57 protein-coding genes, 3 tRNA genes and 1 pseudogene (1 of these 61 cut by a window edge) are annotated in these 55741 nt (G+C 75.4%); 31 read left to right on the top strand and 30 right to left on the bottom strand.

Annotated features, from left to right (window positions below; genetic code table 11):
• The 11 genes from ACK586_RS05185 to ACK586_RS05135 form a co-directional block, all read left to right on the top strand.
• On the top strand, nt 1-647 hold the 3' portion of the coding sequence (locus ACK586_RS05185) for a hypothetical protein (RefSeq protein WP_409329385.1). The gene continues 367 nt to the left of window position 1, outside the view; only the last 647 of its 1014 coding nucleotides appear in the window; the start codon falls outside the window, past its left edge; it ends in the stop codon at nt 645-647.
• A 52-nt stretch (nt 648-699) separates the two neighbouring features.
• On the top strand, nt 700-2433 hold the full coding sequence (locus tag ACK586_RS05180; protein ID WP_409329384.1) for an ABC transporter ATP-binding protein: 1734 nt from the start codon (nt 700-702) through the stop codon (nt 2431-2433).
• A gap of 186 nt (nt 2434-2619) precedes the next feature.
• Nucleotides 2620-3981, top strand: a complete 1362-nt coding sequence (locus ACK586_RS05175; protein ID WP_409329468.1) for an APC family permease — start codon at nt 2620-2622, stop codon at nt 3979-3981.
• A 250-nt stretch (nt 3982-4231) separates the two neighbouring features.
• A complete protein-coding gene (gyrB, locus tag ACK586_RS05170; RefSeq protein WP_409329383.1) occupies nt 4232-6280 on the top strand; it encodes a DNA topoisomerase (ATP-hydrolyzing) subunit B in 2049 nt (682 codons plus the stop codon).
• Between the two features lie 89 nt (nt 6281-6369).
• A complete protein-coding gene (gyrA, locus tag ACK586_RS05165) occupies nt 6370-10098 on the top strand; it encodes an intein-containing DNA gyrase subunit A (protein WP_409329382.1) in 3729 nt (1242 codons plus the stop codon).
• A 166-nt stretch (nt 10099-10264) separates the two neighbouring features.
• Nucleotides 10265-10885, top strand: a complete 621-nt coding sequence (locus ACK586_RS05160; RefSeq protein ID WP_409329381.1) for a DUF3566 domain-containing protein — start codon at nt 10265-10267, stop codon at nt 10883-10885.
• A gap of 55 nt (nt 10886-10940) precedes the next feature.
• Nucleotides 10941-11014 (top strand) — tRNA-Ile (locus ACK586_RS05155).
• Between the two features lie 83 nt (nt 11015-11097).
• On the top strand, nt 11098-11241 hold the full coding sequence (locus ACK586_RS05150) for a DLW-39 family protein (RefSeq protein ID WP_409329380.1): 144 nt from the start codon (nt 11098-11100) through the stop codon (nt 11239-11241).
• Between the two features lie 33 nt (nt 11242-11274).
• A tRNA-Ala gene (locus tag ACK586_RS05145) sits at nt 11275-11347 on the top strand.
• Between the two features lie 152 nt (nt 11348-11499).
• Nucleotides 11500-12303, top strand: coding sequence for a GAF and ANTAR domain-containing protein (locus tag ACK586_RS05140; RefSeq protein WP_409329379.1), 804 nt, complete (start codon nt 11500-11502; stop codon nt 12301-12303).
• A gap of 117 nt (nt 12304-12420) precedes the next feature.
• Nucleotides 12421-12915, top strand: coding sequence for a DUF1059 domain-containing protein (locus tag ACK586_RS05135; RefSeq protein ID WP_409329378.1), 495 nt, complete (start codon nt 12421-12423; stop codon nt 12913-12915).
• A gap of 36 nt (nt 12916-12951) precedes the next feature.
• On the opposite strand, the gene ACK586_RS05130 is transcribed toward ACK586_RS05135, so the two are convergent.
• Nucleotides 12952-14280: an alpha/beta hydrolase domain-containing protein gene (locus tag ACK586_RS05130; RefSeq protein ID WP_409329377.1), complete on the bottom strand. Its 1329-nt coding sequence runs from the start codon at nt 14278-14280 to the stop codon at nt 12952-12954.
• A 92-nt stretch (nt 14281-14372) separates the two neighbouring features.
• Here ACK586_RS05130 and ACK586_RS05125 point away from each other — a divergent pair, with 92 nt between their 5' ends.
• A complete protein-coding gene (locus tag ACK586_RS05125) occupies nt 14373-14909 on the top strand; it encodes a peptidylprolyl isomerase (protein ID WP_409329376.1) in 537 nt (178 codons plus the stop codon).
• Between the two features lie 50 nt (nt 14910-14959).
• Nucleotides 14960-15814: a rhomboid family intramembrane serine protease gene (locus tag ACK586_RS05120; RefSeq protein WP_409329375.1), complete on the top strand. Its 855-nt coding sequence runs from the start codon at nt 14960-14962 to the stop codon at nt 15812-15814.
• Nucleotides 15815-15822: 8 nt separating this feature from the next.
• Here ACK586_RS05120 and ACK586_RS05115 read toward each other — a convergent pair whose 3' ends face one another.
• Entirely contained in the window at nt 15823-16230 is a 408-nt protein-coding gene (locus ACK586_RS05115; protein ID WP_409329374.1) for a PH domain-containing protein, read from the bottom strand.
• A gap of 442 nt (nt 16231-16672) precedes the next feature.
• Nucleotides 16673-16942, bottom strand: a complete 270-nt coding sequence (gene crgA / locus ACK586_RS05110; RefSeq protein ID WP_409329373.1) for a cell division protein CrgA — start codon at nt 16940-16942, stop codon at nt 16673-16675.
• 147 nt (nt 16943-17089) lie between these two features.
• Between crgA and ACK586_RS05105 the strand changes: the two genes are divergently transcribed.
• Both ACK586_RS05105 and ACK586_RS05100 read left to right on the top strand, forming a co-directional pair.
• Entirely contained in the window at nt 17090-17890 is an 801-nt protein-coding gene (locus ACK586_RS05105; RefSeq protein WP_409329372.1) for a DUF881 domain-containing protein, read from the top strand.
• Nucleotides 17891-17927: 37 nt separating this feature from the next.
• Nucleotides 17928-18578, top strand: coding sequence for an aminodeoxychorismate/anthranilate synthase component II (locus ACK586_RS05100; protein ID WP_409329371.1), 651 nt, complete (start codon nt 17928-17930; stop codon nt 18576-18578).
• A gap of 64 nt (nt 18579-18642) precedes the next feature.
• Here ACK586_RS05100 and pknB read toward each other — a convergent pair whose 3' ends face one another.
• The 7 genes from pknB to ACK586_RS05065 form a co-directional block, all read right to left on the bottom strand.
• On the bottom strand, nt 18643-20580 hold the full coding sequence (pknB, locus tag ACK586_RS05095) for a Stk1 family PASTA domain-containing Ser/Thr kinase (protein WP_409329370.1): 1938 nt from the start codon (nt 20578-20580) through the stop codon (nt 18643-18645).
• Nucleotides 20581-20689: 109 nt separating this feature from the next.
• Complete coding sequence (locus tag ACK586_RS05090; RefSeq protein ID WP_409329369.1) at nt 20690-22486, bottom strand: serine/threonine-protein kinase; 1797 nt, start codon at nt 22484-22486, stop codon at nt 20690-20692.
• Complete coding sequence (locus ACK586_RS05085) at nt 22486-23925, bottom strand: peptidoglycan D,D-transpeptidase FtsI family protein (protein ID WP_409329368.1); 1440 nt, start codon at nt 23923-23925, stop codon at nt 22486-22488. Before ACK586_RS05085 ends, ACK586_RS05090 begins: the two co-directional genes overlap by 1 nt.
• Nucleotides 23922-25358 carry an FtsW/RodA/SpoVE family cell cycle protein gene (locus tag ACK586_RS05080; RefSeq protein WP_409329367.1) on the bottom strand — a complete coding sequence of 479 codons (1437 nt, stop codon included), beginning with the start codon at nt 25356-25358 and terminating at the stop codon, nt 23922-23924. The genes ACK586_RS05085 and ACK586_RS05080 overlap by 4 nt, the downstream gene beginning before the upstream one ends.
• Nucleotides 25358-26767, bottom strand: coding sequence for a PP2C family protein-serine/threonine phosphatase (locus ACK586_RS05075; protein ID WP_409329366.1), 1410 nt, complete (start codon nt 26765-26767; stop codon nt 25358-25360). The genes ACK586_RS05080 and ACK586_RS05075 overlap by 1 nt, the downstream gene beginning before the upstream one ends.
• Before the next feature lie 28 nt (nt 26768-26795).
• Entirely contained in the window at nt 26796-27257 is a 462-nt protein-coding gene (locus ACK586_RS05070; protein ID WP_409329365.1) for an FHA domain-containing protein FhaB/FipA, read from the bottom strand.
• Between the two features lie 34 nt (nt 27258-27291).
• Nucleotides 27292-28119: an FHA domain-containing protein gene (locus ACK586_RS05065; RefSeq protein ID WP_409329364.1), complete on the bottom strand. Its 828-nt coding sequence runs from the start codon at nt 28117-28119 to the stop codon at nt 27292-27294.
• A 155-nt stretch (nt 28120-28274) separates the two neighbouring features.
• On the opposite strand from ACK586_RS05065, the gene ACK586_RS05060 reads away from it, so the two are divergent.
• A tRNA-Leu gene (locus ACK586_RS05060) sits at nt 28275-28357 on the top strand.
• Nucleotides 28358-28437: 80 nt separating this feature from the next.
• On the opposite strand, the gene ACK586_RS05055 is transcribed toward ACK586_RS05060, so the two are convergent.
• Nucleotides 28438-29721, bottom strand: a complete 1284-nt coding sequence (locus tag ACK586_RS05055) for a saccharopine dehydrogenase family protein (protein ID WP_409329467.1) — start codon at nt 29719-29721, stop codon at nt 28438-28440.
• 94 nt (nt 29722-29815) lie between these two features.
• Between ACK586_RS05055 and ACK586_RS05050 the strand changes: the two genes are divergently transcribed.
• The gene (locus ACK586_RS05050) at nt 29816-30412 is read left to right on the top strand and encodes a TetR/AcrR family transcriptional regulator (protein ID WP_409329363.1); all 597 of its coding nucleotides are present in this window, start codon (nt 29816-29818) and stop codon (nt 30410-30412) included.
• A gap of 155 nt (nt 30413-30567) precedes the next feature.
• On the opposite strand, the pseudogene ACK586_RS05045 reads toward ACK586_RS05050, so the two are convergent.
• The 15 genes and pseudogenes from ACK586_RS05045 to ACK586_RS04975 all read right to left on the bottom strand — a co-directional run.
• A pseudogene (locus ACK586_RS05045) lies at nt 30568-30759 on the bottom strand (Na+/H+ antiporter subunit E); the annotation flags it as partial.
• Nucleotides 30760-30999 (bottom strand): hypothetical protein, encoded by a 240-nt coding sequence (locus tag ACK586_RS05040; RefSeq protein WP_409329362.1) that lies wholly within the window; start codon nt 30997-30999, stop codon nt 30760-30762.
• The gene (locus ACK586_RS05035; protein ID WP_409329361.1) at nt 30996-32726 is read right to left on the bottom strand and encodes a proton-conducting transporter transmembrane domain-containing protein; all 1731 of its coding nucleotides are present in this window, start codon (nt 32724-32726) and stop codon (nt 30996-30998) included. Before ACK586_RS05035 ends, ACK586_RS05040 begins: the two co-directional genes overlap by 4 nt.
• Nucleotides 32723-34252: a complex I subunit 5 family protein gene (locus ACK586_RS05030; protein WP_409329360.1), complete on the bottom strand. Its 1530-nt coding sequence runs from the start codon at nt 34250-34252 to the stop codon at nt 32723-32725. The genes ACK586_RS05035 and ACK586_RS05030 overlap by 4 nt, the downstream gene beginning before the upstream one ends.
• Nucleotides 34249-34905, bottom strand: a complete 657-nt coding sequence (locus ACK586_RS05025; protein WP_409329359.1) for a proton-conducting transporter transmembrane domain-containing protein — start codon at nt 34903-34905, stop codon at nt 34249-34251. Before ACK586_RS05025 ends, ACK586_RS05030 begins: the two co-directional genes overlap by 4 nt.
• Nucleotides 34830-35744 (bottom strand): complex I subunit 5 family protein, encoded by a 915-nt coding sequence (locus tag ACK586_RS05020; protein ID WP_409329358.1) that lies wholly within the window; start codon nt 35742-35744, stop codon nt 34830-34832. Before ACK586_RS05020 ends, ACK586_RS05025 begins: the two co-directional genes overlap by 76 nt.
• A complete protein-coding gene (locus tag ACK586_RS05015) occupies nt 35741-36067 on the bottom strand; it encodes an NADH-quinone oxidoreductase subunit K (protein ID WP_409329357.1) in 327 nt (108 codons plus the stop codon). Before ACK586_RS05015 ends, ACK586_RS05020 begins: the two co-directional genes overlap by 4 nt.
• Nucleotides 36064-37023: a hydrogenase subunit MbhD domain-containing protein gene (locus ACK586_RS05010; protein WP_409329356.1), complete on the bottom strand. Its 960-nt coding sequence runs from the start codon at nt 37021-37023 to the stop codon at nt 36064-36066. The genes ACK586_RS05015 and ACK586_RS05010 overlap by 4 nt, the downstream gene beginning before the upstream one ends.
• Entirely contained in the window at nt 37020-37301 is a 282-nt protein-coding gene (locus tag ACK586_RS05005; RefSeq protein ID WP_409329355.1) for a cation:proton antiporter, read from the bottom strand. The genes ACK586_RS05010 and ACK586_RS05005 overlap by 4 nt, the downstream gene beginning before the upstream one ends.
• Nucleotides 37298-37570, bottom strand: a complete 273-nt coding sequence (locus ACK586_RS05000; protein ID WP_409329354.1) for an MrpF/PhaF family protein — start codon at nt 37568-37570, stop codon at nt 37298-37300. The genes ACK586_RS05005 and ACK586_RS05000 overlap by 4 nt, the downstream gene beginning before the upstream one ends.
• A 76-nt stretch (nt 37571-37646) precedes the next feature.
• The gene (locus tag ACK586_RS04995) at nt 37647-38528 is read right to left on the bottom strand and encodes a DNA-3-methyladenine glycosylase family protein (RefSeq protein WP_409329353.1); all 882 of its coding nucleotides are present in this window, start codon (nt 38526-38528) and stop codon (nt 37647-37649) included.
• Nucleotides 38529-38573: 45 nt separating this feature from the next.
• Nucleotides 38574-38969 (bottom strand): universal stress protein, encoded by a 396-nt coding sequence (locus ACK586_RS04990; protein WP_409329352.1) that lies wholly within the window; start codon nt 38967-38969, stop codon nt 38574-38576.
• 49 nt (nt 38970-39018) lie between these two features.
• A complete protein-coding gene (locus tag ACK586_RS04985) occupies nt 39019-39426 on the bottom strand; it encodes a universal stress protein (protein ID WP_409329351.1) in 408 nt (135 codons plus the stop codon).
• Nucleotides 39427-39485: 59 nt separating this feature from the next.
• A complete protein-coding gene (locus tag ACK586_RS04980) occupies nt 39486-39971 on the bottom strand; it encodes a DUF1707 SHOCT-like domain-containing protein (protein WP_409329350.1) in 486 nt (161 codons plus the stop codon).
• 148 nt (nt 39972-40119) lie between these two features.
• Complete coding sequence (locus ACK586_RS04975; RefSeq protein WP_409329349.1) at nt 40120-41283, bottom strand: acyl-CoA dehydrogenase family protein; 1164 nt, start codon at nt 41281-41283, stop codon at nt 40120-40122.
• A 101-nt stretch (nt 41284-41384) separates the two neighbouring features.
• On the opposite strand from ACK586_RS04975, the gene ACK586_RS04970 reads away from it, so the two are divergent.
• From ACK586_RS04970 to ACK586_RS04935, 8 genes are read left to right on the top strand one after another with little or no spacing between them, the layout of a single operon-like run.
• Nucleotides 41385-41978, top strand: a complete 594-nt coding sequence (locus tag ACK586_RS04970; RefSeq protein WP_409329348.1) for a TetR/AcrR family transcriptional regulator — start codon at nt 41385-41387, stop codon at nt 41976-41978.
• 10 nt (nt 41979-41988) lie between these two features.
• Nucleotides 41989-42468 (top strand): GNAT family N-acetyltransferase, encoded by a 480-nt coding sequence (locus ACK586_RS04965; RefSeq protein WP_409329347.1) that lies wholly within the window; start codon nt 41989-41991, stop codon nt 42466-42468.
• Nucleotides 42469-42528: 60 nt separating this feature from the next.
• Nucleotides 42529-42927 (top strand): DUF3224 domain-containing protein, encoded by a 399-nt coding sequence (locus ACK586_RS04960; RefSeq protein WP_409329346.1) that lies wholly within the window; start codon nt 42529-42531, stop codon nt 42925-42927.
• Nucleotides 42928-42955: 28 nt separating this feature from the next.
• Complete coding sequence (locus ACK586_RS04955; RefSeq protein ID WP_409329345.1) at nt 42956-43885, top strand: aldose epimerase family protein; 930 nt, start codon at nt 42956-42958, stop codon at nt 43883-43885.
• Entirely contained in the window at nt 43885-44610 is a 726-nt protein-coding gene (locus tag ACK586_RS04950) for an MOSC domain-containing protein (protein WP_409329466.1), read from the top strand. The genes ACK586_RS04955 and ACK586_RS04950 overlap by 1 nt, the downstream gene beginning before the upstream one ends.
• 4 nt (nt 44611-44614) lie before the next feature.
• Nucleotides 44615-44830 (top strand): RNA-binding S4 domain-containing protein, encoded by a 216-nt coding sequence (locus ACK586_RS04945; protein WP_409329344.1) that lies wholly within the window; start codon nt 44615-44617, stop codon nt 44828-44830.
• Nucleotides 44827-46296 carry an RNB domain-containing ribonuclease gene (locus ACK586_RS04940; RefSeq protein ID WP_409329343.1) on the top strand — a complete coding sequence of 490 codons (1470 nt, stop codon included), beginning with the start codon at nt 44827-44829 and terminating at the stop codon, nt 46294-46296. Before ACK586_RS04945 ends, ACK586_RS04940 begins: the two co-directional genes overlap by 4 nt.
• 43 nt (nt 46297-46339) lie before the next feature.
• Complete coding sequence (locus ACK586_RS04935; protein ID WP_409329342.1) at nt 46340-47104, top strand: nitrilase-related carbon-nitrogen hydrolase; 765 nt, start codon at nt 46340-46342, stop codon at nt 47102-47104.
• Between the two features lie 42 nt (nt 47105-47146).
• Here the strand turns inward: ACK586_RS04935 and ACK586_RS04930 are convergent, their stop codons facing one another.
• A complete protein-coding gene (locus ACK586_RS04930) occupies nt 47147-48043 on the bottom strand; it encodes a PRC-barrel domain-containing protein (RefSeq protein WP_409329341.1) in 897 nt (298 codons plus the stop codon).
• Between the two features lie 165 nt (nt 48044-48208).
• Here ACK586_RS04930 and ACK586_RS04925 point away from each other — a divergent pair, with 165 nt between their 5' ends.
• Nucleotides 48209-49882: a CYTH and CHAD domain-containing protein gene (locus ACK586_RS04925; protein WP_409329340.1), complete on the top strand. Its 1674-nt coding sequence runs from the start codon at nt 48209-48211 to the stop codon at nt 49880-49882.
• Nucleotides 49883-49966: 84 nt separating this feature from the next.
• Complete coding sequence (locus tag ACK586_RS04920; RefSeq protein WP_409329339.1) at nt 49967-51238, top strand: metallophosphoesterase; 1272 nt, start codon at nt 49967-49969, stop codon at nt 51236-51238.
• A gap of 18 nt (nt 51239-51256) precedes the next feature.
• Here the strand turns inward: ACK586_RS04920 and ACK586_RS04915 are convergent, their stop codons facing one another.
• Nucleotides 51257-51847 carry a TetR/AcrR family transcriptional regulator gene (locus ACK586_RS04915; protein ID WP_409329338.1) on the bottom strand — a complete coding sequence of 197 codons (591 nt, stop codon included), beginning with the start codon at nt 51845-51847 and terminating at the stop codon, nt 51257-51259.
• Nucleotides 51848-51990: 143 nt separating this feature from the next.
• Between ACK586_RS04915 and ACK586_RS04910 the strand changes: the two genes are divergently transcribed.
• The 3 genes from ACK586_RS04910 to ACK586_RS04900 all read left to right on the top strand — a co-directional run bounded on the left by ACK586_RS04910 (nt 51991) and on the right by ACK586_RS04900 (nt 53723).
• Nucleotides 51991-52731, top strand: a complete 741-nt coding sequence (locus ACK586_RS04910) for a GntR family transcriptional regulator (protein WP_409329337.1) — start codon at nt 51991-51993, stop codon at nt 52729-52731.
• A 70-nt stretch (nt 52732-52801) separates the two neighbouring features.
• The gene (locus tag ACK586_RS04905; protein WP_409329336.1) at nt 52802-53299 is read left to right on the top strand and encodes an SRPBCC family protein; all 498 of its coding nucleotides are present in this window, start codon (nt 52802-52804) and stop codon (nt 53297-53299) included.
• A gap of 142 nt (nt 53300-53441) precedes the next feature.
• Nucleotides 53442-53723, top strand: coding sequence for a GlsB/YeaQ/YmgE family stress response membrane protein (locus ACK586_RS04900; RefSeq protein ID WP_409329335.1), 282 nt, complete (start codon nt 53442-53444; stop codon nt 53721-53723).
• A gap of 21 nt (nt 53724-53744) precedes the next feature.
• Here ACK586_RS04900 and ACK586_RS04895 read toward each other — a convergent pair whose 3' ends face one another.
• On the bottom strand, nt 53745-54383 hold the full coding sequence (locus ACK586_RS04895) for an MBL fold metallo-hydrolase (RefSeq protein WP_409329334.1): 639 nt from the start codon (nt 54381-54383) through the stop codon (nt 53745-53747).
• 147 nt (nt 54384-54530) lie between these two features.
• Here ACK586_RS04895 and ACK586_RS04890 point away from each other — a divergent pair, with 147 nt between their 5' ends.
• Nucleotides 54531-54758 carry a hypothetical protein gene (locus tag ACK586_RS04890; RefSeq protein ID WP_409329333.1) on the top strand — a complete coding sequence of 76 codons (228 nt, stop codon included), beginning with the start codon at nt 54531-54533 and terminating at the stop codon, nt 54756-54758.
• Between the two features lie 20 nt (nt 54759-54778).
• Here the strand turns inward: ACK586_RS04890 and ACK586_RS04885 are convergent, their stop codons facing one another.
• Entirely contained in the window at nt 54779-55555 is a 777-nt protein-coding gene (locus ACK586_RS04885; RefSeq protein WP_409329332.1) for an enoyl-CoA hydratase-related protein, read from the bottom strand.
• Nucleotides 55556-55741: the final 186 nt, after the last annotated feature.

Here is a 55741-nt window from a genome sequence, read left to right as displayed (position 1 = left end):
GACCCCGCCGGCCGCGGCAGCCCACGGAGTTCGAGCGCGTCTTCGCCTACCAGGGCGACACGGTGGGCGCCCAGGGCTGGGCGGTGCAGCAGGGCTGGGAGGTGTCCGACGGCACCGGTCCGGCCGACGCCGGGCTGGCGGTGCTGCTGGCCACCGCGCCGACGCGGCTCACCCGCGACCACCGCCCGGCCGGCGTGATGCGCGGGCGCTACGGCGCGCTGGAGCTGGTCGCCTTCGACGTCGTCTTCCCCGACAAGCGGCGGGTCGTGCCCGAGTACGCCATCACCGCCGCACCGGTGCTGGCGACGGTCCCGGGCTTCCGCCTGTCGCCGGCCCGGTTCTGGAAGCACCGGACCGGCGGGCTGGTGCCCGTCGCCAGCGGGGACCCGGAGTTCGAGGACCGCTGGGTCCTGCTGGCCGCCGAGGACGGCCCGGCGGTGCGCCGCCTGGTCGAGGACCCGACCGTGCGCGGGCTGCTGCTCGGCAGCGACGACGGCGACGAGTTCTGGTCCGCTCCGGCCGGCGGCGGCGGGATGTCCGGCGGCTACGTCGCGGCGATCCGGCCCGACGGGCAGCGGCCCGAGCTCATCGAGCACCACGCCCGGCTGCTCGCGGCCGTCGTCGGCGCGCTCGCCGCCGCCGGCTGAGGCACCGGCCCTGACCGCGGAGGCGGTCCCGGCCCCGCCGTCCGGGGCGGGGGTGCGCCAGCTGCTGCCCCTGCTCCGGCCGCACCGCCGGGCGCTGGCCCTGGCCGCGGCGCTGTCCCTGCTGGGTGCCGCGGCCTCGCTGGCCCAGCCGGCCCTGGTGAACCAGGTCATCTCCGCGGTCGGCAGCGGCGGGGCGCTGCTGCCCGTCGTCGGCGCGCTGGTCGTCGTGTTCGTGCTCGTGGCGGCGTCGGTGCTCGGCGCGCTGCAGTCCTACGTGCTGCAGCGCGCGGCCGAGGGCGTCGTCCTCACCACCCGGCGGACCCTGGCCGACCGGCTGCTGCGGCTGCCGGTGGCCGAGTACGACCGCCGCCGCACCGGTGACCTCATGTCCCGGGTCGGCGCGGACACGACGCTGCTGCGTGCGACGGTGACCTCCGGCGTGGTCGAGGTGGCCGGCTCGGCGGTGGTCGCGGTCGGGGCGCTCGTGGCCATGGCGCTGGTCGACGCCTGGCTGCTGCTGGTCACGGCCGCCTCGGTGACCGTCGGCCTCGCCGTCGTCCTCACCGCCAGCCGCCGGGTGCGCCGCCTGTCACGGCAGGCCCAGGAGGAGGTCGGCGCGATGAGCGCCGCCGTCGAGCGGGCCCTGTCGGCGGTGCGCACCATCCGGGCCGGCGGTGCCACCGCCCGCGAGGTCGCGGTGGTCGATGCGAGCGCCACCCGCGCCTACCGCGCCGGCGTGGCGGTCGCCCGGCTGGAGGCGCTGGTGCAGCCGGCGGGGTCGGTCGCCGTCCAGGGCGCGTTCCTGGCGGTGCTGGGCCTGGGCGGCTACCGCGTCGCCTCGGGCTCGATCGAGGTCGGCGACCTGGTGGCCTTCGTCCTCTACCTGTTCCTGCTGGTGATGCCGCTGGGGCAGGCCATCTCGGCCTGGACCCAGCTGCAGACCGGGCTCGGTGCGCTGGCCCGGATCCAGGAGGTGCTGGCCCTCGACCCGGAGGACGACGCCCGGCCGGAGCGCGGCGGCCCGGTGCTGGCCGTCCCGCGGGTCCCGCCGGCGGGGACGCCGCTGCTGGAGCTCGACGAGGTGTCGTTCGCCTACCCGGACGGGACGCCGGTGCTCGACCGGGTGTCGCTGAGCGTGCCGGCCGGGTCCCGGGTGGCGCTGGTCGGGCCGTCCGGAGCGGGCAAGTCGACCGTGCTCGCCCTCATCGAGGGCTTCTACCCGCTCACCGGCGGGGTGATCCGGTGGGCCGGCACCGACGTCCGCGACCTGCCGCGGGCGGCGCTGCGCGCGCGGCTGGGCTACGTCGAGCAGGAGGCGCCGGTGCTGGCCGGCACGGTCCGCGACAACCTGCTGCTCGCCGCCCCGGACGCGCAGGAGCCGCAGCTGTGGGCGGTCCTCGCCGACGTGGGGCTGACCGACGTGGTGCAGCGCTCACCCCGGGGCCTGGACGTGGCCGTCGGCGACGACGGCGTCCTGCTGTCCGGCGGCGAGCGGCAGCGGCTGGCGATCGCCCGCTCGCTGCTGGCCCGCCCGGCGCTGCTGCTGCTCGACGAGCCGACCGCCAGCCTCGACGCGCGGAACGAGGAGCTGCTGCGGCGCACCCTCGCCGCGGCCGCCGCCGACCGGGCCCTGCTGGTGGTGGCGCACCGGCTGTCCACGGTGCTCGACAGCGACCGGATCGTCGTCCTGGACGCCGGCCGGGTGGTCGCGTCCGGGACGCACCGGGAGCTGCTCGAGGCCAGCCCGCTGTACCGCGAGCTCGCCGCCGCCCAGCTGCTGGTGTAGCGCCGCGTTCCACGTGGAACCGCGCAGGATCGCTCGAGTCGCGCAGCGGCCGGGGAACCGTGACCATCGGAGCCCCCCCGGCCGACGGCGGTCGCCGGTAGCGGGACGAGCAGGAGGCGGCCATGGCGAGCACGCGCACCGGCGAGGAGACGACGACCGGGGGGGCAGCCGCCGCTCAGACGGGTGATGGGCCCGGGCCTGCTGCTGCTGTTCATCATCGGCGACGTCCTCGGCACCGGGATCTACGCGCTCACCGGCACCGTGGCCGCGGAGGTCGGCGGCGTCGTCTGGCTGCCGTTCCTCATCGCCTTCGTCGTCGCGCTGATCACCGCGTTCAGCTACCTGGAGCTGGTCACCAAGTACCCGCAGGCCGCCGGCGCCGCGCTGTACACGCACAAGGCCTTCGGCGTCCACTTCCTCACGTTCCTCGTCGCCTTCGCGGTGATGAGCTCGGGCATCACCTCGGCGTCCACCGCGGCACGGGCGTTCAGCGAGAACGCCGCCGAGGTGTTCGAGGTCGACGTCACCGGCTGGGGGATCACGTTCATCGGCCTGGGCTTCATGGCGCTGGTGGCGGCGGTGAACCTGCGCGGCGTCGGCGAGAGCGTGAAGAGCAACGTCGTCCTCACCTGCGTGGAGCTGTCGGGCCTGCTGATCATCATCGGGATCGGCGCCTGGGCGCTGTTCGGCGGCGAGGGCGACTTCGGCCGGGTCACCGAGTTCGACACCGGCGACAAGGGCGTCCTGGCGGGGGTCATCGCCGCCACCGGCCTGGCCTTCTTCGCCATGGTCGGCTTCGAGGACTCGGTGAACATGGCCGAGGAGTGCAAGGAGCCCCGGCGGATCTTCCCCAAGGTCCTGCTGACCGGTCTGGTCGTCACCGGCCTGATCTACGTCCTGGTGTCGATCTCGGCCATCGCGCTGGTGCCCGCCGACCAGCTCAGCGACCCCGACACCCCGCCGCTGCTGCGGGTGGTGGCGGCCGGGGCCCCCGGCTTCCCGCTGAGCCTGTTCGGCGTCATCACGATGTTCGCCGTCGCCAACACCGCGCTCATCAACATGCTCATGGCCAGCCGGCTCGTCTACGGGCTGGCCCGGGAGCGGGTGCTGCCCCCGCTGCTCGGCCGGGTGCTGCCGGGCCGCCGGACCCCCTGGACGGCGATCGTCTTCACCAGCCTGCTGGCCTTCGGCCTGGTCACCTTCGTCGGCGAGGTCCCGGCGCTGGGCGGGACGACGGCGCTGCTGCTGCTGGTCGTGTTCACCGTGGTCAACGTCGCCGTCCTCGTGCTGCGCCGCGACCCGGTCGACGCCGACCACTTCCGCACCCCCACGGTGCTCCCGGTGGTCGGGGCGCTGGCCTGCGGGTTCCTCGCCACGCCCTGGTCGGGCCGCGCGGCCGAGCAGTACCGCATCGCCGGGGTCCTGCTGGCCATCGGCGTCGTGCTGTGGCTGGTGACGGTCGCGGTCAACCGGCGCACCGGCGCCGCCCCCGCCCACCTCGACCCGGAGCACCTGGGCGAGGAGCCGCCGGCCGCGACGCGGGGGTAGGGCCGACCCGGAGGGCGCCAGCGGCCCGAGGACGGCGTGTCGCCCCCCGGGGCTGTCCCCGTGGTGGCGGAGGTGCCGGGAGTGGCGCAGGAACGCGCTGAGGGCGTGGACGACGGCGTTCCTGTCGGACCACCCGGTACTCTGGAGGGCGAACACCGCCAGCAACCGGCTCAGCGCCTCCCTGCGCCCCTCGAGGCCTCCAGGGCAGTGGCCCGGCCGAGCCCCCGGTTGCGCGACAGAAGGGTCCCACGTGGTCGCTCGACCGAAGACGGACAGCACGACCGACAACGGCTACTCCGGCTCCTCCATCACGGTCCTCGAGGGCCTGGAGGCCGTGCGCAAGCGGCCCGGCATGTACATCGGGTCCACCGGCGAGCGCGGTCTGCACCACATGGTGTGGGAGGTGGTCGACAACGCCGTCGACGAGGCGCTGGCCGGCTACTGCGACACGGTGCGGGTGACCCTGCTGGCCGACGGCGGCGTCCGCGTCGAGGACAACGGCCGCGGCATCCCGGTGGACATGCACCCGGTGGAGAAGCGGCCCACCGTCGAGGTGATCATGACCGTCCTGCACGCGGGCGGGAAGTTCGACGGCAAGAGCTACGGGGTCTCCGGCGGTCTGCACGGCGTCGGCGTCACCGTGGTCAACGCGCTGTCCACCCGCCTGGCCGTCACGGTCTGGGCGCACAACGGCATCGAGTGGCGGCAGAACTACGCCTACGCCAAGCCGGGTCCGCTCGAGCAGGTCGGTCCCACCACGAAGCGCGGCACCGCGATCACCTTCTGGGCCGACGGCGACATCTTCGAGACCACGGACTACTCGTTCGACACGATCAACCGCCGGCTGCAGGAGATGGCGTTCCTCAACAAGGGGCTGACCATCGTCCTGCGCGACGAGCGCCCGGGGCACAGCAAGGCCGAGACGGGCCTGTCCGACGAGGTGACCCTCGCCGAGGCCGCTCCGGAGGCCGGTCACGAGGCGGAGGCGTTCGAGCCGACGGAGATCACCTACCGGTACGACGCCGGCCTGGTCGACTACGTCGCGCACATCAACCGCCGCAGGACGCCGATCCACAAGTCGGTCATCAGCTTCTCCGCCGAGGGCACCGGCAAGAACGACACCGCGATGTCGCTCGAGGTGGCGATGCAGTGGTCCGACGCCTACTCGGAGTCGGTGCACACCTTCGCGAACATCATCAACACCCACGAGGGCGGCACCCACGAGGAGGGCTTCCGCGCGGCGCTGACCTCGATCGTCAACCGGTACGCCGTCGAGAAGAAGCTGCTCAAGGAGAAGGACGAGAAGCTCACCGGCGACGACATCCGCGAGGGCCTGGCGGCCATCGTCTCGGTGAAGCTGGGTGACCCGCAGTTCGAGGGCCAGACGAAGACCAAGCTGGGCAACACCGAGGTCAAGGGCTTCGTGCAGCGGGTCTGCAACGACCAGATCGGCCACTGGTTCGAGGCCAACCCGACCGAGGCCAAGACGATCATCCAGAAGGCCTCGTCGGCGGCCCGTGCGCGCCGCGCGGCCCAGGACGCCCGCAAGCTGGCCCGCAAGAGCCTGCTGTCGGTCAGCGGCCTGCCCGGCAAGCTCGCCGACTGCCGCTCGACCGACCCCCGCAACTCCGAGGTCTACATCGTCGAGGGCGACTCGGCCGGCGGCTCGGCGAAGTCCGGCCGCGACTCGATGTACCAGGCGATCCTGCCGATCCGCGGCAAGATCATCAACGTCGAGAAGGCGCGCATCGACCGGGTGCTCAAGAACACCGAGGTCCAGTCGATGATCACGGCCTTCGGCACCGGCATCCACGACGAGTTCGACATCTCGAAGCTCCGGTACCACAAGATCGTGCTGATGGCCGACGCCGACGTCGACGGCCAGCACATCAGCACGCTGCTGCTGACGCTGCTGTTCCGCTTCATGCGGCCGCTGGTCGAGGGCCAGTACGTGTACCTCGCCAAGCCGCCGCTGTACAAGATCAAGTGGGGCGGCAAGGTCGGTGACGAGTACGCCTACAGCGACAAGGAGCGCGACGCGCTCGTCAAGGCCGGGGCCGAGGCCGGCCGCAAGATCAAGGACGAGTCGATCCAGCGGTTCAAGGGACTGGGCGAGATGAACGCCAGCGAGCTGTGGGAGACCACCATGAACCCCGAGACCCGCATCCTGCGACAGGTCACGCTCGAGGACGCCGCGGCCGCCGACGAGCTGTTCAGCATCCTCATGGGCGAGGACGTCGAGGCCCGGCGCAGCTTCATCACCCGCAACGCCAAGGACGTCCGCTTCCTCGACATCTAGTCGACGGACCCCTGGCTGACCGGAGTGCGAGCGGCGAGGAAACCTCCTCCGCGGCACTCCGCCCACCGACCACGTGGAGAACTTGAATCGTGACGGAGACACCCTTCCGCGACCGCGTCGAGGCGGTCGACCTCCAGCAGGAGATGCAGCGCAGCTACATCGACTACGCGATGAGCGTGATCGTCGGGCGCGCGCTGCCCGAGGTCCGCGACGGCCTCAAGCCGGTGCACCGGCGGGTGCTGTTCGCGATGTACGACCAGGGCTTCCGGCCCGACCGCGGGTACGTGAAGTGCGCCCGCCCGGTCGCCGAGGTGATGGGGAACTACCACCCGCACGGTGACTCGGCGATCTACGACGCCCTCGTGCGGCTGGCCCAGCCCTGGTCGATGCGCTACCCGCTCATCGACGGGCAGGGCAACTTCGGCTCCCCGGGCAACGACCCGCCGGCCGCGATGCGTTACTGCCTGACGGGCGACGCGCTGGTCCGGACGGTCGACTCGACGGTCACGCTCGCCGAGCTGGCCGAGGGGATGGAGCCCGACAGCGAGCGCGAGCTGGGCGTGAAGGTGCTGGACCGCAACGGCGACCCGGTCCTGGCCAGCACGGTGTTCCACTCGGGCACCCACCCGGTCAAGAAGCTCACCACCACCGGTGGCTTCGAGGTCACCGGGACCGGCAACCACCCGCTGCTCTGCCTGGTCAGCGTGCTCGGCGTGCCGACGCTGCTGTGGAAGCTGCTGGACGAGATCGTGCCCGGCGACCGCGTGGTCCTGCAGCGCCTCCCGCGCGAGGAGGTCGGGGTCCCGACCGCCTCCGAGGCCGACTTCGCGCTGCTCGCCGGAGCCCTGGTCAGCGAGGGCTTCGTGTCCGAGGGACGAGCCGGGTTCAACAACCTCGACGGCGACTTCTTCGCCGCGGTGGTCTCCGCCTACGACCGGTGCGTCGGGGGGCGCCGGTACGTCGGCTCCCGCATCATCGCGTCGGGCAACGTGCTGCACGAGCTCGACGTCCAGGACCTCACCAGCCTGCGGGGCACCGAGCTGGCCGACATGGTCGGGGAGCGCAGCGCCGACAAGCGTGTGCCGGACGTCATCTGGCGTTCCACGCCGGGCACGCGGCGGTTGTTCCTGCAGGCGCTGTTCGAGGGGGACGGATCGTCGTCCCTGCTGCCGAGGAACACGATCCAGATCAGCTACTCGACCCGCAGCGACCGCCTCGCCCGCGAGGTGCAGCAGCTGCTGCTCGAGTTCGGCGTCGTGAGCTCGCTGTGCCGGTACGCCAACGGCGAGATCGAGGTCGTCGTGAGCAACCGCCGCGACGCCCGGCTCTTCGCCGCGAACGTCGGCTTCTGGGGCCGCAAGCAGGCGAAGCTGGAGGCAGAGCTCGGTCAGGTGCCGGTCACCAGCACCGCGATGTCGGCCGACCACGTCCCCTTCGTCGCCGACTTCCTCCGTTCCACCGGGGCCACCCGGTGGACCGAGCGGGACTGGCTGCAGCGGCACAACGTCGACCGGATCGAGCGCTGGGAGCGCGACCGGCACCTCATCGAGGCCCGGATCACGAACGCCGAGGCGCTCGAGGTCGTCGCCCCCCTGGTCGACGGGCGCTTCCACTACGCGGAGGTCGCCTCCGTCGAGGACGCCGGATCGGCGCCGGTCTACTCCCTCAAGGTCGAGACGGACGACCACGCGTTCCTCACGAACGGCTTCGTCAGCCACAACACGGAGTGCCGGCTCACCCCGCTGGCCATGGAGATGCTCTCGGGCATCGACGAGGAGACCGTCGACTTCCAGGCCAACTACGACGGCCGCACCCAGGAGCCGCTGGTCCTGCCGGCGCGCATCCCGAACCTGCTGGTGAACGGCTCGGCGGGGATCGCCGTCGGCATGGCCACGAACATGCCGCCGCACAACCTGCGCGAGGTCGCCGAGGCCGTCTACTGGGTGCTGGACCACCCCGACGCGGAGCCCGAGGAGGCGCTCACCGCGTGCATGGAGCGGGTGCTCGGCCCGGACTTCCCGACCCACGGCCTGATCGTCGGCCGCGAGGGCATCGAGGACGCCTACCGGACCGGCCGCGGCTCGGTGCGCATGCGTGCCGTCGTCACGGTCGAGGAGGACTCCCGCGGGCGCGTCCAGCTCGTCGTCACCGAGCTGCCCTACCAGGTGAACCCGGACAACCTGGCCGAGTCGATCGCCGAGTCGGTCAAGGAGGGCCGCCTCCAGGGCATCAGCGAGATCGCCGACGAGTCCTCCGACCGCGTGGGCCGGCGCCTGGTCATCACGCTGCGCCGCGACGCCGTCGCCAAGGTCGTGCTGAACAACCTCTACAAGCACACCCAGCTGCAGACCTCGTTCGGCTGCAACATGCTCTCGATCGTCGACGGCGTGCCGCGCACCCTGCGGCTCGACGAGCTGGTGCGCCTGTGGGTGCACCACCAGATCGAGGTCATCCAGCGGCGCACCCGGTACCGCCTGCGCAAGGCCGAGGAGCGCGCGCACATCCTGCGCGGCTACGCCAAGGCCCTCGACCAGCTCGACGCGGTCATCGCCCTCATCCGCAACAGCCCCTCGGCCGACGCCGCGCGCACCGGCCTGATGGAGCTGCTCGAGGTCGACGAGATCCAGGCGGTCGCGATCCTGGATCTGCAGCTGCGCCGGCTGGCCGCCCTGGAGCGCCAGCGGATCATGGACGAGCTCGCCGAGATCGAGGCGCGCATCGCCGAACTGCAGGCCATCCTCGACTCCCCCGAGCGGCAGCGGCAGATCGTCCGCGACGAGCTCGCCGAGATCGTCGAGAAGTACGGCGACGACCGGCGCACCCAGTTCGTGGCGAACGAGGGCGACGTCTCCATGGAGGACCTCATCGCGCAGGAGGAGGTCGTCGTCACCATCACGCGCACCGGCTACGCCAAGCGGACCAAGAGCGACCTCTACCGGTCCCAGCGCCGCGGTGGCAAGGGCGTGATGGGCGCGCAGCTGAAGCAGGACGACATCGTCGACCACTTCTTCGTGGGCTCCACCCACGACTGGATCCTCTTCTTCACCAACAAGGGCCGCGTCTACCGGGCCAAGGCCTACGAGCTGCCCGAGGCCAACCGCACCGCACGAGGCGCGCACGTGGCCAACATCCTGGCCTTCCAGGGGGACGAGAAGATCGCCCAGGTCATGCAGATCAAGGACTACGGGGTCGCCCCGTACCTGGTCCTGGCCACGGCGAAGGGCCAGGTCAAGAAGACCCGGCTGACCGACTTCGACTCCCCCCGCAGCGGTGGCGTGATCGCGATCAACCTCCGCGACGGCGACGAGCTGGTCGGTGCCGCGCTCATCGACCCGGACCAGGACCTGCTGCTGGTCACCCGCAAGGCGATGTCGATCCGGTTCAAGGCCGACGACGCCACGCTGCGGCCGATGGGCCGGGCCACCGAGGGTGTCCGCGGCATCTCGCTCGCGCCCGACGACCGCCTGCTGTCGATGATGGTGGTGCAGGAGGGCGTCGACGTCCTCGTCGCGACCGAGCGCGGGTTCGCCAAGCGCACCGGCATCGAGAACTACCCGAACCAGGGCCGGGGCGGGAAGGGCGTGCTCACGGCCGACCCGAAGGCCCGCAAGGGCAACCTGGTCGGGGCGCTCGCCGTCCAGCTGGGCGACGAGCTGTACGCCATCACCTCCGGCGGGGGCGTCATCCGGACGCCGGTCAACGGGGTCCGGCACAACAAGGACCGGGCCACGATGGGTGTCAAGCTCATGAACTTGCCGGAGGACGTCTCGATCGTGGCTATCGCGCGTACGACGGACAACGACGAAGCCTCGGCCTAGTGTGGGAGTCGGGGCCGGCGGCCCCGGGTACCCCCTCGTGGGCGGGACCCGGGCGCAGCCGGCCCGGTGATCACCACCTGACCGGCGTGCCCGGCACCCCCGGGTGCCGACAGGGCGCCCGGGGCGCGGAGCAGCGGCAGCGGCCGCTGGGGAGCGGGAGAGCAGCATGAGCGACCGGACGCAGGGTGCGGTGCGCGCCGGCACCCGGCCCGGCGAGGCCGCCGACGCCCCGGCGGCCACCGCCCCGGCGGCGGGTGCCCCGGGGCCTGCGGGCGCCTCTGCGGCAGGTGGCCCGGCGACCGGCACCGGCCCGGCACCGGCCACCGGCACCGCCCCGGTCGCGCCCGCCACGGGGTCCGGCGCGGCGGCGGCCGGCCGGAACGGGACCGCCCGGCCCGCGGCCGGGAAGGCCAAGGCGCGCGGGCCCCGGCGCGCCCGCCTCCAGCTGCGGCACATCGACACCTGGTCGGCGCTGAAGATCTCGCTGGTCCTGTCCATCGCGCTGTTCTTCATCTGGATGGTGGCCGTCGGGATCCTCTACGGCGTCCTGTCCGGGCTGGGCGTCTTCGACACCCTCAACGACCTCTTCGGCCAGCTGGGCAGCTCTGGTGAGGACGGGGGCGCCAGCGAGGCCATCACCCCGGGCGTCGTCTTCGGCGGGGCGGCCGTCATCGGGGCGATCAACATCGTCCTGATGACCGCCCTGTGCACCGTCGCGGCCTTCATCTACAACCTCTGCTCCGACCTGGTCGGCGGCCTCGAGGTCACCCTCGCCGAGCGGGACTAGCAGCGACCCCCTCGCGAACGGCCTCGCGGCGGCAGGTACGCTGTCCGAGGTCCACGGGCCTGTAGCTCAGGCGGTTAGAGCGCATCCCTGATAAGGATGAGGCCGGAGGTTCAAGTCCTCCCAGGCCCACCCGTGTGCCGGTCCGCCGGCGTCCACCGGTCCCCGCGGCCCCTGCCGGACAGGGGCCGCGGCGTCCCACGAGGAGGAGCCGCGTGATCAAGAGAGTCGCCCTGATCGCGGCCGCCGCCGCCGCGGTCGCCGCCGTCCGCCGGCGCTCCGCCGGCCGGGCCGAGGCCGACCTGTGGGCGGAGGCCACGTCCGGCCCCAAGGCGGTCAGCACACCCACCACCCGCTGAACCGGTCCGGTGGCGCAGACCACCGGGCCGTCCGGGGACGTAGCTCAATTGGCAGAGCACCGCCTTTGCAAGGCGGGGGTTAGGGGTTCGATTCCCCTCGTCTCCACCCTCTCCCCCGGCCGACCTGCGGTTCCGTCGTCCCGGGTCGCTCCGGCGAGTCGCGGCGGGAGGTCGGGTCGGGCGCTCCAGGCGTGCGCCTGCGGTTCCGACCGGCCCGTTTCGGTTTCCATCTCCTCGCGTGGGTGCCAGGCTCGTAGGGTGGCCGAGAAGATCCCGGAGGCCTCCGACGGCCCTGGAGCAGAGCGCCACGGGCGGGCCGGAAACGCCGGACGGGCCAACAACCGTGGGCGCCCGTCCACGCAGGCCACCGGCGAGGCCGTGCGGGACGATCTCGCGCAGGCGCTGGCCGACCTGGCGCGGCAGCTGCAGCGGCAGACCGACCCCCGGTCGGTCATGAACATCATCGTCTCCGCCGTGCCGGGCACCATCCCGGGCGCCGAGGACGCCACCGTCAGCCTGGTGCAGAACCGGCGGCGGGTGCTGTCCGAGGCGTTCACCAGTGACCGGGCGCGCCGTTTCGACCAACTGCAGCAGGAGCTGCAGCAGGGCCCCTGCCTCGACGCCATGTACCAGCAGCAGACCGTGCGGGTGAGCGACCTGGCCACCGACCCGCGCTGGCCGCTACTGGCCGCCCGGGCCACCGAGGAACTCGGCGTCGCCAGCATGCTCTCCATCCAGCTGTTCGTGGACGACAACGACGTGGGAGCGCTGAACGTGCTGGCCCGCCGACCGAGGGCCTTCACCGATGAGTCCGAGCGCGTCGGGTTGCTGTTCGCCAGCCACCCAGCGATCGCGGTCGCCGACGCCCAGGACCTCACCCACGTCGCCACGGCACTGGCCAGCCGGGACTCGATCGCCCAGGCCAAGGGCATCCTCATGGAGCGGTACAAGATCACCGCACCGATGGCGTTCGCCCTGCTGGCCAAGACCAGCCAGGACACCAACCGCAAGCTCACCGACATCGCCGAGAGACTCACCCAGACCGGCCTGCTCGGCGACTGACGCGCGACCTCGCCGGGGACCTCCGCCACTGGAGACCGCGCCGTACCCGGTCCACGCTCGGCGCTGCCCCCGGCCCGCCCACCCGCGGGCGGGCGGGGCACGGCCCGAGGAGGGGTCATGGCGAGGAAGACCATGGACTGCCGGACGATGCCCAGCGAGAAGAACTGCACCGTCCTCATCTCCGGCGAGGAGGACGAGGTCCTCGAGCTCGCCGCCGCGCACGCCGTGGCGGCGCACGGCCACGCGGACGGCGCGGACCTGCGCGACGCGCTGCGCGGCGCCCTGCGCGAGGAGACGGAGCTGCACGCCGAGACCGGCTCCTTCGTGCAGCTCATCGAGTTCCGGACGCCGGACGTCGACCGGGTCCGGGAGCTGGCCGAGCAGTGGCGGGCCGCCATCGGCCGGGAGGCGACCGCCCGCTGGGGGATCGTCGGCGCCGACCGGAACCGTCCCGGGAGCTACGTCGAGGTGGTCGCGTTCCCCGACCACGCGTCGGCGATGCGCAACTCCGAGCACCCGGCGACCGGCGACTTCGCCAAGCGGATGCAGGAGATCACCGAGGGCGAGGCCGTGTTCCGGGACCTGGACGTGGTCGAGGTGCTGCGGATGTGAGACGGGCGGCTCGCCGGAGCGCTGCGCCCGCCGTCGTCAGGGCAGGGGCAGGCCCGCCGCCACCACCGCTGCCCGCTCCCGCATCGCCGGGGCGTCCTCGGGCAGGACGACGCCGGCCGAGAGCAGGTCCTCCACGGCGTCCAGCCACTGCTGCGCGTAGTCGTCGCGTGAGCGGTACAGCCTCCTGAGGAGCGCCTCGGGGAAGGCCCGCCGCCCGCCGTGGACCGGCGGGTGCCCGGTGCCGCCCTTGCGGCCGCGGTGCTCGGCCACGGGCACCGCGATCTCCGGCACCCGGATCCCGCCCCAGGCGTTGCCGTCCTCGCCGCGCACGATCCGCGGGACCGGCCGGCCGGCGAGGGTCACCCGTGGCTGCGCGAGCGGCGCGACGCCGTGGGCGAGCCAGGTGTGCACCGCCCGCATCGCGGCCTCGTGCACCGGCCGCCAGCTGACCGGGTTGGCTCCCCACTCACCGGCCGGCGCCGGAGGGAGCGGCCGCCCGATGGCGTGCGGCGTGCCGGTGACCTCCCAGATCCGGCGCAGCGGGGTGTCGTGCAGCGCCAGCGGCGCGGTCGCGGTCACCTCGAACTCGCTGTTGACGACCAGCAGCGGCACGCCGAGGTCCTCGCGCACCGTGGTGCGCCGGTAGAGCGGGTCGGCGTCGGCGTCCAGCTGCGGTGCCCGGCCCTCCCAGACCGACAGCAGGAAGGCGTCGACGACCCGGTGCGACGGGTGGACGGCGTCGGCGTAGGCGCACAGCCGCATCGCCGACTGCGAGCCCCCCGTGGCGACGACCCGGCCCACCGGGAGCCCACCCAGCGGGTCGACGGCGGTCGAGCGAGCCGGCCCCACGGCGAGCGCCGCCGCGGAGAAGATGTCGAAGCACGCGGGCTCGCCGGGGTGGAACAGGACGCCGTAGCGCTCCGGGTCGGCGTCCAGCAGCGGGGCCCGGCGTGACGCCCGGCTGCGCCGCCGGGGCGTGCCGTAGAGCCCGGCCACCTGGGCGCTGACACCGACCCAGGCGTGGCCGCGGTAGACCTCGCCCCCGGTCGGCGCGGGCTGCTCCACCCCGGCCGAGACGTTCTGCCACTCCAGGAACACCGTGCCGCTGAACGCCGCGGCGTCCCGCGGGCGGACGACGAGCAGCCGCGTCCGGTACGGGGCGGCGGCGACGGCCTCGGCCGCCCAGACGCCGTCGGCGCTCGGCGGCACCTCCTCGGGGTGGCGGTAGGCGGCGGCTTCGCCGCCGAGGAGGAACTCCTCGGAGACGTAGCCGCGCGCCGCGAGGACCTCGTCCGGTGGCGCGCCGTACGGCGCGCGCTCGCCCTCGACCGGTCCCGCGACCTCTGCTGCGACGGCGGCCCGCATGCCCGGCAACATACGACGGCTGCTCCTCCCGGGCGTCCCCCGGCGCCCGCCCGGGTACCCCCCGGCGGGCGGAGCGGTGGGAGAGTGGAGTCGTGACCGAAGCGACCTCTCCCGCCCGGCGTGCCGTGCTGCACACCAACCACGGTGACATCACCGTCGACCTGTTCCCCGACCACGCGCCCAAGACCGTGGCCAACTTCGCCGACCTCGCCGAGGGCCGGCGCGAGTGGACCCACCCGGCGACCCGCGAGAAGACGACCGACCGGCTCTACGACGGCACGATCTTCCACCGCGTGATCTCCGGCTTCATGATCCAGGGCGGCGACCCGCTGGGGCAGGGCTTCGGCGGCCCGGGCTACCAGTTCGGTGACGAGTTCCACCCGGAGCTCACCTTCAGCAAGCCCTACCTGCTGGCCATGGCCAACGCCGGCCCCGGCACGAACGGCTCCCAGTTCTTCATCACGGTGGGCCCGACCCCGCACCTGAACCGCAAGCACACGATCTTCGGCGAGGTGGCCGACCAGGCCGGCCGCGACGTCGTCGACCGGATCGCCACCGTGGCGACCGGCCGGCAGGACCGCCCCGTCGAGGACGTCGTCATCGAGTCGGTCGAGGTGCAGCGCAGCTGACCCAGCCACCCGTGCCCGGAGGCGCGGGCCGGGGCGAGGAGCCCCCGCCCGTGCCTCCGGCGGCCACCTGCTACCGGCACCCCGACCGGGCCACCGGCGTCTCCTGCGTCCGGTGCGGCCGGCCCATCTGCCCGGAGTGCATGACGTCGGCCTCGGTGGGCTTCCAGTGCCCCGAGTGCCTCCGTGCCGGGCAGGCCTCGGTGCGCGCTCCCCGCCGGGCGCCGGCCACCCGCACCGCGGGGCGGCGCTGGGGCGCCGTCACCCTCTCGCTGATCGCGCTCAACGTCGCGGTCTTCGTCGCCACGGCGATCTCGGCCGGGCTCGACCGGATCGACCCGTTCGACAACTACCGCTCCGACCTCTTCGCCGACCTGCAGCTGGCGCCGGTCCTGGTGCAGCTGGGCGGCGAGGACTGGCGGCTGATCACCTCGGCGTTCCTGCACATCGGCATCACGCACCTGGCGCTCAACATGCTCGCCCTGCTGCTGTTCGGCTCGGAGCTCGAGCGCGCGTTCGGCCGCTGGCGCTACCTCGCGGTGTACCTGCTGGCCGCGCTCGGCGGATCGGTCGCGGTCCTGCTCTTCGGCGATCCGCTCGTCCCCGTCGCCGGCGCGTCGGGCGCGATCTGGGGTCTCATGGGCGCGTTCGCGGTGCTGGCGGTGACCCAGCGGGGCGACGTCCGCGGCATCGTCACCCTGCTGGTCCTCAACCTGGCCATCAGCGTGCTCGTCCCGGGCATCTCGCTGCTGGGCCACCTCGGCGGGCTCGTCGCCGGGCTCCTGGCCGCCGGCGTCGTCGTCCTCGCCCGCCGGCGGACCGAGCTGCAGGTCCTGGGCCTGCTGCTGCTGACCGCCGTCCTGGCCGTCACCGCCCTGACGGCGACGGCACCGCTCACCGTCCTGTAGGGCTGCGCTCAGGCCGGGCGACCGGCCTCCAGCGCCCGCGCGACGTCCCCGGGGTCCGCGCCGAGCTCCCAGCGGCTCAGCAGGACCAGGTCACCGGCCTCGTCCGGCCCGCGCGCCGTGTCCAGCTCGAGCAGCCGCGACCGCAGCCCCCAGCGGCGGGTGTCCCGGACCCGCACGCGCAGCGCCGCCCACGGCAGCTCCCGGCGTCCGCCCAGCCCGCGGACGACGACGCCGGCGGGCGAGGTGGAGACCCGGGGGCGCAGCAGCGCGGCGCGGCCGGCCAGCACGAGCAGGAGCAGCGCGGCCGCGCCGACGAGCACCTGTCCGACCGGGTCGAGCAGCACGGCGGACGCGCCCAGGACGATCCCCGATCCCGCCAGCGCGGCGACGGTCCCCGGGCGTGCCGACCACTCCACGTCCCCAGCCTCCCGCACCTGGGTCACGACGGGCCGTCCGGGTGTGCCCGGCGGGCGCCCGGGGTAGTGCTCCGCCGCAGGTCAGCGGCCCGCCGGGCTCGCCATGTCGACTTCTCCACAGCTGGGTACACAGCTGGGGACAGAAGCACAGGGGTGTAGTTACGCCTGCGTCCTCCTCGTCACATCCGTCCCATCGCGGTGGAAATCGCAGGTCAGCGGCGCGCAGTCGAACATGCGTACTCCACATGCGGTGGACAACCCTGGGTATCCAGCGCCGAGTCGACCTGTGGACAACCCGGGCCGCTGTGCACACGTCCCCGGACCCGCGGGGCGTGCAGAAGCAGCGAGGCCCCCGTCCCCGGTGGGGACGAGGGCCTCGGCCGCGGCCCCGTCCAGAGGCTCACCCCGAGCGAGCGAGGGGTGAGGCGGACGGGGTCCTTCTTCAGCGCCAGCGCATCGACATGATCAGGCCGGCCACCATCGCGCCGAAGCCGATCGCGAAGTTCCAGGCGCCCAGGTCGACCATGAACGGGATGTCCTCGCCGGCCACGTAGTAGACGACGATCCACAGCAGGCCGATGAGCATCAGCCCCACCATGAGCGGGGCGTACCAGCGCGGGCTGGGCGCGGCGGCGCGGGAGGCGGAGCCGGGCTGCAAGACCGACGGGGGTGGTGTGTAGACCGACTTCTTGCGCACCTTGGACTTCGGCACCGCTGCTGCTCCCTCCGGGCACCGGCCGGCGTCCACCGGCCGGATCTGTCCCCAGCCTAAGCTCCGGGGGGCGGATGATGGGCCACCGACGCCGGTGACCCGCCCCCCGCGGGGAGCCCGCCCCGCCCGCCGCGCCAGGAGGTGCCCGTGCTCCGCGACCGCCTCTCCGCCGTCCGTGGCGCGCCCGGCGGCCGCCGGCCGGTCCGGTCGTGGCGTCCGGGCCGGCGCACGGCCTGGGTGGCGCTGGTGCCGGTGGTGGCGCTGGCCGCCGGCCTGCTGTTCGCCACCTCCGGGCAGACCGCGCGGGGGACCGACCTGCGCGGCGGGGAGATCATCGAGCTCTCCGGGCTGATCGCCCAGCGCCGCGCGGCGCTGGCCGAGCAGTCCGCCGAGGCCGAGCAGTTGCAGGCCCGGGTGGACCGGCTGATCGACCAGGTGGCCACCCGCGAGACGGCGGTGGCCGACGCGCAGGGGGACGCGCAGGGGCAGATGCTGTCGGCCGGCATGGTGGCGCTCACCGGGGCCGGTGTGCGGATCGTGCTCGACGACGCCCCGCGCCGGCCGGACGGCTCGCTGCCCAACGGCGCCCGCCCGGACGACGTCGTCATCCACCAGTCCGACGTGCAGGCCGTGGTCAACGCGCTGTGGGCGGGCGGGGCCGACGGCGTGGCGATCATGGACCAGCGGCTCATCGCCACGAGCGCCGTCCGCTGCGTGGGCAACGTGCTGCTGCTCGAGGGGCGGACGTACTCGCCGCCGTTCGTGATCACCGCGATCGGGGACCAGCAGGCGTTCGTCGACCAGCTGGCGGCCTCACCCCAGGTCGGCGTGTTCCAGGACGCGGTGGCCGCGTTCGGGCTCACCTTCTCCGTGCGCGGATCGGACACGATCGAGCTCCCCGCCCACAGCGGCACCCCGGTCATGGCGCACGCCACCCCGGTCCGCTGAGGTCCCGGGCGCCGCCGCCCGCTGGTACACAGGAGCCGTGAGCAGGCCGGTCCTCGTCGTCGACAACTTCGACAGCTTCGTCTACAACCTCGTCCAGTACCTGGGGCAGCTCGGGGTGCGCTGCATCGTGCGGCGCAACGACGCGGTGACCGTCGACGAGCTGGCCGGCCTCGACGTCGCCGGGGTCCTGCTGTCCCCGGGCCCGGGCACCCCCGCCGACGCGGGCGTGACGGTGCCGATGGTGCGGGCCGCCGCGCAGGCCGGCACGCCGGTGCTGGGCGTCTGCCTGGGGCACCAGGCCGTCGCCGAGGCCTTCGGTGCCGAGGTCGTGCGCGCGCCGGAGCTGCTGCACGGCAAGACCAGCGAGGTGCTGCACGACGGCGTCGGCGTCCTCTCCGGGCTCCCCTCGCCCTTCACCGCCACGCGCTACCACTCGCTGGCCGTCGACCGCGCCACCGTGCCCGACGAGCTCGAGGTCACCGGGCACACCCCGTCGGGCATCGTCATGGCCCTGCGCCACCGCGAGCTGCCGATCGAGGGCGTCCAGTTCCACCCGGAGTCGGTGCTCACCGAGGGCGGGCACCAGATGCTCGCCACGTGGCTCGCGGCCTGCGGCCAGGCGCCCGATCCCGCCCTCGTCGAGGCGGCCGCCGCCGGCGCCCGCCGGCTGTCGACCGTCAGCGCCTGACCCGGAGACGCAGCGAGGGCCCCACCCGACCGGGTGGGGCCCTCGCTGCGTCCTGGCCGGCGGGTCAGCCGCCGCCGTTGCCGCCCCCGGGCGGCGTCGTCGCGCCGCCGCCACCGCCACCGGGGGCGCGGCCGACGGTGATGGTGACCGTGCTCCCCGGCTCGGCCTGGGCCGACGGCGACGGGCTCTGCGCGATGACGATCCCGACGTCCGCCTGGTCGCTGTCCCGCTGCTCGACGCGCACGTCGAAGCCGGCCGACCGGAGCGTGGCCTCGGCGGCCTGCTGGGGCTGGTCGACCACGTTCGGCACGGCGACGGTCTCGGGCTCGGCGGGACCGGTGGACACCCGCAGGACGATCTCGCTCTCCGCGGTGGCCTGCGTCCCGGCCCCGGGCGTCGTGCCGAGCACGCTGCCCGCGGGGGCGGCGTCCTCGACCTGCTCGACGGTGATGTTGGTGAAACCGGCGCCGCGCAGGGTCTGCGTGGCGGCGGCCTGGTCACCGGAGACCGCCGGGATCGGCGCGTCGCCGTCGGACACCGACAGGGTCACCGTCGTGTCGGGGGCGACCTGCCGGCCGACGGTGGGGTCGACGGCGACGACGGTGCCCTCGGGCGCCAGGGCGTCGACCTCGTCCCGGTTCACGTTCCCCGTGAAACCGGCGTTCTCGAGCAGCGTCCGGGCGGCGTCCTCGGTCTGGTTGACCACCGGCGGCACGGTCACGGTGTCGGGGCCGACGCCGACGACCAGGTCGACCTCGCTGCCCTCCTCGACCTCCGCGCCGCTGCCGGGGGTGGTGCTCTGGACCAGGCCCACCTGCGCCTCGTCGGAGACCTCCTGCGTGGTCACCTCGTCGACGACCAGCCCGGCCTCCTCGATGGCGGCCCGGGCGTCGGCCTCGGTCAGGCCCACCAGGTTCGCCGGCACCGTCACGGTCGCGGTGGTCGGCGGCGGGTCCTCGTCCTCGCCGCCCAGGGCGAGGGCGATCCCGACGACGGCGGCGACGAGCACCAGCGCACCGACGACGGCGGCGATGATCCGGTTCCGCTTGCGGCGGCGGGCGGCCTCGTCGTCGTCCCAGTCGTCGGCGCCGGAGCCCGGCGGGACCGCGCCGATGACGGCGGTGCGCTCGGCGGCCCCCATGACCGGGGTGGCCTCGACCTGCTGCCCGGCGAGGGCCCGGAGCAGGTCGTTGCGCATCTCGGCGGCCGACTGGTAGCGGTTGGCCGGGTTCTTGCTCATGGCCTTGAGCAGGATCGAGTCCAGCTCCGGCGGGATGGCCGGGTTGATCGACGACGGCAGCCGCGGGTCCTCGCGGACGTGCTGGTAGGCCACCGACACCGGGGAGTCGCCGGTGAACGGCGGCGCCCCGGTGACCAGTTCGTAGAGCAGGCAGCCGAGGGAGTAGACGTCCGAGCGGGCGTCGACGCCCTCACCCCGGGCCTGCTCCGGGGAGAGGTACTGGGCGGTGCCGATGACGGCGGCCGTGGAGGTCATCGTGGCCGCGGAGTCCGAGACCGCCCGGGCGATGCCGAAGTCCATCACCTTGACCGAGCCGGCCGGCGTGATCATCACGTTCCCCGGCTTCACGTCCCGGTGGACGATGCCGTTGCGGTGGCTGAAGTCCAGGGCGCCGCAGATGTCGGCGGACAGGCTCATCGCCCGCTCCGGGGGGAGAACGCCCTCCCGGCGCAGCACGTCGCGCAGGGTCTCGCCCTCGACGTACTCCATGACGATGTACGGGGTGTTCCCCGTGGGCCCGCGGTCCTCGCCGGTGTCGTAGACGGCGACGATCGCCGGGTGGTTCAGCGACGCGGCGGCCTGGGCCTCGCGGCGGAACCGGACCTGGAAGGACGGGTCGCGGGCCAGGTCGTGGCGCAGCACCTTGACGGCGACCTCGCGGCCGAGCCGCAGGTCCCGGCCGCGGTGCACCTCGGCCATGCCGCCGCGGCCGAGCACCCCGCCGATCTCGTAGCGCTCACCGAGCACCTGGGGGGTGGTCATCGACGGTCCTCTCGGGCGGGGCAGGGGAGGAGCCCGCGCCTCTGGACGGGCCCGCCGGGGAGCGTATCCAGCGGTCCGGAGCGGTTCGGGACGGCGCGAGCGGGGTCCCTCACCCCGCCGCACCCTGCGCCACAGGGGAACCGGCAGCCCCGGCGTCGCCCGGCGGCGGCTCCTCGCTGGCCGGCGGTGGCGGGAGGGTGGTCCCCGGCTGGGTGGTGGGCGAGGTCGGGGCGGTCGGTGTGGTCGGCGTGGTCGGTGTGGTGGCGGTGGTCGGCACGGTGGTCGTCGGCGGCGGTGGGGCCGGGCTGCTGGGGGTCGGCGCCGCGCTGGTCGCCGGTGGTGCGCCGCCGCCCTCCTCCGCGCCTCCGCCGCCGGTCTCGCCGCCTCCCCCGCCGGTGCCGGGCGCCGGGGGTGCGTAGCCCTCCGCGGCGACGTAGAGGGTGATCGGGGTGTCGGCGGCGAGCCGGCCCCCGGCCGGGGCGACGGCGGCGACCTCGCCGGCCGCGAGCGCGGCACCGTAGCCGGCCAGCTGGTCGGCCGACGCGTCCTCCCGGGCGACGGCGGTGAACCCGCGCGCCTCCAGCTCCGCGGCGACCTCGTCGGCGTCCCGGCCGAGCAGGGCGGCCGGGTCGAACGCGAGCTGGGCCGCCGACGCCGGTCCCGTGTCCGGCGCCGAGGCGGGCGCGCTGGTGCGGGCGGTCGTGCCGCCGCCGCCGGCGTCCTCGCCGCCGAAGAGGATCCAGGCCAGCCCGGCCAGCACGGCGACCAGCGCCAGGGCCGCGAGCAGCCACAGCCGGCGGCGTCCGCGGCCGGCGGGGGCGCCGTCCGGCGCGTCGCCGTCCCAGGCGTCGGACCCGGTGGGCGGGCCCTGCAGCGGCGGCATCGGGCGCGCCGCGGTGTGCGCGCCGGTGGCGCCCGCGGCGGCCACCGGCGCGGCGTCGAGGACCTGCGTCGTCGGCTCGTCCCCACCCGCCGGGTGCCCGGCCGTCGCGTCCTCGGGCATGTCCACGACCTGCGTGGCCGCAGCGGCGGCTGCGACCCCCGTACCTGGCGGCAGCCCGTCGCCGACGGCGGCGGCCACCGCGCGGATGGCCGCGGCGAAGGCCGCGCCGTCGGTGAACCGGTCGCCGGGGTCCTTCTGCAGTGCCCGCTCCAGCAGCTGCCGGACGGCGCGCGGCACGTCACCCGGCAGCGGCGGGGGCGGCCGGTTGATGTGCGCGAGGGCGATGGCGACCTGCGAGGTGCCGTCGAAGGGCCGGGAGCCGGTGAGGCACTCGTAGCCGACGACGCCGAGGCTGTACACGTCGGAGGCGGAGGTGACCTCGAAGCCCTGGGCCTGCTCGGGGGAGAGGTACTGGGCGGTGCCGACGACCATTCCGGTGCGGGTCAGCGGCGTGGCGTCGCGGGCGCGGGCGATGCCGAAGTCGGTCAGCTTCACCACGCCGTCGGGGCGCACGATGAGGTTGCCGGGCTTGATGTCGCGGTGGACGACGCCCGCGGCGTGGGCGGCGGACAGGCCGTCGGCGGACTGGCCGAGGACGTGCAGCGTCCAGTCGACCGGGAGCCGGCCCTCCTCGTGCAGGATCGTTACCAGCGGCTGGCCCTCGACCAGCTCCATGACGAGGAACGCCAGCCGCTGGCCGGGGTTGCGCTCGTCGTCGGCCTCGCCGTAGTCGTAGACCGAGGCGATGTTCGGGTGCGACAACGCCGCGGTGTGCCGCGCCTCGTTGCGGAACCGGGCCACGAAGCTCGGGTCGCCGGTGAACTCGCTGCGCAGCACCTTGGCGGCGACCTCGCGGTCGAGCACCCGGTCGCGCGCCCGCCACACCTCCCCCATGCCGCCGGTGGCGATGGGGGACGTGATCTCGTACCGCCCGGCGAGGACGGTGCCGGTGGACAGCGCCATCAGCCCTCCCCGGCCAGGTGGGCCTGCATCACCTGGCGGGCGATCGGCGCGGACACGTCGCCTCCCGTACCCCCGCCGTTGGCCACGAAGACCGCCACGGCGATCTGCGGGTCGTCCGCCGGGGCGAAGCCGATGAACCAGTTGTGGTCGGGGCCGGCGTTCTCCGCGGTCCCCGTCTTGCCCGCGACGTCGATGCCGCTGATGCGGGCGGCGCGACCGCTCCCGTTGGCGACGACGCTGACCATCATCTCGGTCAGCTGGTCGGCCACCTCCGGGCTGACCGCCTCGGAGAGCTCGTCGGGGTCCGTCTGCTCGATGACCCGCAGGTCGGGCGCGCGCAGCTGGTCGACGAGGTACGGCGCCATCAGGGTGCCGTCGTTGGCGACCGCGGCGGCCACCATGGCGGCCTGCAGCGGGGTCATCCGGACGTCCTGCTGGCCGATCGAGCTCACGCCGAGCTGGGCGTCGTTCTCCGGGTCACCCACCGAGCTGCCCACCGTCGGCATCGGGATCTGCAGCCCCTCGCCGTCCATGCCGAACGCCTCGGCGGCCTCCCGGATCCGGTCCTCGCCGAGCTCGATGCCCAGCAGCGCGAACGCCGTGTTGCAGGAGATCGTCAGCGCGTCGATGAGCGGCTGCTCGCCGCCGGCGCTGCACCGCGAGCCGCCGAAGTTCTGCAGCGTGGTGGACGTGCCGGGCAGGGTGAGCACGTCGGGCGCGGGGATCACCGTGTCGGGGGTGTAGTCGCCGGTGGACAGGGCCGCCGCCGACACGACCACCTTGAAGACCGAGCCGGGCGGGTAGTTGTCCCGGATCGCCCGGTTCAGGCGCGGGTCCCGCTCGGCGGCCTCGAGCTGGGCGGCGTAGTCGCGGACGGCCGCGCCGTCGTGGCTGGACAGCAGGTTGGGGTCGTAGGTCGGCGTGCTCGCCAGGGCCAGGACGGCGCCGGTGGAGGGGTCGAGCGCGACGACGGCGCCGGTGACGCCCTCCAGGCCGGCCATCGCGGCCTCCTGGACGGCGGGGTCCAGGGTGAGGACGACGTCCCCGCCGGAGGGGTCGCGTCCGGTGAAGATGTCGCTGAGCCGCTGGGTGAGCAACCGGGCGTCGTCGCCGGTGAGCACGTCGTTCTCGGCCCGCTCGATGCCGCTGGCGCCGTAGAGGTAGGAGTAGTAGCCGGTGACGCCCGCGTACAGCGGACCCTGCGGGTACTGGCGCAGGAACGTCAGGTCGCCGCCGGTCTCCACCGACAGGGCGATCTCGTTCCCGGCGACGACGATCGAGCCGCGCTGGCGCCCGTACTCCTCGATGATCACCCGGCGGTTGCCGGCATCGGAGCGCAGCTCGTCGGAGCGGACGACCTGGATGTAGTTGACGTTGACGATCAGCAGGGTGAACAGCACGAGCACGCTGATCGCCACCCGGCGCAGCGGGGCGTTCACGGCCGGACCACCTCGGTCGGGGCGTCGACGAAGGTGGCGCGGGCCGGCGCCCCCGGGGGCGCCGGCGGGGCGGCCGGGCGGCGGGCGGCGTCGCTGATCCGCACGAGGACGGCCAGCAGCGCGAAGTTCGCCACGAGCGACGAGCCGCCGTAGGCGACGAACGGCGTGGTCAGGCCGGTCAGCGGGAGCAGCCCGGTCACGCCGCCGAGGACGACGAACACCTGCCAGGCGATCGCGAAGGCCAGGCCGGCGGCCAGCAGCTTGCCGAACGCGTCCCGGACGATCAGCGAGCTTCGCAGGCCGCGCTCGACGAGCACCAGGTACAGGAGGATGACCGCCACCAGGCCGAACAGGCCGAGCTCCTCGCCGATCGCGGCGGCGATGAAGTCGCTCTTGGCCACCGGCACCTCGTCGGGGCGGCCCCCGCCCAGGCCGGCGCCGAAGAGCCCGCCGGTGCCGAGCCCGAACAGCGACTGGACCATCTGGTAGCCGCCGGTGTCGCGGTAGGCGAACGGGTCGATCCAGGTGTCGACGCGCACCCGTACGTGCCCGAACAGCTGGTAGGCCAGGAACGCCCCGGCGCCGAACAGCCCGACGCCGATGACCAGCCAGCTGGACCGCTCCGTGGCGATGTAGAGCATGACGACGAAGATCCCGAACAGCAGCAGCGAGCTGCCCAGGTCGCGCTGGAAGACGAGGACGAGGATCGACATCATCCACACGACCAGCACGGGGCCCAGGTCGCGGCCGCGGGGGAGCTCGAGGCCCATCACCCGCCGGCTGGCCAGGGCGAGGACGTCGCGCTTGTCCACGAGGTAGGCGGCGAAGAAGACGATCAGCAGGATCTTCGCGAACTCGCCCGGCTGGATGCTGAACCCGGCGACGCGGATCCAGATCTTGGCGCCGTTCACCTCGGAGATCGACGCGGGCAGCACCGCGGGCAGGGCGAGCAGCGCCAGGCCGACCAGACCGAGGGTGTAGGCCAGCCGCGAGAGCAGCCGGTGGTCGCGCACGACGACGAGGACGGCGACGAACAGGACCACGCCGAGGGTGGCCCACACCAGCTGGACCGGCGCGTCCTCGCGGGTGACGGTGGACCCGACCTGGTCGGCGGCCAGGTCGAGCCGGTGGATCATGGTCAGCCCGAGGCCGGAGAGCAGCGCCACGGCGGGCAGCAGCAGGGGGTCGGCGTAGGGCGCGAACCGGCGCACCACCACGTGCATGACGGCCCACAGGGCGGTGAACCAGCCGCCGAACGCGGCCAGCTCCGGCCGCAGCGCGCCGGTCAGGGTGATGTCGACGATCGACTGGGCGGCGAGCGTGATGAGGACGGCGAAGCCGAGCATCGCCAGCTCGGTCCCCCGCCGCGTCGGCGTCGTGCCGGAGGCGCCGCCCGATCCGGCCGACCGGGGGTCGGTGGTCGGGCCGGCCATCACTCCGCCTCCCGGCAGTCCCGTCCCGGTTCGGACGACGGGGAGGTCCGCGAGGGCGTGGGCGTGGCGGACGTCGGCGCGCCGGGGGTGGCCAGGGACTCGCCCGGACCGGTCGGGGCGGCGCCGGGGTCCCCGGGGAGGGGCGACGGGGCCGCCGTCGTGGTGGGCGCCGTCGTCGGCGTCGCGCTCGACGTCGGCTCGGGCCGGCACAACGGCAGGGACTGCTCGCGCAGCATCTCGACCCGGTCGTCGGCGGCCGTCCGGTCGTCGACGGTGATCCCGTCGGCCACCTTGGCCCGCAGGTCGGAGCTGAGGTCCGCGACGGCGATCCCGGAGTCGGTCTCCTGCCGGTAGAGGTCCAGGCCGAGGACGGAGGCGTTGATGCCGCGGAAGACGGCGACGGTGTCGCTCTCCTCGTCGACCCCGACGAACCAGTGGTCGAGGACCCAGGCGTAGGCCCCGACCCCGGCGGCGGCCAGCACGACCAGGGCGACCAGCGCGTACCACCAGCGCCGGCGACCGCGGCGGCGGTCCGACGGCGGTGCGGTGCTCACCGGAGCGGGCGGCGGGGGGGCCGGCGGCGGGTCGTGCAGCGCGGCCCGGCCGGCCGCGGAGTTCGGGTCGACGGCGCGCTGGCCGACGTTCGCCCCGGCCGCGCCGTCGACCACCGGCTCGACGAGGGCGCCGGAACCGTCGTCCTCCACCACGTCGGCGACGATCACGGTGATGTTGTCCGGGCCGCCGCTGCGCAGCGCCAGCTCGATGAGCCGGTCGGCGCAGGACTGCGGGTCCGGGTCCTGCAGCGTGGTGGCGATCGTCTCCTCGCTGACCACCCCGGACAGGCCGTCGGAGCACAGCAGGTAGCGGTCGCCGGCCCGGGCCTCGCGCATCGACAGGTCGGGGTCGACGTCCTGCCCGTTGAGCGCACGCAGCAGCAGCGAGCGCTGGGGGTGGTGGTTGGCCTCCTCCTGCGTGATGCGGCCGTCGTCGATCAGCGTCTGCACGAACGTGTCGTCGTGGGTGATCTGGCTCAGCTCGCCGTCGCGCAGCAGGTAGGCGCGCGAGTCGCCGACGTGGCACAGCGCCAGCCGGCCGCCGGCGAACAGGACGGCGGTGAGCGTGGTGCCCATGCCCTCCAGCTGCGGGGACTCCCGGATCACCTCGCGCAGGTGCTCGCTGCCGTCGAACACCGCGGCGCGCAGCGCCTGCAGCATGTCGCTGGGCGGGGCGTCCTCGTCGAGGTGCTCGAGCGCGGCGATGACCACCTTGCTGGCCACGTCGCCGGCCGCGTGACCGCCCATGCCGTCGGCGACCGCGAGCAGGCGCGGGCCGGCGTAGACCGAGTCCTGGTTGTTGCCGCGGACCAGGCCGCGGTCGGACCGGGCTGCGTAGCGCAGCACGAGGCTCATCGGGAGCCGCTCCCGTCGGTGTCGGGGCTCACGACCGCAGCTCCAGGGCGGTCTGGCCGATCCGGATCGGCTGGCCGGGGGCCACGAGCAGCGGCCCCTGCACGCGCTGCTGGTCCAGGAAGGTGCCGTTGGTGGAGCCCAGGTCCTCGACGTACCACTGGCCGCCCCTGTTGGTCAGCCGGGCGTGCCGGGAGCTGGCGAAGTCGTCGGTGAGCACGAGCGTGGAGTCGTCGGCCCGGCCGATGAGGATCGGCTGGTCGCCGAGGGTGATCCGCGTGCCGGCCAGGGGGCCGGCGGTCACCACGAGCGTCTTGGGGCCCTTGCCCTTGCGCCGGCCGGGGACGACGGCGCGCGGGGGAACGGCCGTGACCCGGCCCGCCCGGCCGCCGAACAGGTCGGCGCGGACCACCCGGAACGCGGCGAAGATGAACAACCAGAGCAGCAGCAGGAAGCCGAACCGGAAGATCTGCAGGACGATCTCGGCCGTCACGGCGTCGCCGTCCCGGGTGAACGGTCCAGCCCGCTCACGCGCCGCCGTCCTGCCGGTAGACCAGCACGGAGTGACCGATCCGGATGACGTCGCCGTCGGCCAGCGCCTGACGGGTGATCCGGCGGCCGTTCACCAGGGTGCCGTTGGTGGAGCCCAGGTCCTCGACGTGCGCCGTGCCGCCGTCCAGCACCACGTCGGCGTGCTTGCGGCTGACGCCGGTGTCGGGCAGCCGGATGTCGGCGTCGGTGCCGCGGCCCAGGACGTTGCGGCCGGTGGTCAGCTCGTGCCGGGTCCCCGGTCCGTCGACGACGAGCACGTGCGTCACGCCGGGCTTGGTGCCGGCGCGGCCGACGACGGAGGACGGGTGCTGCCGGCCGGTGTCGGTGGCCATCCGGCCGCGCAGCGGCGGCAGCGGGGGCACGCCCTCGCCGGTGAGCGGGGGGACGCCGGGACCGACGCCGAGGGCATCGGCCCGCGAGGCCGGCCGGGCGGGGTCGGCGACGTGCGACCCCACCTCGAACACGCCGGTGGGCAGCGACTCGTCGAGCTCGAGGCGCACCTGCACCTCGCCGAAGAGCTGGTAGCCCTCGCCGGCGATGTGCTCGGCGACCATGTCGGCGAGCTCGGCGGCCAGCTGCTCGGACCACTCGGCCAGGTTGTCGAAGTCGGCCCGGCCCAGCCGGACGTCGTAGACGTTGGGGGCGAGGACCCGGCCCTCGCCCAGCACCGAGCGCTGCTCGTCGGCCTCCCGGGTCAGGGCCTTGGCGATCTCGGCCGGGTGCACCTTGCCCTTGAACAGCCGGGCGAACGCCAGCCCGACCATCCCCTCCAGCCGCCGCTCGAAGCGCTGCAGCACACCCACAGTCGCTCCTCCAGGCTCGTCCGGCGCCGATGTGCGGTCCACCCGTGATCGTAGCCGTGTGCGCGGCGGGTGACCGGTCAGCGACGCACGCCTCCCCGGCTCCGCACCCCCTGCCGGGGACCGCCGCACCGGACTGCTAATGTCGTCGTGCGTCCGGGCAAGTGGCGGAATGGCAGACGCGCACGGTTCAGGTCCGTGTGTCCGAGAGGACGTGGGGGTTCAACTCCCCCCTTGCCCACCCACTGCGAGAGCCCGCCGGGATCCGGCGGGCTCTCGCTGCGTCCGGGCGCGGCCGCGTCGCTCCTGAGCAGGGGGTGATCAGGCCGCGACGGTCTCGGGCGCGAGGAACTCGTGCCGCGGGACGCCGAGCTCTTCGAGCGCGGCGTAGAACGTCGCAGGCTCGACCCAGTCCTCGGGCGCGACCGCGCCGCGGTGCACGCCCCGTCGGTCGAGCGCGAGTGCGACGAAGGCGGCGAGGCAGGCGCCGGTGACGCGGCTCATCGACGACGCGAACGGCGAGTCCGGTCCGCCCGTGGGAGTGCGGACGATCGCCGTGGCCGGTTCACCGGACCGCACGCCTGTCGCCCGGGCCATCAGCGCTCCCCGGTAGGGCTCGTGCTGGTGACGCAGACCGGCGAGCAGGAACCGTCCGACCTCCTGCGGCGAGCACTCGCCGCGGCGGACCTGGCCGAGCATGCCGGCGATCGCGTACCGCCAGCCGCGCAGCGGAGCGGACTCGTCCCGGAGCACGGCCTGGAACCAGGCGATGGCCTCCGGCATCGTGAGGCGACCGTCGTGGACGGCGAGTGCGATGCCACGGACCAGACCGTTGACCGGCTGGGGGTGCAGGCCACCCATCACCCGGACGGACCGGACGCGGGGGTAGCGCCGCGGCAGGGTGACCACCTCGGGATGGGCCGTCTCGTACAAGCGGTAGTCGCCGAGATCGCCACCCAGCGAGAAGACCTCGGTCGCGGTGAACGCCGGAACGGTCACCGGCCCCCCGTCCCGCCACGTGAGCGTGTCACCGGCGCTGATGTGGAAGGCGTGCTCGAGCACCGCTGCGCCGTAGGGACGGGCGCCCTCGTCGCCGCTCACCCAGCACACGTCGATGGTCTCGACCTCGTCGAGCTGGGCGGCGGCGTCGACGGCCAGCAGGTTCGACATCCCCGGGGACGCACCGCAGCCCACGTGCAACGCCATCCCGGCGTCCTGCGCGGCAGCGTGGAGCGCGAGCGCCTCCTGGGTGCTCTCGATGTCGTCGTCGATGTCGAGGTAGTCCACCCCGAGGTCGACGCAGGCCCGCATGACCGGCGCCGCGGTCCGCAGGTACGGGCCGGCGCCCAGCACGACCAGCGCCGCGCCGGAGATGGCCTCCCTGAGCCGTGCGCCGTCGAACAGATCGATGCGGTCAGCGATCGCCGGCGGGCAGGGCAGGGTCGCCACCAGCGCGTCCAGGCCGCGCGCGTCCACGTCGTACAGCTCGAGGTGGACCTCGTTCCCGGAACCGGCCAGCCAGCGCACGCCGCTGCCGGCCATCTCTCCTGCCGCGCCGAGACCACGACACGAGGTTCGTCCATGATGCCTCCCCGGATGGGGGATGTGTGCGGTGCCTTCTCACCGCCGACCGGAGCCATGAGCGGTCTCGTACATTCTTACGATTGAGCCGTACGCCCGTCAAGTAGTGTGGCGTCCCATGGTCGACGCTCGCGCCGCACGCCCCCGCGGTTCCGCCCGCGAAGCGGTTCTGCTCGCGGTCCTGGAGATCGCGGCGGAACGCGGCATCGATGCCGTCACGCACCGCCGGGTCGCCGAACGCGCCGGGGTGTCCCCCGGCACGACCACCCATCACTTCGGATCCCGCGACGAGCTGCTGCACAGCGCCCTGCGCTTCTACCTGGAACGCGGCGACCGGTGGCTGCTCCGCATCGCGGAGCGGGCGCGCAGCACCACCGACGACCCGGTCGAACGGCTCGGTAGGTTCGTCGAGGAGGCGATCGGGCGGGAGTTCACGGACGAGCGGCTGGTCCGCGCCGAACACGAGCTGCTGCTCTACGCCTCCGGGCACGACGAGCTCGCGGCCGACGTGCGGGCCTGGGACGCCCGCTGGATCGCCATCACCGCTGCTGACCTCGAGGCCGCGGGGCTGCCGCGTCCGGTCGAGGGGGCGCGCACCATCCTGAACGTGGTCCGGGGCTTCGAGATGGAACGCCTCCTGGACCCCGCTCTGAACAGCGCGGACGTGCGCCGCCGCATCGACTGGCTGCTCACCCCCCGCGAGTCCACGGGCTGACGCGACGCCCGTCGAGCGGGGCGACCGGTGGAGGGCGATGTGCACCCGGCGCCCCGGCGCGTCTCATCCGGTCCGGGCTGGGTCAGAGTCATCCCCAGCGCGGCCGCCAGCCGCTCCTCGGCCGAGGCGACCTCCTCGAGCAGGGATCCGGTGCGGTCCAGCACGTGCAGCACGATGCGGTCCTCCAGCACCGCGACGGCCAGGGTGCCCGGCATCAGGCTGACGATGTCGGCCAGGGCGACGGCGGCCGACGGCGAGCGCAGCCGGAGGGGGTGCTCGACCACGTCGGGATCCAGCCGCACCCGTGGCGCGAGCGCGCGCAGCGCCACGTCGGCGCCGCCGCGCAGCTAGGTCCACACGAACCAGCCCGCGAACGACAGGGTCGCGGCCGGCCGGAGCCGACGCCGGGGCCGGGCGGGCACCAGCCAGAGGCTGACCGCGGTGGCGGCGAGGACCACGGCCGCGGCGTGAGGCCAGGCGACGACCGCGGACCCCTCGGCGACGACCCACCACACGCCGCCGAGCAGGACGCCCCGGACGGTGGCCGCGGTCAGGACGACCCGGGCGGTCGGGTCGGGCCGGCTCACCACAGCAACGCCACCAGCAGCACGAGGGTGGCCAGGCTGAGCGGCCCCAGGTACCGCCAGGCCGGCAGCGCCAGCCGGTCGCCCCAGACCTGCAGGGAGGGCGCCGCGCCCCGGGTACGGGCGGCTGCCGCCGCCACCGCGGCACCGGGCAGCCGCCCGGCGGCGTCCAGCCCCCGCAGCGTCCCGACGGTGGCCGGCTCCAGCACGACGACCACGTCCCCGGCCGGCAGCCGGGGGCCGGGACGCCCGCGGGGAGACCGCTCGCCGGCGAGCCGGGTCCGGGTGGCCGCCGCGCCGGCGAGGCCCGCCCCGAGGAGCACCGGCCAGGTCGCGTCCCACGTCGAGGCGTCGAGCCCCCCGGGGACGGGCGCGTCCGCCAGGCCGGTGCCGACGAGCCAGGTCAGCGCCGGGCCTGCCACCAGCAGCAGCACCCAGCCCGCCTCCACGACGCCTGCCGGCCGGGGCGCGTCGACCGGTGCCCCGGCCAGGGTCACGGCGAACCGGGCCATCAGCAGCGTCGTCCCGACCGCACCGGCGGCGAGCAGCAGCACGGGGAGCCCGGCGGCGTCCGCGAGCTCCTTGAGGCCGTACTTGGCCACGAAGCCGCCGAGCGGCGCCAGCCCGGCGAGGGCGAGGGCGGCGACCGCCACCCCGGCCAGCGTCAGCCGCCGGCGGGCGGGGGAGGCGGCGGAGTGCCACACCGGCACCGCGAGGAACAGCGCCCCCTTGGCCAGGCCGTGCGCGACGGCGTACACGGCGGCCACGGAGATCGCCGTCCCGGCGAGCGCGGGCTCCCGCAGCCCGATCCCGACGGCGACCGCGATGAAGCCCATCTGGCTCACGGTCGAGTACGCCAGCTGCACCTTGGGGTCGTCCTGCAGGAGACCGGCGGCGACGCCGAGGAAGATCCCCGCGACCCCGAGGCCGACCAGCAGACCCCCGAGGAAGGGGAGCGCCGCCTCCCCGAGCGGGAGCAGCCGCAGCCAGCCGACCAGCCCGGCCTTGACCATGGCGCCCGACAGGACCGCGCTGGCCGGTGCCGGTGCCGCCGGGTGGGCCAGGGGCAGCCAGGCGTGCAGCGGCACCAGCCCCACCTTCACCCCGAGGCCGGCCACCAGGAGCACCACGATCACCTCGCGCCCCGGTGCGGCGGCCACGGCCCCGGGCAGGTCCGCCAGCAGCGTCCCCGTCGGCGGGGTGCCCGCCGCGGCCATGGCCGCGACCAGCCCGGCGAGGAGCAGCACCTCGCCCAGGACCGCGAGACCGACGTACACCCGCCCGGCGCGCAGTGCCGCGGACGTCCGCGTGTGCGCCACCAGCCCCCAGGCGGCGAGGGACATGACGGTGAACCCGACGTAGAAGGTGATCGCGTCGGCCGCCACCAGGAGGGCGACGTTGCCGGTGTAGGCGAGCAGGAAGATCCCGGTGAAGCCGGCCCTCCGGGGATCGGCGGCGCGTTCCACCCGGCCGGCGGCGAGCGCCACGCAGTACAGCAGCGCGGTGAGCAGCAGCAACGGGCGACCGACGGCGTCGACCTCCAGGCGGGTGCCGAGCAGCAGCCAGGGCAGGTCCACCCCGCCGGCCCGCTCGCCGAGCGCGGCGAGGACCAGGGCCGGCAGGCACGCCACCGGGGCCAGCGCCACGACGGCGCCCCGCAGGGGTGCGGCGGTGGCCGCCGCCGCCAGCAGCAGCGGCGCGAGCAGGGCAGCCGCCCAGAGACCGGTCACGGGTACCCCTGCTCGGCGATCCGGGTCGCCACCCCGAGGGGGCTCTGGTCGGCACCGGCGAGCAGCCCGGCACCCAGGGCCAGCAGGGCCGTGGCGGCGCTGGGCAGGATCAGCATCGCCGACCCCTCGAGCCGCCGGGAGCCCGGGCCGGGGCGCGCGGGCCCGGGCGGGTCCGGGGGTGCTGCGGTCGCGGCCGGCGGCTCCGGGGCGCGGAACCAGGCGGTGAGGAGGATCGGCAGGAAGTAGGCGGCGTTGAGCAGCGTGCTCGCCGCGAGCACCGCGAGGACCCACCAGTGCCCCGCCTCGAGCCCGCCGAGGCCGAGGTAGACCTTGGTGACGTAGCCGGCCACGGGAGGTGCGCCCATCATGCCGAGGGCGCCGATCGTGAAGGCGGTCATGGTCAGCGGCATCCGCCGTCCCACGCCGCGGAGCTCGCTGACCTTGTGCAGGTGCAGCGTCTCGGCGATCGCCCCGGCGCAGAAGAAGAGCGTGATCTTCATCAGGCCCTGGTGCACGAGGTGGGCCACGGCCGCGGTGGTGGAGTAGACGCCCACGAGCGACAGCCCCAGCACGATGTAGGACATCTGGCTGACGGTGGAGTAGGCCAGCCGCTTCTTCAGGTCGTCCTGGGTGAGGGCCCGGACCGAGCCGTAGAGGATCGTGACGGCGGCGAGGGCGGCCAGCGGGGTCAGCACGCCGAGGCCGGCCGCCACCTCGATCCCGTAGACGTCGTAGATCAGCCGCACCATGCCGAAGGCGCCCGCCTTGACGACCGCGACCGCGTGCAGCAGCGCGCTGACGGGGGCCGGCGCCACCATGGCGCGCGGCAGCCAGCCGTGCAGCGGAACCACGGCGGCCTTGACCGACAGCCCCGCGACGAGGACGGCGAACAGCGCCGTCATCGTCGCCGGGCGCTCGGCGACCAGGGCCGCCACCTCGGCGGCGCCGCCGGGGGCGAACGAGGCCGAGCCCGCCAGCGACGTCAGCCAGGCCACGCCGACGAGCAGCACCGCCCCGCCGCCGAGCGTGTAGCGCAGGTAGGTCCGCGCACCCGCCAGGGCCTCCGGCGTCCCCCGGTGGGCCACGAGCGGGTAGGTGACGAGGGTGAGCAGCTCGTAGAAGATCAGGAAGGTCACGAGGTTGCCCGCCAGGGCGATGCCGACGGTGCTCGTCACGCACAGGCTGAAGAAGCCGAAGAAGCGGCTGCGGTGCGGGGAGTCCTCCAGGTAGCCGATGGCGTAGACGGTGGTGACCAGCCACAGCAGCGCCGACAGCGTGAGGAACAGCAGCGACAGCTCGTCGATGCGCAGCAGGAGGTCGACCCCGGGCAGCAGGGGCGAGGACCAGGTGAAGCGCTCCCCGGCGAGCACCGGACCCGCCACGGCCGCGATCACCACCAGCTTCGCGGTCGCTCCGGTGAGGTTGAGCACGGACCGGGCGCGGCGCTGTTCCTCGCGCATCGGGAAGATCAGGGCCGCGGTGACCAGCGAGGTGGCGAGCAGCACGAGCGGCACGAGACCCGTCACGGCACCGCTCCCGCCGGTACCGGGAGCGCCGGCTCCACGAGGTCGGTGACCGTGGTGCCGACCAGGCCGAGGGCGATGGCCAGCACGGCCAGCACGAGGGCGGGCACCTCCCGGTACCGCGGCACGACGACGCCACCGAGCGCCGTCGTCCGGGGACCTGCGGCTACCGGGTCCGTCCCCTCCGAGCCCGCGCCACCGATGGTCACGCGCACCACGCGGGCGACGTACGCAGCGGCGAGCAGGCCGCCGCCGACCAGCGGGATCGCCCACCACCACTGGCCGGAGCCGGTGCTGGACTGCAGGACCAGGAACTTGCCCGTGAAGCCGAGGCTCGGTGGCAGGCCGGCGAGGCTGATGCCGGCCAGCGCGAAGGCGGCCACGCTGAGCGGCTGACGGGCGCCGGCGCCGCGAAGTCCGTCGAGGCGGTCGGTGCCGTGCCCGGCCGCCAGGGCACCGGCGGCCAGGAACATGGCGCCCTTGGCCACCCCGTGGGCCAGTGCCAGGGTGAGGACGCCGGTCCAGCCGGCCCGGACGGCGGCCTCCGGGGCCGAGCCGTCGGTCGGGACGAGGGGGAAGATCAGGAACAGGTAACCGACCTGCGCGACCGTCGAGTAGGCGACGACGAGCTTGAGCCGGTGCTGGCGCAGTGCCATCCACGCACCCCACAGCGCAGCGGTGCCGCCGAGCGCGCCGAGCAGGGCGCGGCCCGCGGCGTGGCCGCGTCGGGCAGCACGGTGAGCCACATCCGCACGAGGACGTAGAAGGAACCCTTGACCACGAGGGCGGAGAGGATGGGGCTCACCGGGGCGGGGGCTCCCCCGTGGGCCGGGGGCAGCCAGCCGTGCAGCGGCAGCAGGGCGGTCTTCAGCATCATGCCGACCGTGATCAGGCCGAGCGCCACCGCGCTGACCAGCGGCTCCCCCGGCGTCCGCGCCAGCAGGGCCAGCTCCAGCCCACCGCGATCGGCGTAGAGCAGGGCCACGGCCAGCAGGTAGGCCAGGGAACCGAGGACGGCCACGAAGAGGTAGCGCAGCGCCGCGCGCAGGGCCTCGCCGCCGGCGAGGGCGACGAGACCGACCGCGGCCAGGCCGAGCACCTCGAGGGCGACGTAGACGTTGAAGGCGTCCCCGGACACGTAGAGGGCGTTCAGGGCCGCCCACGCGGCCAGCCACAGCGGCCAGAAGGCGTCCTCCCGGCGCTCCCCGACCGCGAAGGCCGTGACGGCCAGCCCGACCAGCGCCGTCATGGCCAGCAGGGCGGCCGACAGGCCGTCGGCCACGAGCGGGACACCGAGCGGCGCGGGCCAGCCCCCGAGGACCTCGCTGCGGCTCCCCTCGCGGACGACACCGGCGACGACCGGGACGACGGCGGCGGCGGTGGCGAGGGCCGTGGTCACCGCCACCAGCCGGGCCACCACGGGGTTCCGGCGGAGGAGCGCCAGGACGACCACGCCGGCGAGCGGTGTCGCGACGACCGCGCTGAGCGAGCTCATCCGGCCGCCCCGCCGTCGTCGTCGGGGCCGGTGCCCGCCTGCTCCTCGGCGTCCAGCGCCTCGACCCGGCGGGCGAGGGCGAGGGCGACCGCGGTCACGCTGACCGCGACGACGATCCCGGTGAGCACGAGCGCGTGCGGCACCGGGTCCGGAGCCTCCGGCCGGCTGCGCCAGGCGGCCGTGGCCAGGACGAGGAACACGCCGGTCCCGGTGACGTTGAGGGCGAGCACGCGGCGCACGAGGTCCTGCGTGGCCGCCATGCCGATCAGGCCGAGGACCACCACCGCGATCCCGGCGCCGAGGAAGAGCGCGTCGCGGGTCACCGGCCCTCCCCGGGCTCCCGGTCGGGGACCGGCTCCTCCGCGAGGTACAGCGCCGCCAGGGTCACGCCCACCGAACCGGCGATGGCCACCTCGATCGCGATGATGAGCCCCGTCGCCGCGGGCCCGTAGTCGAGCAGGCCCCCGCCGAGCACGAGTGTCGCGATGCCCACCCCGAGGAACAGGACGGTCCCGATCGCCAGGCCCCAGCGCAGGACCGCTCCGCGCAGCACCGCCGGCCGGCGGCCGGACAGCCACAGCAGCACCAGGATGCCGGCGAGCACGGTCCCGCCCTGGAAGGCGCCGCCGGGCTCGTAGGAGCCGACGAACACCAGCCAGCCGGCGACCACGACGCCCACGGGCACGAGGACGCGCACGAGGAAGGGCAGCGGGGCGGGCGGCGGGGCCGGAGGCGGCACCGCGGCGAGGTCCCGCCCCGGCAGCAGGGCGAGGGCCACCAGCGCGGCGACGAGCAGGACGACGACCTCGAGCAGCGTGTCGTAGGCGCGGAACGCCAGCAGGACGGCGGTCACGGGATGGGCCACCCCGCTGTCGGGGATGCCCTCGGCGACGACGTCGAGCAGGCCCCGGCCGGCCGGGCGGTCGAGCAGCTGGACGGCGGTGGCGGCCAGCAGGACCGCGGTGCCGGTCGCGGCGACCACGATGCCGGCGGTCCAGGCACGGGAGCGGGGCATCGGCGGGCGGGTCGCGTCCGGGGCGGTCCGGGGGCGGGCGGCCTCGAGCAGGAGGGCCCCCGTGACCGCGGCGCCGATGGCCGCCTCGGCCAGCGCGATGTCGGGCGCCGCCAGGCGGGCGTACCCCGCCGAGACCAGCAGCCCGAACACGACGAAGAGCGCCACCGCGCTGACGCGGTCGCGCACCGTGAGGGCGAGGGCGGCCACGCCGACGATGCCGGTGACCAGCACGCCGTCGACCAGCCAGGTTGCCCAGCCGGTCACCTGCGCTCCTCCAGGCCCGCCTCACGGGCGGCGAGCAGTTGGGCGGTGGTCGTGGAGGAGAGCAGCACGAGCAGCCAGATCAGCCCCAGCTTCGGGGCGACCGCCGGCCCGGCCAGCACGGCCAGGCCGGCGAGCAGCAGACCGAGCCCGACGTTGTCGGCCTTGGTGAGCGCGTGCAGCCGGGAGGCCGTGTCGGGGAAGCGGAGGATGCCCACCGTGCCCGCGGTGAAGAACAGGGCCCCCGCGGTCAGCAGGAGCACGGCCACGGCGTCGGTCACGGCGACCGGTCCGGAGCCGATCGGCGGGGCCGGCTGGTGAACGCGGCCGCCAGCACGCAGGCGAGCAGCCCCAGGACCAGGGCGACGTCGCGCAGGGCGGGAACCTCGGCGACCTCCGCGAGCACCGCGAGCAGGCCGACCCCGGTGGTCCCGAAGAGCAGCGCGGCGATCATGCGGTCGGCGGGGGCGGGTCCGCGCAGCAGCCTGACCAGACCGGCGAGGACGTTGACGAGGAGGAACGTCGCGACGACCAGCAGCACGACGTCCATGCCCCAATCTCGCACGGGTCCCGGGCCGCTGCCAGGCGGCCGGGGGCCCCGGGGAGCGGCCGTCGGGGCGGGTCCCTCACCGGTTCCGGATGTCGTGCCGAGGCCCCCTCGGTGCCCGGCGCGGCGGCGGCGGTGCGTGCAGCACCAGGCGGACCACCCGCTGCCGGTGCGGCCGCCAGGGCTCCAGCAGCTCCAGCATCCGGGCGTCGTCGGCCCGGTCCTCCCGGGCCAGCGTCCAGGCCACGCGGCCGGGCAGGCCGGCGTCCCCGGGCGGCACCGCGTCGGCGTCGCCCCACACCGACCCCGCCAGGCAGGCCGTCGTCCACGGGCCGACGCCGCGGACCGCGCGCAGCAGTGGCAGGACGACGGCGGGATCGGTGGTGTCCCGGTCGTGCAGCCGCAGGCAGGCCCGCGCGGCGCCGACGAGCGTGTCGGCCCGGCGCCGCTCGATGCCCAGCCGGTGCAGTGCGGAGGGGTCCAGGCGGGCCACCACGCCGGGGGCCGGCGGCGCGGTCGGCCCGGGGCGGCCGGGGACCGCGGTGCCGAGCTCTGCCACCAGCCGCCGCCACTGCGCGGCGGCGTCCTGCCGGGTCACCCGCTGCTGCACGATCAGCCACGCGAGGTCGTGCCAGAGGGTCCCGGTGCGGGGGATCCGCTCCCGGCGGTGCCGGCGCCACAGGTCGCGCAGCGGCGGGTCGGCGGGGTCGAAGCCCGTGACGTCGTCCAGGACGCCGAGCAGCCCGGGGGCCCGGTCGAGCAGCCGGCCCGCGCCGTCGCCGTGCGCCTCGACCCGGGCCACCCCGGCGCCGTCGTGCCAGGTCACCACGACGGCGCCGGGCCCCTCGGGCGTGACGGTGGCCCGCTCGAACCGGCCCGGCGTGCAGCGCAGGGTCGGGTCGCCGGGCAGCCAGGCGAGGCTGCCGAGCGTGGCGGCCAGGTCGACGTCGCCGACCTCCACCGACCGCGCGGCCGTAACCGGACCACCTCCGCGGGCCCGGTGGGCTCAGCCGCGGGCCTTGACCGCCAGCACGGGGCACTCGGCGTCGAGCAGGATCCGCTGGGCCTGGCTGCCGAACAGCAGCTTCCCGGTGGGGGAGCGCCGGCGCATGCCGATGACCAGCAGGCTCGCCTGCAGCCGCTCGGCGGCGTCGACGATCTCCTCGGCGGCGTCGCGGCCCCGGACCAGCTGCTCGACCTCGAAGCCGAGCCCGGAGTCGCGCAGTTCCGCGCGCAGCCGGTCGGCCTCGCCCTCGTCGAGGAACTTGGGGTCGTTGGCCGCGTCGCTGCGGCCGACGTTGACCAGGTGGAGGGGCTCGCCGCGGCGGCCCGCCTCCTCGATGGCCGCCGCCAGGGCGGCCCGTCCTTCAGCACTCGGCACGTAGCCGACGACGACGGTCATGCGGCGCAGCATAGGGACGACGGCCGGAGCCGGGCGCCCGTCCCGCTCCTCACCCGCCGTGGGAACGCGGCGCCTTCACCGCCAGCACCGGGCAGTCGGCGTCGAGCAGGATCCGCTGGGCCTGGCTGCCGAACAGCAGCTTCCCGGTGGGGGAGCGCCGGCGCATGCCGATGACCAGCAGGCTGGCCCGCACCCGCGCGGCGGCCTCCACCAGCTCGTCGGCGGCCTCCCGGCCGCGGACCAGCTGCTCGATCTCGAAGGCGGCGCCGGCGAACAGCAGCCGGTCGGCGAGCCGGTTGCGCTCGCCCTCGTCCAGGAAGCGGGGGTCGCCGGCCGCGTCCGACCGGCCGACGTTGACCACGAGCAGGGCCTCCCGGCGGCGGTCGGCCTCGCCCAGCGCCGCGCCCAGCGCGGCCTCGCCGGAGGGGCCCGGGACGTACCCGACGACGACCGTCATGGCCGGAGCCTAGGGACGCCGCCCCCGGCTCCGCAGCGGTGCGCGCCCGGCCGTCGCCGTCAGGACGGGAGCTCGCGGGAGGACCCGCGGTCGCCGCGGCCCTCGGCCAGGGTCTGGGCGAGCAGGACGGCGCCCCACGGCCCGACGACCCAGATCGGCCACGGGTAGAGGAACTCCCCGGAGGCCAGCGAGGTGATCAGCCAGATGCTCGTCACGATCACGGCGGTGGACAGCCAGCTGGCCCACGCGGCCGCGCGGCTGCCACCCCACGCGGCCCAGCCCCAGCCGCCGGTCGCGCAGTGCCCCCGGCCGACCGGTCCGTGCGCCGGGGCCGGACCGGCCGGCGCGGGGACGCGGGCCGGCTGCAGCGGCGGGAGGTCGGCGGTCAGCTCGTCGAGCTCGCCGTAGGTGCGGGAGGCGTAGGTGCGGGCCAGCCGGTCCTCGTACTCGGCCACGGTGAGCCGGCCGGCGGCCATGTGCTCGCCGAGCAGGTCGGCGACGGTCGTGCGGTCGGCGTCGGCGGCGCGCAGGTGCGGCTCGGGCATGCGTCCAGTCTGGGCGGCGCCGTCCGGCGTCCACCACTGACGGACGTCACGGATCCCGTGTGCAGAACCGCCATTCCGCACGGTCCAGAACTGCCATTCCGCACGGTGCAGAACTGCGGTTCTGCACCGCTCGTGGATCGGGCCGGGCTCAGCCGGCCGCCGGCGCCGCCTCGCGGGCGAGGTGGCGGCCGATGACCATGCGCTGGATCTGGTTGGTGCCCTCGAAGATCTGCATGACCTTCGCCTCGCGCATGTAGCGCTCGGCGGGGTGGTCGCGGGTGTAGCCGGCGCCCCCGAGCACCTGGACGGCGTCGGTGGTCACCTTCATCGCCGCGTCGGTGGCCACGAGCTTGGCGATGCTGGCCTGCCGGGCGTAGTCCTTGCCCGCGTCCCTGCGGCGGGCGGCGGCGAGGTAGGTGGCGCGGGCGGACTCCACGGCGGCGGCCATGTCGGCGAGCAGGAACGCCAGGCCCTGGTGGTCGACGATCCGCCGGCCGAAGGCCTCCCGCTCGCACGCGTAGGCGACGGCGACGTCGAGGGCGGACTGGGCGAGGCCGACGGCGACCGCGCTCACGCCGAGCCGGCCGGAGTCCAGCGCGGCCAGGGCGATGCCGAGCCCACGGCCGGCCTCGCCGACGAGCCGGTCGGCGGGCACGGGGACGCCGTCCAGCCGGATCGCGGTGGTCGTGGAGCCGGTCAGCCCCATCTTCTCCTCGGGCCGGGCGGCGGAGAAGCCGGCGAGGTCGGGCGTGAGGTGGAAGCAGGAGATCGCGTCATCCCCGTCGTCCGGCGTCCGCAGGAACGTCGAGTAGAAGTCGGCGTGCCCGCCGTGGGTGACCCACGCCTTCTCGCCGGTGGCCGTCCAGCCCTCGTCGGCGGCCTTGGCCTGCGCCCGCATCGCCGCGGGGTCGGAGCCGGCGTGGGCCTCGGAGAGGCAGTAGGCGCCGAGCAGCCGGCCGCCGACCATCTCCGGCAGCCACTCCCGGCGCTGCGCCTCGGTGCCGAACCGGTCGACCGGGAAGCAGGACAGGGTGTGCACGCTGACGCCGAGCGCGACGCTCGCCCAGCGCGCGGCCAGCTCCTCGACGACCTGCAGGTAGACCTCGTGGGGCTGGCCCCCGCCGCCGACGTCCTCGCCGAACGGCAGGCCCAGCAGGCCGGCCTCGCCCAGCAGCGTGAAGACCTCGCGGGGAAAGCGCTCCTCCCGCTCGTAGGCCGCTGCGCGGGGCGCCAGCTCGCCGTCGGCGATCTCCCGGGTCAGCGCGATCAGGTCGGCGGCCTCGGGGGTGGGCAGCTCGCGGTCGACGGGCACGGAGCCTCCGGTGCAGGGGAGCGGGACGGTACTGCTGACGATACCGCAGTACCGTCCTTGGTCCTGGAGGATGCTGGGCCGGCCGGGAGTCGGGAGGTGGCATGGGCGCCGAGGTGCGGACGGCGGGTGAGCGCGTGCTGACCGCCCGGCAGGCCGAGCTGCTCGACCAGCTGGAGGACCTGTTCCTCGCCGAGGGGTTCGCCGGCTTCACCCTGGACGACCTCGCCGTCCGGCTGCGCTGCTCCAAGAGCACGCTGTACGCCCTGGCCGAGAGCAAGGAGCAGCTGGCCGCCCGGGTGGTGCGGCACTTCTTCCGCAGGGCCGCCGCCGAGGTGGAGGCGCGGGCGGTCGACGAGGACGACCCGGTGCTGCGGGTCACCGCCTACCTGGCCGCCGTGGCGAGCGCGCTGGCCCCGGCCGGGCCGGCCTTCCGCCGGGACCTGGAGGCGTTCGCCCCGGCGCGCGCGGTGTACGAGCGGCACACCGCGCTGGCCGCCGACCGGGTGCGCGAGCTGGTCGACGAGGGGGTGGCGGCCGGGCGGTTCCGCCGGGTGCACCCGGCGCTGGTCGCCGACACGGTCACCACGCTGATGTTCCGCATCGGCCGCGGCGACACCGGCCGGGCGACCGGGCTGAGCGACGCCGCCGCCTACCGCGAGCTGGCCGCCCTGCTGCTGCACGGGATCACCCGGTGAGGACGTGCCGGTGACCGTCCCGACCTGGACCGTCGTCCATGCCGCCTGGGACGACCCGGAGGTGCGCGCGCTGACCGTCGCCCAGCAGGTGGAGCTGCGGGCGAGGTACGGGGGCGGCTCCGAGCCCGGCACCCCGCCGTCGGCGGCCGACGTCGCCGTGGTGCTCCTCGCCCGGGACGCCGACGGCGCGCCGGTCGGCTGCGGCGCCCTGCGCCCGCTGGAGCCGGGCGCCGCCGAGCTGAAGCGGATGTACGTCGTCCCGGAGGCGCGGGGTCGCGGGGTCTCGCGGCAGCTGCTGGCCGCCCTGGAGGCAGCGGCCCGGGACCGGGGGTGGACGACGGTGCGGCTGGAGACCGGCCCCCGCCAGCCCGAGGCGATCGGCCTCTACGAGAGCGCCGGCTACCGGCCGATCGCCGCGTTCGGGGTCTACGTGGACGAGCCCGACGCCGGCTGCTCGCTGTACTACGAGCGGGTCCTCGACCCCGGCTGATCCCGTCGGTGGGGTGCGGGAGGCTGCACACCCGCCGTCCGAGCGTCCTGGAGGTCCCGCGTGGGCACCGTCGTCCGCATCCCGTTCGAGGTCACCGGCTGGGAGCCCGAGCCCCTGGCCCTGGGCGAGCCCGGCGCCGTCGCGTTCGGCCGGGTCGCGCTGCGCAAGACGTTCACCGGCGCGCTCACCGGCACCAGCGTCGTGGCCATGACCTCGACGACCGTCGGTCCCGACCCGGCCGGGTACGTCGCCGTCGAGCTGGTCACGGGCACGCTCGAGGGGCGCGAGGGCAGCTTCGTGCTCCAGCACGCCGGGGTGGTCGACGGCGCCGACTCGCGGGCCGCGGGCGTCGTCCTGCCCGGCACGGGAACCGGGGAGCTGACCGGGCTGCGCGGCGCGGTCGAGCTGACCCACGACGAGGCCGGCGCCGTCCTGACCCTGGACTACGAGCTGGGCTGACCGCGCGCGGGTGCGGCAGGCTGGCGGCATGAGCGTGCCGCCGCAGACCTCCTGGCCCCCGGTCGACCCGGTCGACGTCGAGCTGGTGAGCGGCGACGCCCGGCTCGCCGTCGACCTGCGCGGGGGCGGCATCCGCGCGCTGAGCGCCGGCGGGTGGGACGTCGTCGACGGCTACCCCTCCGGGGCCGTGCCCGCCGGCCGCCGCGGCGGGTTGCTGCTGCCCTGGCCCAACCGGCTGCGCGGCGGCCGCTGGAGCTGGGCCGGCCGCGACCTCCAGCTCGACGTGTCCTCCCCGGACGCGCCCAACGCGACGCACGGGCTGCTGTCCTGGCAGCCGTTCGGCGTGCTGAGCCGGTTCTCCGACGCGGTCACCGTCGGCACCACGGTCGAGCCGCGGCCCGGATACCCGTTCCGCCTCCTCGTGGCGGTGGACTTCGGCCTGGCCCCCCAGCGGCTCACCGTGACGGTGCGGGTCCGCAACGCCGCGGCCGGGCCCGCGCCGCTGGGCGTCGGGATGCACCCGTACCTGGCCGTCGGCGGGGACGGCGACGGCGCGATCGGCGGCGCCGAGCTCGCCGTTCCCGCCCGGACGGCGCTGGACGTCGACGGCGGCCTGCCCACCGGCGGGCGGTCGCCCTTCGACGGGGCGGTCGGCCGGCTCGGGGACCGGGAGATCGACACCCCGCTCACCGACCTCGACCGCGACGCCGAGGGCTGGGCGCGGGTCCGGCTGCGCGGGCCGGCCGGGGCGCTGGAGCTCGCCGTCGACCGGGCCTGGCCGTGGCTGCAGGTCTACACCGGCGACACGCTGCCGCCGGGCCAGCGCCGGCGCAGCGTGGCCGTCGAGCCGATGACCTGTCCGCCCAACGCGCTGGCCGACGGGGTCGACCTCGTCGTCCTCGAACCGGCGGGGACCTGGTCGGGCACCTGGACGCTGTCCTGGACGCCGGCGACGTGATGCGCGTGGCCGAGCTGTGGCGCTTCCCGGTCAAGTCGCTGCAGGGGCAGCGGGTGGACGCCGCGGAGGTCGGGCCCGAGGGGCTGGCCGGGGACCGCCGCTGGGCGCTGTTCGACACCTCGACCGGCATGGGGCTCACCGCCCGGCGGGTGCCCGACCTGCTGTTCGCCTCCGGGCGGCTGACCGCCGACGGTGGTGTCGAGGTGGTGCTGCCCGACGGCACCGCCACCACCGACGACGCCGTCCTCTCCGCCTGGCTCGGCCGGCCGGTGACCCTGCGCGCGTCCGGCGAGGTGACCGGCGCGCGGTGCTACGAGAACCCCGTCGGCGTCGGGGACGACGGGCGCGAGTACGACTGGGACTCCTTCGACGGGGCCCGCGGCGCCTTCCACGACAGCAGCCGCACCCGCGTCTCGCTGGTGTCGGCCGCGACGCTGGGCAGCTGGGACCGGCGGCGGTTCCGGGCCAACGTCGTCCTCGACGGGGCGGGGGAGGACGAGCTGGTCGGCCGGCGGGTGCGGCTGGGCGGGGCGGAGCTCGACGTCGTCGCGCCGGTGCCCCGCTGCGTGATGGTGACCCGGCCGCAGCCGGGCGGGATCGGCCGCGACACCTCGGTGCTCAAGACCGTGCACCGCGAGCGCGGGGGCGACCTGGCCGTCGCGGCCCTGGTCGCGGTGCCGGGCGTGGTGGCGGTGGGCGACGAGCTCACCGTGGCCGCAGGATGAGCCGGTGCGCACCATCTCCCTCCGTGCCGGCGAGGACTCCATCCGGCTGGGTCAGCTGCTCAAGCTCGTCGACGCCGTCCCGACCGGGGCCCAGGTGAAGGACGTGCTGGTCACCGGCGCCGTGCGGGTGAACGGCGAGCCGGAGGACCGGCGGGGCCGGCAGGTGCGGCGGGGCGACGTCGTCAGCGTCGACGGGCTCGAGGACGTGCGCGTCGGGTGACCGGGCGCGACGGGCCGACCGGCGGTTCCACGTGGAACCGGGCCGGGACGGCGGCGTGGCGCCCTCCGCGCTGGCCCGCGGAGCTGGCGGACGTCCCCGACTTCGCCGCGATCCGGGCGGAGTTCGACGTCCCGGAGGACTTCCCGCCGCAGGTGCTGGCCGAGGCCGGGGCGGTCGCCGCCTCGCCGTCGCGGCCCGATCTCGACGCCACCGACCTGCCGCTGGTCACCGTCGACCCGCCGGGCAGCCGCGACCTCGACCAGGCCGTCCACCTGGAGCGCCGTCCGGACGGCTTCGTCGTCCGCTACGCGATCGCCGACGTCGGCGCGGCGGTCCGCCCCGGCGGAGCGCTGGACGTCGAGGCCCGCCGCCGCGGTCAGACGCTCTACACCCCCGACGTCCGGGTACCGCTGCACCCGCCGGTGCTCTCCGAGGGCGCGGCCAGCCTGCTGCCCGGCGAGGACCGCGCCGCCGTCCTGTGGACGATCCGGCTGGACGGGGACGGGGACGTGCGCTCGGTCGACGTCCGCCGGGCCCGGGTCCGCAGCCGGGCCCGGTTGACCTACGCCGGCGTGCAGCGCGACGCGGACGCGGGCACGCCGGCCGAGCCGATCGCGTGCCTGCCCGAGCTCGGCCGGCTGCTGCAGCAGCGGGCGCTGGAGCGCGGCGCGGTCGAGCTCGGCACCCCGGAGCAGGAGGTGGTGCCGGCGCCGGGCGGCGGCTGGACGCTCACCGCCCGCGGCGACCTGCCGGCCGAGGGCTGGAACGCCGAGATCTCGCTCCTGACCGGCCGCTGCGCCGCCGCGCTCATGCTCGAGGCGCGGATCGGCCTGCTCCGGACGCTGCCCCGGCCGGCGCCCGCGACGGTCGCGGCGCTGCGCCGGCTGGCCGCGCCGCTCGGGGTCGACTGGCCGTCGGGGGCTGCGCCCGGCGCCGTGGTGGCGGCGCTCGATCCCGCCCGCCCCGGGCACGCGGCGTTCCTCGAGGAGGCCGCCGGGCTGCTGCGCGGCGCCGCCTACACCCCGCTGGACGGCGCCGTGCCGGACGACCCGGGGCACGGCGGGGTGGGCGCCCCCTACGCCCACGTCACCGCACCCCTGCGGCGGCTGGTCGACCGGTTCGGCACCGAGGTGTGCCTCGCGCTGTCGGCCGGCCGGGAGCCCGATCCCGCGGTGCGGGCGGCGCTGCCGGAGCTCCCCGCGCTGATGGCCGCCTCCGACCGGCGCGCCCGCGCGGTGGAGCGGGCGGTGGTCGACGCGACGGAGGCCTGGCTGCTGCGCGACCGGGTCGGTCAGGAGTTCGACGCGGTCGCGGTGGACGCCGACGGCACCCGCGGCACCGTCGTCCTCACCGAGCCGGTGGTGCGGGCGCGCTGCACCGGCGTCCTCACCCCGGGGACGCGGCTGCGCGTGCGGCTGGTCGAGGCCGACGCGCAGCGGCGGGCCGTCCGGTTCGAGGTCGCGTGACGCCGCCGGACGGCCCGCGCACCGGGTCGGGGAGGATGGCGCCGTGAGGATCGGAGTGGTGCAGCACGACATCGCCTGGGAGGACCGGGCGGCCAACTTCGCCCGGCTGGCGCCCCGGGTGGCCCGCGCCGCGGCCGCCGGCGCGGAGCTGGTGCTGCTCAGCGAGACGTTCTCGACCGGCTTCTCCATGACGCCGGGCATCGGTGAGCCCGAGGGCGGGCCGTCGTCGTCCTTCCTGGCGGCGCAGGCGGCCGAGCACGGCGTGTGGGTGGCCGGGAGCTGCCCGGAGATCGCCCCGGACGGCCCGCTGCCCTACAACTCGTTCGTGCTGGCCGGGCCGGACGGCACGGTGCACCGCTACCGCAAGCTGCACCCCTTCACCCACGGCGGCGAGCACGAGCGGTTCCGGGCCGGCGCGGGGCCGCTGACCGTCGAGATCGGCGGCCTGCGGGTCACGCCGTTCGTCTGCTACGACCTGCGCTTCGCCGACGTGTTCTGGCGCGCCGCCCCCGGGACCGACGTCTACCTGGTGACGGCGAACTGGCCGGCCGCCCGCCGGCTGCACTGGCAGACGCTGCTGCAGGCGCGGGCGATCGAGAACCAGGCCTACGTGGTCGGCTGCAACCGGGTCGGCACGGCCGGTGACGGCACGGAGCACGCGGGGGACAGCCGGATCGTCAACCCGATGGGTGAGCTGCTGGCCACCGCGGCCGGGGTGCAGACCCTCGTCCTCGCCGACGTCGACGCCGCCGAGGTGGCCGCCACCCGCGACCGGCTCCGGTTCCTCCCCGACCGCCGCACCCTGTAGCGGAGTGCGGGAGCGCAGGTTTTCTGCGCTCCCGCACTCCGCTCAGGAGCGGGCGGGGGAGCCGCTCTCGTCGACGACGATCCGCTCGCGCTGCACCTGCTCGGTGATCTGCTCGCTGCCGGTGACCACGTCGGTGCGCAGCCGCACCCGCTCGACGGGCACCACCTCGACCGACACGACCGGCCGCTCGGCGTGCAGCACGACCTCCTCGGGCAGGTCACCGGAGACGACCGGGATGGGCGAGGTGGTCGGGTGGGCCGGGTCCCGGGGCTCGGCCGCGCCGGGCGCCACCAGGGACTCGCCGGGCCCGGGATCGGGGGCGTCGAGCGGCACCTCCTCGATGCGGATCTCCTCGCGCCGGATCGGGACGGTGACCTGGACCTCCTCGGTCACCACGTACTTCACCAGCCGCGCCCGCGTGCTCGCCACGCGCTCGGTGCCGACCCGCAGCTGCTCCTCGCTGCGCACCATCCCCCCGTCGGAGGCCGGCGGCGGCCCGGGGGGAGCGGCGGATCCCGGCACCGGCGGAGGCGCGACCGCGGCGGCCGGAGGCTGCGCAGCGGGCGGCTCGACCTCCCCGGTCCGGCCGGGCTCGGTGGGCGCGGCGGCGTCCGGGGTCGCCGGCAGCGCGGTGTCCAGGCCGTAGTGGCGGCGCAGCTCGGCCTCGTCCGAGGGGTCGAGGTGGTCGCCGGTCAGGTGCGGCGCCGAGCGGACGGCGTCCTTGGTGACGTGCAGCCGCAGCCCCCCGTCGACGTACGCCGCGTCGACCGCCGGGACGACCGAGTGGCGGGTGCCGAACAGCCCCGTGGTCACCGCCGCCCACGTCGGGGCGCCGGTGCGGTCGTCGACGTAGAAGTGCTCGACGGTGCCGATCTTCTCGCCGTCGGGCCCGTAGGCCGGGCTGCCGATGGCGGCGGACACCTCGCGCTCGCTCAGCATGGGTGGGCTCCCCTCGCACGGACCGTCCCGCGGACGGTCTCCCGGTCAGCGTGCCCAGCGGCCGTGCCGGGTGAACATCGGGCCGGGACGGCGTTCACCTGCGTGATCTACCGTCAGCGGGCACCGGCGGCCGGAGGACCCGGCCCGAGCGAGGAGGACGACGCGGTGGGCGGGCACGTCGAGATCGAGCGCAAGGTCGAGCCGGGCCCGGACTTCGCGCTGCCGGACCTGACGGCCGTCGAGGGCGTGGCCGGCGTCGGCGAGCCGGTCGAGCACGCCCTCGCGGCCACCTACTTCGACACCGCCGACCTGCGGCTGGCCCGCGCGCGGATCACGCTGCGCCGGCGCACCGGTGGCACCGATGCCGGCTGGCACCTCAAGCTGCCCGCCGGGGACGGCGCCCGGGAGGAGCGGCACCACCCGCTGGGGCCGCGCCGCGCCGTGCCGCCCAAGGCCGTCCTCGAGCCCGTGCTCGGCCTGGTGCGCACCGCCCCGGTCACCGCGGTCGCGACGCTGCACACCACCCGGATCGTCACGCCGGTGCTGGCCGAGGACGGGCGGGTGCTCGCCGAGGTCGCCGACGACACCGTCACCGGCACCGCGCACGCGGCCGCCCCCGACGAGGCGGCGACGGTGACCTCCTGGCGCGAGGTCGAGGTCGAGCTCGTCGAGGGGGACGCGGCGCTGCTCGAGGCGCTCGTCGGCGCGCTGGTGGCCGCGGGCGCGGCGCCGTCGGACTCGCCCTCCAAGCTGAGCCGGGTGCTCGCCGGCCGGCTCCCGGCGCCCGCACCGGAACCGGCCGGCGCCGACGCCGGCGCCGCGGACGAGGCCGCGGACCTCCCGGACGAGGCCGAGGGCAAGAAGGGCAAGAAGGGCAAGAAGAGCAAGAAGGGGAAGAAGGCCGAGGGCGGCACGGGCAAGGGCCGGGAGGACGCCGCCCCCGCGCCGGTCCCCACCGCCGCCGACGCGGTGCTCGGCGCCCTGCGCGACCAGGTCCGCGCGCTGGAGGCCGCGGACCAGCTGGTGCGCACCGGCCACCCCGACGGCATCCACGACCTGCGCGTCGCCTGCCGGCGGCTGCGGAGCATCCTCGCCGCCTTCCGGCCGGTCCTCGAGCGGACCAGCACCGATCCGCTGCGGGAGGAGCTGCGCTGGGTCGGCGCCTCGCTGTCCGCCGCCCGCGACGGCGAGGTGGCGCTGGCCCACCTGCGCGACCTCGTGGCCGCCCAGCCGGACGAGCAGGTGCGCGGGCCGGTGGTCGGCCGGCTGCAGACCGCCGCCGTGCAGGACGCCGAGGCCGGCCGGCGCAAGGCGCTGCGCACGCTGTCCGACCGCCGCTACCTGACCGTGCTGGACTCCCTCGACGCCCTGCTGGCCGCCCCCCCGCTGGCGCAGGCCGCCACCGAGCCGGCCCCGGCGGTGCTCGCGCGGGCCGTCCGGCGCACCGGCAAGCGGCTGGCCGCGCGGATCGAGGTGGCCCGCGAGGCGGGGGAGGAGACCCCGCACGAGGACTCCCCGCTGCACGACGTGCGCAAGGCCGCCAAGCGGGTGCGGTACACGGCCGAGGTCGCCGTCCCGGTGCTGGGCGAGCCCGCCGCGGCCCTGGTGCGGTGCATGAAGGACGTGCAGGAGGACCTCGGTTCCGCGCAGGACACGGTGGCCACGCGGGACTGGTGCCAGAGGCTGGGCCGGGCGGCGGGCGCCGCCGGGGAGCCCACCTGGACCTGGGGGCGGCTGTACGCGCTCGAGGAGGCCCGCGCCGCGGCCTGCGCGGCCGCCTTCTGGCAGGAGGAGCCCGCGCTGCGCGCCGCCGTCCGCGCCGCGGCGGCGGAGGCCTGATCCACCCGTGCGCCCCGGGAACGTGAGGACCCCCGTGCCCTCGTCGGCGCGCGAACCGGCGGCGCGGCCCCGCGCGGGGGCCGGATGTCGCTGATCGCCCTGCTGGGCTTCGGCACCGTCGTCCTCGCCGCGGTGGTCCTGCTCCACTCCTACGTCTGGTTCCGCCTCGTCCGCAGCACCACCGCGCCGGGCCGCCTGCGCCGGCGGCTGACCCTGCTGCTCGTGCTGCTCGCCGTCCTCCCGGTGGCCGCGGTGGCCCTGCGCCGCAGCAGCCTGCCGCTCGACCTCGCCACGCCGCTGGAGTGGGTGGCCTTCACGTGGCTGGGCACGCTGTTCTACCTGTTCCTCACCCTGCTGGCCCTGGAGCCGGTGCGCTGGGCGTACGGACGGGCCGCGCGGCGGAGGTCCCGGAGGGGGGCGCCCGCCCTGGCGGGCACGGCCGACCTCGACGAGGGGACGGCGCCCGGCGGCGCGGTCCGGGAGGACCCGGAGGCGCAGGACCCGCCGGCCCCCTCCCGCCGGCTGTTCCTGGCCCGCACGCTGGCGGTGACCGCCGGCGCGGTCGCCGTCGGAACCGCGGGGACCGGGATGTACCTGGCCAATGCGGCGCCGGTGGTGCGCCGGGTGCCGATCCGGCTGCGCGGCCTGGACCCCGCCCTGGACGGCCTGCGCATCGTCACCTTCTCCGACGGCCACCTGTCGGCGACCTACGGCGGACGGCGCTTCGAGCGCCTGGTCGAGACGGTCAACGCCCAGCGGCCCGACGTCGTCGCCATCGTCGGGGACCTGGTCGACGGGGACGTCGGCGAGCTGCGGGAGGAGGCCGCGCCGCTGGCGGACCTGGTCAGCGAGCAGGGCGTCTTCTTCGTGACCGGCAACCACGAGTACTTCGTCGACACCGAGGCGTGGCTGCGCCACCTGCCGACCCTCGGCGTCGACGTCCTGCGCAACGAGCGGGTGCCGATCCGGCGCGGGAGCGCCACGTTCGACCTCGCCGGCATCGACGACCGGACGGCGGCGAGCTCCGGGCTGGCCGGGCACGGCGCCGACCTCGACGCCGCCCTGGATGGCCGCGACGACGACGTCCCGGTCGTGCTGCTCGCGCACCAGCCGGTGCAGGTCGAGCAGGCGCGCGCCGCCGGGGTGGACCTGCAGCTGTCCGGCCACACGCACGGCGGCCAGCTGTGGCCGTTCGACTACGCGATCCGGCTGGACCAGCCGGCCGTCGAGGGGCTGTCCCGGCACGGCGACACCCAGCTGTACGTGACCTCCGGCGCGGGGTTCTGGGGTCCGCCGATGCGGATCGGTGCCCGCCCGGAGGTCACCGTGGTGGAACTGCGGGCGCCCGGGGCCTGACCCGGGGCCCGACCGCGCTCAGACCGGCCCGACCATGCCGCGCAGCGCGCCGAGCACCTCGCGCGCCACCTCGGCCGGCGGGCGGACCCCGTCCTCCTCCGCCCACCGCAGCAGGGCGAGCGTGTAGGCGGAGAACAGCGCGACGACGACCAGTTCGGTCGCGAGCCGCCGGTCGGGGGTCAGCGTCGTGGGGGGCAGCGACTGCAGCACGATCCCGGCGGTCGCCCGTTCGTGCTCGGCCGCGCGCAGCCGCAGGCCCGGCGTCGCGACGACGACGCGCCACCGGTCCAGCATCTCGTCGAGGTCGCGGCCCTCCGCGGCCGAGAGCCAGTCGAGCATCGCCTCGCGCAGGCCGGCGAAGACGGAGTCCGTGAGCGGCCGGCCGGCCAGGACCGCGACCACCGCCTGACGGTCGGGCAGCGGCAGCACCACGTGCTCCTTGTTCGGGAAGTGCGCGTAGAAGGTGGGCACCGATACCCCGGCCGCGCGGGCGATCTCCCCGACGCTGACGTCGTCGTAGCCGCGCTCGAGGAACAGCCGCATGGCCACCTCGTAGATCCGGCGGTTGGTCTCGGCGCGCCGGCGGCTGCGCGGGTCGTGCGATGACACGGGCAGAACCTGCCACGCCGCGGTCATGATCGGGCGGTCGGAACGAACGGACGCTGCCGTTTCGTTGAATTTCGGAGGAATGGGGAGACCAGACGTCCCAGACGACATGACGTCCGGACGTCTACCTCGCGTACGGTCGGGCGGTGACCAGCGCCGTGTCGGGACCGAAGTACCTGTCGGTCCGGGAGCACCTGCGCCGCCGCGTCTCGGCGCTGCCGGAGCACACGCTCCTGCCCCCGGAGCCGGTGCTGTGCGCGGAGTACGGCGTCAGCCGGATCACCCTGCGCCGCGCCGTCGACGGTCTCGTCGCCGACGGGCACCTGGTCCGCGAGCAGGGACGCGGCACCTACGTGAGCCGCCCGGCGATCCGGCACGAGTACCGGGAGAGCTTCGTGCACCGCATCGCCGGCTGGAGCTCGCTCATGGCCGAGCAGGGCGCCCAGGTGGGCACCACGGTCCTCACCCAGCGCATCGTGCCGGCGCCGGTGGCGATCGCCCCCGAGCTCGACCTGGACGTCGCCGCGGACGTCGTGGAGCTGGTGCGGCTGCGCAGCGTCGACGGCGCCCCCAACCACGTGGCGCACAGCTTCCTGCCCGCGGCCCTGTTCCCCCGGGCGGCGCAGGCGCAGCTCGACGACGGCTCCCTCTACGACTTCCTCCGAGCGGAGTACGGGGCCGACCTGGCGCACGCCCGGATCGTCGTGGACGTCGGCACGGCGACGAACGAGGAGGCCGAGCAGCTGCGGATCGTGGCGGGCTCGCCGCTCCTCGTCGTCCGCACGACCGTGCGCGACAGCGGCGGGCACCCGCTGGTGCACAGCTACTCGCGGTTGCGGCCCGACGTCAGCCGGGTCGAGTTCGAGGTCTCGGTCACCGGCCGCTGACGCCCTCCCGGTCCGCCCCGGACCGCCCGCCGTCCCGGCCCCCGCCCCGGCTGGGGGATGCTGGGACACCGTGACGACGACGACGGCGAGCGGCAGCCGCGAGGTCCCCGAGCCCCGGGACGTGGTGTGGCAGGCGCTGGCGGTGCTGGCCCCCTACTGCCCCGTCTGCGACGTCTCCTACGTCGTGGCCGGCAGCGGGCCCCCGGGGAAGGGCACCCGCTTCGCCTGCGTGCCGGGCCGGCTGGCGGGCGGGCAGGCGCCCCGGGCGGGCGCCCCGGAGGGCGAGATCCTCGAGTGGCGCCCCCGCCGGGCCGTGACCACCCGGCTCGAGCTCACCCCCGAGACGTGGACGACGCGCATCGAGCTGGACGACGCCGAGGGCGGCGGCACGCGGGTCACCGTGACCGTGGGGCACGAGCCGCGCAGGAAGAACCGGCTGGTCGACCGCGTCCTGCGCAGCAGCGTCCAGCGGCTGGTGGAGTCCACGGTCCACGGCGAGCTCGCGAAGCTGCCCGAGCACGTGGCCCGGGTCGCCGCCGAGCGTGGGGAGGACCCCCCGGTCGGGTGACCTGGTGCATCACCGCGCGTGCCGCCGGGTATGGGGTGGCCACCAGGTGCCCGATCGGGGGTGACGGCGCCACCGGTGCACCGGCTCCGGGCACCCGGCGACCGCCGGGGCCGCCCGACCGGTCGGACTCAAGGAGAACGCTGTGATTGGTCAGATCATCGGGCTCATCGTCGTCGGCCTCATCATCGGGGCGCTCGCGCGGCTGATCACCCCGGGCAAGCAGCACATGAGCATCTTCGCCACGCTCGCCCTGGGCGTCGTCGGCGCGTTCATCGGCGGCACGATCGGCGGGTTCTTCAACGACAGCACGAACCCGTTCGAGCTCAACGTCCTCGGCTTCGTCTTCGCCGTGATCGCCGCCGTCCTGCTGGTCGGCGTCGCCGAGCGCCTGTCGACGGGGCGCAGCAACCGCTCCGTCCGCTGACCCAGCCGGCGCCCGGGGGACTCAGAGGTCGATCGAGTCCCCCGGCGCCAGCCGGGCGTAGGGCGTCGGGGTGCCGGGCCCCCGGTCGCCGAGCAGACCGCCCACCAGCCCGAGACCGATCTCGTTCAGCAGGCCGTCGTGCACCGCGAACGCCCGGTCGGCACCCACCGCGCGCACGTAGTCGATGACCTCCGCGGTCTTCGACCACGGAGCGTGGACCGGGAGCAGCAGCGTCGCCACCGGCTCCCCGGGGACCGTCCACGCGTCCCCCGGGTGGAAGACGGTGCCGCCGACCAGGAAGCCGACATTCCCCACCCGCGGGATCTCCGGGTGGACGACCGCGTGCAGCTCCCCGTGCACCGTGACGTCGAAGCCCGCGACGGTCACCGCGTCGCCGTCGCCCACCACGTGCACCCGGCTCCCCAGGCCCTCCAGCAGGCCGGCGACCGAGCGGTTGGTCCACACCTCCAGCGCCGGGTCGGCCTCCATCGCCGCCCGCAGCGGCTCGGGAGCGACGTGGTCCGGGTGCTCGTGCGTGATCAGCACCGCGCTGGCGCCGCGCAGCACCGCCGGATCGGTGAACACCCCCGGGTCCAGCACCAGCCGGCGGTCCCCGTCGGCGAGGACCACGCACGCGTGGCCCTGCTTGGTCAGCTCCATGTCGTCAGCTCCATCCCGTCGGCCGCACGGTCGGCATCCTGCTCCTCCTCCCGCGGGTCCCGCCGGAGGACGTCCGCACTCACCCGCCGGGGTGAGACGCCGCCGTCCGGACTGTGCCCGGGGTCACCGGCCGCCGACCTTGGGTCCATGACCACGACCGTCGCCCGCACCACCACCTTCGCCGCCGCCCGCAGCCGGGCGCACGGCCCCACCGCCGCTCTGTGGCACGCGGTCGAGGTGCACCGCGACCCGAGCGAGGTCGACGGGGCCTGCGAGCTGACCCTGTGCGGCTCCCTGGCGCGGGTCAGCATCGAGCAGGACTGGCCGGTCGCCGAGCGCGACGTCTGCGTCTCCTGCGTCGTCCTGTCCCGCTGACGCCCGAGGCTCGCGGCGCCCTACCGACCGGTGAACACCGGCGGGCGCTTGGCGAGGAAGGCCTCGACCGCCTCGCGGTGGTCGGCGCTGGTGCCCAGCGGCGTCTGGAGCTCGGCCTCCAGGGCCAGGGTCTGCTCCAGCGAGTCCGTCGCGGCGGTGGCCAGCACGGTCTTCACCGCCCGGTAGGCGGCGGTGGGCCCGGCCGCCAGCCGCACGGCGAGGGCGCGCGCCTCGCCGGCCACCTCCTCGGCGGGGACGACGCGGTGCACCAGCCCCCACTGCTCGGCGGTCTCGGCCGCGAAGGGCTCGGGCAGCAGCAGCAGCTGGGCGGCCCGCGAGCCGCCGACGCAGTGCACGAGCCGGGAGGCCAGCGCGGAGTCGCTGGACAGGCCGATGCCGGTGAACGCGGTGGTGAACTTGGCACCGGCCGCGGCCACCCGCAGGTCGCCGGCCAGCGCCAGGCCCAGGCCCGCCCCGGCGCACGCGCCGTTGATCCCGACGACGACCGGCACCCGCAGCGCCGACAGGGCCAGCACCAGCGGGTTGTACTCGTCGGCGACGATCGACAGCGAGGTCTCGGCGTTCCCGCGCAGCGACTCCACGTGCTCGGCGAGGTCCTGCCCCACGCAGAACGCCCGCCCCGAGCCGGTGAGCAGCACGGCGCGGACCGACTCGTCGGCGGCCACGTCGGTCACGACGGCCAGCAGCTCCCGCCGCAGCGCCGAGCTCAGGCCCGGCCGCAGCAGGGTGATCGTCGCGACGCCGTCCGCGTCCTCCCGGGACACCGTGCTCGCCATCCGTCGTCCTCCCACGCGTCGGCCCGGGCCCGCGACCACCGCGGACCCGGGCGACACCCTGCCACCCGCCGTCCTCCCCCCGGCGCCGCCCCGGCCCGCCGACGTGGCGCGGGTGGCGAGCGCCCGGGGGTGACGGGGGTCCCTCCCGCGGGTGCGGACGGCCGTCTACTGGGAGAACCGGTCGCA

The sequence above is a fragment of the Trujillonella humicola genome, from assembly GCF_046233715.1.
In the GTDB taxonomy this organism is placed as follows: Bacteria; Actinomycetota; Actinomycetes; order Mycobacteriales; family Geodermatophilaceae; genus Trujillonella; species Trujillonella humicola.
The sequence above is the reverse complement of the archived record's forward strand: the minus strand, read 5'-3'. Positions and strand labels throughout refer to the sequence as shown.

Bases quoted from the DNA above. Each gene is read 5' to 3' on its own strand.
- ACK586_RS05175 (WP_409329468.1), top strand. From the start codon at position 2,620: ATGGGCCCGGGCCTGCTGCTGCTGTTCATCATCGGCGACGTCCTCGGC.
- ACK586_RS05160 (WP_409329381.1), top strand. From the start codon at position 10,265: ATGAGCGACCGGACGCAGGGTGCGGTGCGCGCCGGCACCCGGCCCGGC.
- ACK586_RS05135 (WP_409329378.1), top strand. From the start codon at position 12,421: ATGGCGAGGAAGACCATGGACTGCCGGACGATGCCCAGCGAGAAGAAC.
- ACK586_RS05130 (WP_409329377.1), bottom strand. From the start codon at position 14,280: ATGCGGGCCGCCGTCGCAGCAGAGGTCGCGGGACCGGTCGAGGGCGAG.
- pknB (WP_409329370.1), bottom strand. From the start codon at position 20,580: ATGACCACCCCCCAGGTGCTCGGTGAGCGCTACGAGATCGGCGGGGTG.
- ACK586_RS05090 (WP_409329369.1), bottom strand. From the start codon at position 22,486: ATGGCGCTGTCCACCGGCACCGTCCTCGCCGGGCGGTACGAGATCACG.
- ACK586_RS05080 (WP_409329367.1), bottom strand. From the start codon at position 25,358: ATGGCCGGCCCGACCACCGACCCCCGGTCGGCCGGATCGGGCGGCGCC.
- ACK586_RS05075 (WP_409329366.1), bottom strand. From the start codon at position 26,767: ATGAGCCTCGTGCTGCGCTACGCAGCCCGGTCCGACCGCGGCCTGGTC.
- ACK586_RS05050 (WP_409329363.1), top strand. From the start codon at position 29,816: ATGGTCGACGCTCGCGCCGCACGCCCCCGCGGTTCCGCCCGCGAAGCG.
- ACK586_RS05025 (WP_409329359.1), bottom strand. From the start codon at position 34,905: ATGGCACTGCGCCAGCACCGGCTCAAGCTCGTCGTCGCCTACTCGACG.
- ACK586_RS05020 (WP_409329358.1), bottom strand. From the start codon at position 35,744: ATGAGCTCGCTCAGCGCGGTCGTCGCGACACCGCTCGCCGGCGTGGTC.
- ACK586_RS05000 (WP_409329354.1), bottom strand. From the start codon at position 37,570: ATGGACGTCGTGCTGCTGGTCGTCGCGACGTTCCTCCTCGTCAACGTC.
- ACK586_RS04990 (WP_409329352.1), bottom strand. From the start codon at position 38,969: ATGACCGTCGTCGTCGGCTACGTGCCGAGTGCTGAAGGACGGGCCGCC.
- ACK586_RS04985 (WP_409329351.1), bottom strand. From the start codon at position 39,426: ATGACGGTCGTCGTCGGGTACGTCCCGGGCCCCTCCGGCGAGGCCGCG.
- ACK586_RS04980 (WP_409329350.1), bottom strand. From the start codon at position 39,971: ATGCCCGAGCCGCACCTGCGCGCCGCCGACGCCGACCGCACGACCGTC.
- ACK586_RS04970 (WP_409329348.1), top strand. From the start codon at position 41,385: ATGGGCGCCGAGGTGCGGACGGCGGGTGAGCGCGTGCTGACCGCCCGG.
- ACK586_RS04955 (WP_409329345.1), top strand. From the start codon at position 42,956: ATGAGCGTGCCGCCGCAGACCTCCTGGCCCCCGGTCGACCCGGTCGAC.
- ACK586_RS04950 (WP_409329466.1), top strand. From the start codon at position 43,885: ATGCGCGTGGCCGAGCTGTGGCGCTTCCCGGTCAAGTCGCTGCAGGGG.
- ACK586_RS04930 (WP_409329341.1), bottom strand. From the start codon at position 48,043: ATGCTGAGCGAGCGCGAGGTGTCCGCCGCCATCGGCAGCCCGGCCTAC.
- ACK586_RS04920 (WP_409329339.1), top strand. From the start codon at position 49,967: ATGTCGCTGATCGCCCTGCTGGGCTTCGGCACCGTCGTCCTCGCCGCG.
- ACK586_RS04895 (WP_409329334.1), bottom strand. From the start codon at position 54,383: ATGGAGCTGACCAAGCAGGGCCACGCGTGCGTGGTCCTCGCCGACGGG.
- ACK586_RS04890 (WP_409329333.1), top strand. From the start codon at position 54,531: ATGACCACGACCGTCGCCCGCACCACCACCTTCGCCGCCGCCCGCAGC.
- ACK586_RS04885 (WP_409329332.1), bottom strand. From the start codon at position 55,555: ATGGCGAGCACGGTGTCCCGGGAGGACGCGGACGGCGTCGCGACGATC.